General features: G+C 65.6%; 69 protein-coding genes, 2 tRNA genes, 1 pseudogene and 1 riboswitch (1 of these 73 only partly in view). Of the genes and pseudogenes, 33 read left to right on the top strand and 39 right to left on the bottom strand.

The window, feature by feature from the left end; genetic code table 11:
• Nucleotides 1-932, top strand: partial view of a TonB-dependent receptor gene (locus KBA48_RS14000; protein ID WP_292907344.1) — the 3' end only. It extends 1153 nt beyond the left edge of the window; only the last 932 of its 2085 coding nucleotides appear in the window; its start codon lies off the left edge, out of view; the stop codon is at nt 930-932.
• A 43-nt stretch (nt 933-975) separates the two neighbouring features.
• Here KBA48_RS14000 and KBA48_RS13995 read toward each other — a convergent pair whose 3' ends face one another.
• The 3 genes from KBA48_RS13995 to KBA48_RS13985 form a co-directional block, all read right to left on the bottom strand.
• Nucleotides 976-2283, bottom strand: coding sequence for an amino acid permease (locus KBA48_RS13995; protein ID WP_292907342.1), 1308 nt, complete (start codon nt 2281-2283; stop codon nt 976-978).
• 249 nt (nt 2284-2532) lie between these two features.
• Nucleotides 2533-4149, bottom strand: coding sequence for an NAD(P)/FAD-dependent oxidoreductase (locus KBA48_RS13990; protein WP_292907340.1), 1617 nt, complete (start codon nt 4147-4149; stop codon nt 2533-2535).
• A 140-nt stretch (nt 4150-4289) separates the two neighbouring features.
• Nucleotides 4290-5492, bottom strand: coding sequence for an aromatic ring-hydroxylating dioxygenase subunit alpha (locus KBA48_RS13985; protein ID WP_292907338.1), 1203 nt, complete (start codon nt 5490-5492; stop codon nt 4290-4292).
• Nucleotides 5493-5712: 220 nt separating this feature from the next.
• On the opposite strand from KBA48_RS13985, the gene KBA48_RS13980 reads away from it, so the two are divergent.
• From KBA48_RS13980 to KBA48_RS13955, 6 genes are all read left to right on the top strand, one after another.
• Nucleotides 5713-6348, top strand: coding sequence for a TetR family transcriptional regulator C-terminal domain-containing protein (locus KBA48_RS13980; RefSeq protein WP_292907336.1), 636 nt, complete (start codon nt 5713-5715; stop codon nt 6346-6348).
• 155 nt (nt 6349-6503) lie between these two features.
• Complete coding sequence (locus KBA48_RS13975) at nt 6504-7448, top strand: ABC transporter permease (protein WP_292907334.1); 945 nt, start codon at nt 6504-6506, stop codon at nt 7446-7448.
• Nucleotides 7435-7743 (top strand): hypothetical protein, encoded by a 309-nt coding sequence (locus tag KBA48_RS13970; protein WP_292907332.1) that lies wholly within the window; start codon nt 7435-7437, stop codon nt 7741-7743. Before KBA48_RS13975 ends, KBA48_RS13970 begins: the two co-directional genes overlap by 14 nt.
• A complete protein-coding gene (locus KBA48_RS13965) occupies nt 7692-8294 on the top strand; it encodes an ABC transporter permease (RefSeq protein WP_292907330.1) in 603 nt (200 codons plus the stop codon). The genes KBA48_RS13970 and KBA48_RS13965 overlap by 52 nt, the downstream gene beginning before the upstream one ends.
• Nucleotides 8294-9193, top strand: a complete 900-nt coding sequence (locus tag KBA48_RS13960; RefSeq protein WP_292907328.1) for an ABC transporter ATP-binding protein — start codon at nt 8294-8296, stop codon at nt 9191-9193. The genes KBA48_RS13965 and KBA48_RS13960 overlap by 1 nt, the downstream gene beginning before the upstream one ends.
• Nucleotides 9194-9251: 58 nt before the next feature.
• A complete protein-coding gene (locus KBA48_RS13955; RefSeq protein WP_292907326.1) occupies nt 9252-10229 on the top strand; it encodes an ABC transporter ATP-binding protein in 978 nt (325 codons plus the stop codon).
• Nucleotides 10230-10267: 38 nt separating this feature from the next.
• Here the strand turns inward: KBA48_RS13955 and KBA48_RS13950 are convergent, their stop codons facing one another.
• Nucleotides 10268-11647 carry an L-serine ammonia-lyase gene (locus KBA48_RS13950; protein ID WP_292907324.1) on the bottom strand — a complete coding sequence of 460 codons (1380 nt, stop codon included), beginning with the start codon at nt 11645-11647 and terminating at the stop codon, nt 10268-10270.
• Nucleotides 11648-11712: 65 nt separating this feature from the next.
• A complete protein-coding gene (locus tag KBA48_RS13945) occupies nt 11713-12978 on the bottom strand; it encodes a D-amino acid dehydrogenase (protein ID WP_292907322.1) in 1266 nt (421 codons plus the stop codon).
• 151 nt (nt 12979-13129) lie between these two features.
• A riboswitch (glycine riboswitch) is annotated at nt 13130-13219 on the bottom strand.
• A 239-nt stretch (nt 13220-13458) separates the two neighbouring features.
• On the opposite strand from KBA48_RS13945, the gene KBA48_RS13940 reads away from it, so the two are divergent.
• Complete coding sequence (locus KBA48_RS13940) at nt 13459-14238, top strand: fumarylacetoacetate hydrolase family protein (protein ID WP_292907320.1); 780 nt, start codon at nt 13459-13461, stop codon at nt 14236-14238.
• 235 nt (nt 14239-14473) lie between these two features.
• On the opposite strand, the gene KBA48_RS13935 is transcribed toward KBA48_RS13940, so the two are convergent.
• Together KBA48_RS13935 and KBA48_RS13930 are read right to left on the bottom strand one after the other, a co-directional pair.
• Nucleotides 14474-14550, bottom strand: a tRNA-Pro gene (locus tag KBA48_RS13935).
• A gap of 211 nt (nt 14551-14761) precedes the next feature.
• Complete coding sequence (locus KBA48_RS13930) at nt 14762-15784, bottom strand: polyprenyl synthetase family protein (RefSeq protein ID WP_292907318.1); 1023 nt, start codon at nt 15782-15784, stop codon at nt 14762-14764.
• Nucleotides 15785-15941: 157 nt separating this feature from the next.
• Between KBA48_RS13930 and KBA48_RS13925 the strand changes: the two genes are divergently transcribed.
• On the top strand, nt 15942-16157 hold the full coding sequence (locus KBA48_RS13925) for a DUF2007 domain-containing protein (protein WP_292907316.1): 216 nt from the start codon (nt 15942-15944) through the stop codon (nt 16155-16157).
• Nucleotides 16154-16900 (top strand): methyltransferase, encoded by a 747-nt coding sequence (locus tag KBA48_RS13920; RefSeq protein WP_292907314.1) that lies wholly within the window; start codon nt 16154-16156, stop codon nt 16898-16900. Before KBA48_RS13925 ends, KBA48_RS13920 begins: the two co-directional genes overlap by 4 nt.
• 4 nt (nt 16901-16904) lie before the next feature.
• On the opposite strand, the gene KBA48_RS13915 is transcribed toward KBA48_RS13920, so the two are convergent.
• Complete coding sequence (locus KBA48_RS13915) at nt 16905-17606, bottom strand: ABC transporter substrate-binding protein (protein ID WP_292907312.1); 702 nt, start codon at nt 17604-17606, stop codon at nt 16905-16907.
• A 248-nt stretch (nt 17607-17854) separates the two neighbouring features.
• On the opposite strand from KBA48_RS13915, the gene KBA48_RS13910 reads away from it, so the two are divergent.
• The 4 genes from KBA48_RS13910 (at nt 17855) to KBA48_RS13895 (ending at nt 20762) form a co-directional block, all read left to right on the top strand.
• Complete coding sequence (locus tag KBA48_RS13910) at nt 17855-18628, top strand: S49 family peptidase (RefSeq protein WP_367273837.1); 774 nt, start codon at nt 17855-17857, stop codon at nt 18626-18628.
• A gap of 52 nt (nt 18629-18680) precedes the next feature.
• Nucleotides 18681-18935 carry a hypothetical protein gene (locus KBA48_RS13905; RefSeq protein WP_292907308.1) on the top strand — a complete coding sequence of 85 codons (255 nt, stop codon included), beginning with the start codon at nt 18681-18683 and terminating at the stop codon, nt 18933-18935.
• Nucleotides 18936-19066: 131 nt separating this feature from the next.
• On the top strand, nt 19067-20119 hold the full coding sequence (ubiA, locus tag KBA48_RS13900) for a 4-hydroxybenzoate octaprenyltransferase (RefSeq protein ID WP_292907306.1): 1053 nt from the start codon (nt 19067-19069) through the stop codon (nt 20117-20119).
• Nucleotides 20094-20762, top strand: coding sequence for a methyltransferase (locus KBA48_RS13895; protein ID WP_292907304.1), 669 nt, complete (start codon nt 20094-20096; stop codon nt 20760-20762). Before ubiA ends, KBA48_RS13895 begins: the two co-directional genes overlap by 26 nt.
• A gap of 2 nt (nt 20763-20764) precedes the next feature.
• Here KBA48_RS13895 and KBA48_RS13890 read toward each other — a convergent pair whose 3' ends face one another.
• Both KBA48_RS13890 and KBA48_RS13885 read right to left on the bottom strand, forming a co-directional pair.
• Nucleotides 20765-21658 carry a LysR substrate-binding domain-containing protein gene (locus KBA48_RS13890; protein WP_292907302.1) on the bottom strand — a complete coding sequence of 298 codons (894 nt, stop codon included), beginning with the start codon at nt 21656-21658 and terminating at the stop codon, nt 20765-20767.
• Between the two features lie 5 nt (nt 21659-21663).
• Nucleotides 21664-22659 carry a sodium-dependent bicarbonate transport family permease gene (locus KBA48_RS13885; RefSeq protein ID WP_292907300.1) on the bottom strand — a complete coding sequence of 332 codons (996 nt, stop codon included), beginning with the start codon at nt 22657-22659 and terminating at the stop codon, nt 21664-21666.
• Between the two features lie 199 nt (nt 22660-22858).
• Between KBA48_RS13885 and KBA48_RS13880 the strand changes: the two genes are divergently transcribed.
• Nucleotides 22859-24370 carry a UbiD family decarboxylase gene (locus KBA48_RS13880; protein ID WP_292907298.1) on the top strand — a complete coding sequence of 504 codons (1512 nt, stop codon included), beginning with the start codon at nt 22859-22861 and terminating at the stop codon, nt 24368-24370.
• Between the two features lie 11 nt (nt 24371-24381).
• On the opposite strand, the gene KBA48_RS13875 is transcribed toward KBA48_RS13880, so the two are convergent.
• On the bottom strand, nt 24382-25458 hold the full coding sequence (locus KBA48_RS13875) for an HD domain-containing phosphohydrolase (protein ID WP_292907296.1): 1077 nt from the start codon (nt 25456-25458) through the stop codon (nt 24382-24384).
• A gap of 231 nt (nt 25459-25689) precedes the next feature.
• A complete protein-coding gene (locus KBA48_RS13870; RefSeq protein WP_292907294.1) occupies nt 25690-26271 on the bottom strand; it encodes an NUDIX domain-containing protein in 582 nt (193 codons plus the stop codon).
• 64 nt (nt 26272-26335) lie between these two features.
• On the opposite strand from KBA48_RS13870, the gene KBA48_RS13865 reads away from it, so the two are divergent.
• A complete protein-coding gene (locus KBA48_RS13865; RefSeq protein WP_292907292.1) occupies nt 26336-27103 on the top strand; it encodes a DeoR/GlpR family DNA-binding transcription regulator in 768 nt (255 codons plus the stop codon).
• Nucleotides 27104-27141: 38 nt separating this feature from the next.
• Here the strand turns inward: KBA48_RS13865 and KBA48_RS13860 are convergent, their stop codons facing one another.
• Nucleotides 27142-27858, bottom strand: a complete 717-nt coding sequence (locus tag KBA48_RS13860; RefSeq protein WP_292907290.1) for an RlmE family RNA methyltransferase — start codon at nt 27856-27858, stop codon at nt 27142-27144.
• 87 nt (nt 27859-27945) lie between these two features.
• Entirely contained in the window at nt 27946-28974 is a 1029-nt protein-coding gene (locus KBA48_RS13855; RefSeq protein ID WP_292907288.1) for a Ppx/GppA phosphatase family protein, read from the bottom strand.
• A gap of 303 nt (nt 28975-29277) precedes the next feature.
• Here KBA48_RS13855 and KBA48_RS13850 point away from each other — a divergent pair.
• Nucleotides 29278-29351: transfer RNA gene (locus KBA48_RS13850), tRNA-Gln, on the top strand.
• 50 nt (nt 29352-29401) lie between these two features.
• Here the strand turns inward: KBA48_RS13850 and KBA48_RS13845 are convergent.
• From KBA48_RS13845 to KBA48_RS13765, 18 genes and pseudogenes are all read right to left on the bottom strand, one after another.
• Nucleotides 29402-30640: a site-specific integrase gene (locus KBA48_RS13845; RefSeq protein ID WP_292907286.1), complete on the bottom strand. Its 1239-nt coding sequence runs from the start codon at nt 30638-30640 to the stop codon at nt 29402-29404.
• A 20-nt stretch (nt 30641-30660) separates the two neighbouring features.
• Nucleotides 30661-30825, bottom strand: a pseudogene (locus tag KBA48_RS33035) (helix-turn-helix domain-containing protein); the annotation flags it as partial.
• A 5-nt stretch (nt 30826-30830) separates the two neighbouring features.
• On the bottom strand, nt 30831-32930 hold the full coding sequence (locus tag KBA48_RS13840; RefSeq protein ID WP_292907284.1) for a DNA cytosine methyltransferase: 2100 nt from the start codon (nt 32928-32930) through the stop codon (nt 30831-30833).
• A 10-nt stretch (nt 32931-32940) separates the two neighbouring features.
• Nucleotides 32941-33327 (bottom strand): DUF4326 domain-containing protein, encoded by a 387-nt coding sequence (locus KBA48_RS13835; protein ID WP_292907282.1) that lies wholly within the window; start codon nt 33325-33327, stop codon nt 32941-32943.
• Nucleotides 33327-33875: a hypothetical protein gene (locus tag KBA48_RS13830; RefSeq protein ID WP_292907280.1), complete on the bottom strand. Its 549-nt coding sequence runs from the start codon at nt 33873-33875 to the stop codon at nt 33327-33329. The genes KBA48_RS13835 and KBA48_RS13830 overlap by 1 nt, the downstream gene beginning before the upstream one ends.
• Nucleotides 33872-34090, bottom strand: a complete 219-nt coding sequence (locus tag KBA48_RS13825) for a hypothetical protein (protein ID WP_292907278.1) — start codon at nt 34088-34090, stop codon at nt 33872-33874. The genes KBA48_RS13830 and KBA48_RS13825 overlap by 4 nt, the downstream gene beginning before the upstream one ends.
• 3 nt (nt 34091-34093) lie before the next feature.
• The gene (locus KBA48_RS13820; protein ID WP_292907276.1) at nt 34094-34288 is read right to left on the bottom strand and encodes a hypothetical protein; all 195 of its coding nucleotides are present in this window, start codon (nt 34286-34288) and stop codon (nt 34094-34096) included.
• Between the two features lie 54 nt (nt 34289-34342).
• Complete coding sequence (locus KBA48_RS13815; protein ID WP_292907274.1) at nt 34343-35260, bottom strand: phosphohydrolase; 918 nt, start codon at nt 35258-35260, stop codon at nt 34343-34345.
• Nucleotides 35261-35265: 5 nt separating this feature from the next.
• A complete protein-coding gene (locus KBA48_RS13810) occupies nt 35266-35835 on the bottom strand; it encodes a hypothetical protein (protein ID WP_292907272.1) in 570 nt (189 codons plus the stop codon).
• Nucleotides 35836-35963: 128 nt separating this feature from the next.
• Entirely contained in the window at nt 35964-36179 is a 216-nt protein-coding gene (locus KBA48_RS13805) for a hypothetical protein (RefSeq protein WP_292907270.1), read from the bottom strand.
• On the bottom strand, nt 36176-36406 hold the full coding sequence (locus KBA48_RS13800; protein WP_292907268.1) for a hypothetical protein: 231 nt from the start codon (nt 36404-36406) through the stop codon (nt 36176-36178). The genes KBA48_RS13805 and KBA48_RS13800 overlap by 4 nt, the downstream gene beginning before the upstream one ends.
• 237 nt (nt 36407-36643) lie before the next feature.
• On the bottom strand, nt 36644-37744 hold the full coding sequence (locus KBA48_RS13795; protein ID WP_292907266.1) for a DUF2303 family protein: 1101 nt from the start codon (nt 37742-37744) through the stop codon (nt 36644-36646).
• A 38-nt stretch (nt 37745-37782) separates the two neighbouring features.
• Nucleotides 37783-38139 carry a hypothetical protein gene (locus KBA48_RS13790; RefSeq protein WP_292907264.1) on the bottom strand — a complete coding sequence of 119 codons (357 nt, stop codon included), beginning with the start codon at nt 38137-38139 and terminating at the stop codon, nt 37783-37785.
• A gap of 26 nt (nt 38140-38165) precedes the next feature.
• Nucleotides 38166-38435: a hypothetical protein gene (locus KBA48_RS13785; protein ID WP_292907262.1), complete on the bottom strand. Its 270-nt coding sequence runs from the start codon at nt 38433-38435 to the stop codon at nt 38166-38168.
• Nucleotides 38432-38632, bottom strand: coding sequence for a hypothetical protein (locus tag KBA48_RS13780; protein ID WP_292907260.1), 201 nt, complete (start codon nt 38630-38632; stop codon nt 38432-38434). Before KBA48_RS13780 ends, KBA48_RS13785 begins: the two co-directional genes overlap by 4 nt.
• Nucleotides 38632-38895 carry an acyl carrier protein gene (locus KBA48_RS13775; RefSeq protein WP_292907258.1) on the bottom strand — a complete coding sequence of 88 codons (264 nt, stop codon included), beginning with the start codon at nt 38893-38895 and terminating at the stop codon, nt 38632-38634. Before KBA48_RS13775 ends, KBA48_RS13780 begins: the two co-directional genes overlap by 1 nt.
• Nucleotides 38892-39272, bottom strand: coding sequence for a hypothetical protein (locus KBA48_RS13770; RefSeq protein WP_292907256.1), 381 nt, complete (start codon nt 39270-39272; stop codon nt 38892-38894). The genes KBA48_RS13775 and KBA48_RS13770 overlap by 4 nt, the downstream gene beginning before the upstream one ends.
• A complete protein-coding gene (locus KBA48_RS13765; protein ID WP_292907254.1) occupies nt 39272-39598 on the bottom strand; it encodes a hypothetical protein in 327 nt (108 codons plus the stop codon). Before KBA48_RS13765 ends, KBA48_RS13770 begins: the two co-directional genes overlap by 1 nt.
• 277 nt (nt 39599-39875) lie before the next feature.
• Between KBA48_RS13765 and KBA48_RS33030 the strand changes: the two genes are divergently transcribed.
• Complete coding sequence (locus tag KBA48_RS33030) at nt 39876-40199, top strand: ribbon-helix-helix domain-containing protein (RefSeq protein ID WP_367273836.1); 324 nt, start codon at nt 39876-39878, stop codon at nt 40197-40199.
• Here KBA48_RS33030 and KBA48_RS13760 read toward each other — a convergent pair.
• From KBA48_RS13760 to KBA48_RS13750, 3 genes are all read right to left on the bottom strand, one after another.
• Nucleotides 40143-40487, bottom strand: a complete 345-nt coding sequence (locus KBA48_RS13760; protein ID WP_292907252.1) for a hypothetical protein — start codon at nt 40485-40487, stop codon at nt 40143-40145. The genes KBA48_RS33030 and KBA48_RS13760 overlap by 57 nt on opposite strands.
• 101 nt (nt 40488-40588) lie before the next feature.
• The gene (locus tag KBA48_RS13755) at nt 40589-40813 is read right to left on the bottom strand and encodes a hypothetical protein (protein ID WP_292907250.1); all 225 of its coding nucleotides are present in this window, start codon (nt 40811-40813) and stop codon (nt 40589-40591) included.
• Entirely contained in the window at nt 40810-41568 is a 759-nt protein-coding gene (locus KBA48_RS13750) for a LexA family transcriptional regulator (protein ID WP_292907248.1), read from the bottom strand. Before KBA48_RS13750 ends, KBA48_RS13755 begins: the two co-directional genes overlap by 4 nt.
• A gap of 86 nt (nt 41569-41654) precedes the next feature.
• On the opposite strand from KBA48_RS13750, the gene KBA48_RS13745 reads away from it, so the two are divergent.
• The gene (locus tag KBA48_RS13745) at nt 41655-41936 is read left to right on the top strand and encodes a hypothetical protein (RefSeq protein ID WP_292907246.1); all 282 of its coding nucleotides are present in this window, start codon (nt 41655-41657) and stop codon (nt 41934-41936) included.
• Nucleotides 41937-42152: 216 nt separating this feature from the next.
• Here KBA48_RS13745 and KBA48_RS13740 read toward each other — a convergent pair whose 3' ends face one another.
• The gene (locus KBA48_RS13740) at nt 42153-42398 is read right to left on the bottom strand and encodes a hypothetical protein (RefSeq protein WP_292907244.1); all 246 of its coding nucleotides are present in this window, start codon (nt 42396-42398) and stop codon (nt 42153-42155) included.
• A 58-nt stretch (nt 42399-42456) separates the two neighbouring features.
• Nucleotides 42457-42615 (bottom strand): hypothetical protein, encoded by a 159-nt coding sequence (locus KBA48_RS13735; RefSeq protein ID WP_292907242.1) that lies wholly within the window; start codon nt 42613-42615, stop codon nt 42457-42459.
• 62 nt (nt 42616-42677) lie between these two features.
• On the opposite strand from KBA48_RS13735, the gene KBA48_RS13730 reads away from it, so the two are divergent.
• From KBA48_RS13730 to KBA48_RS13700, 7 genes are read left to right on the top strand one after another with little or no spacing between them, the layout of a single operon-like run.
• Nucleotides 42678-43160, top strand: a complete 483-nt coding sequence (locus KBA48_RS13730; protein ID WP_292907240.1) for a phage regulatory CII family protein — start codon at nt 42678-42680, stop codon at nt 43158-43160.
• Nucleotides 43157-43876 (top strand): hypothetical protein, encoded by a 720-nt coding sequence (locus tag KBA48_RS13725; protein WP_292907239.1) that lies wholly within the window; start codon nt 43157-43159, stop codon nt 43874-43876. Before KBA48_RS13730 ends, KBA48_RS13725 begins: the two co-directional genes overlap by 4 nt.
• Complete coding sequence (locus KBA48_RS13720) at nt 43873-44574, top strand: SAM-dependent DNA methyltransferase (protein WP_292907237.1); 702 nt, start codon at nt 43873-43875, stop codon at nt 44572-44574. The genes KBA48_RS13725 and KBA48_RS13720 overlap by 4 nt, the downstream gene beginning before the upstream one ends.
• Nucleotides 44571-44876, top strand: coding sequence for a hypothetical protein (locus KBA48_RS13715; RefSeq protein ID WP_292907235.1), 306 nt, complete (start codon nt 44571-44573; stop codon nt 44874-44876). The genes KBA48_RS13720 and KBA48_RS13715 overlap by 4 nt, the downstream gene beginning before the upstream one ends.
• A complete protein-coding gene (locus KBA48_RS13710; protein WP_292907233.1) occupies nt 44876-45208 on the top strand; it encodes a CHC2 zinc finger domain-containing protein in 333 nt (110 codons plus the stop codon). Before KBA48_RS13715 ends, KBA48_RS13710 begins: the two co-directional genes overlap by 1 nt.
• Nucleotides 45209-45219: 11 nt before the next feature.
• Nucleotides 45220-45540: a hypothetical protein gene (locus tag KBA48_RS13705; protein ID WP_292907231.1), complete on the top strand. Its 321-nt coding sequence runs from the start codon at nt 45220-45222 to the stop codon at nt 45538-45540.
• Nucleotides 45537-46079: a hypothetical protein gene (locus tag KBA48_RS13700; protein WP_292907229.1), complete on the top strand. Its 543-nt coding sequence runs from the start codon at nt 45537-45539 to the stop codon at nt 46077-46079. Before KBA48_RS13705 ends, KBA48_RS13700 begins: the two co-directional genes overlap by 4 nt.
• On the opposite strand, the gene KBA48_RS13695 is transcribed toward KBA48_RS13700, so the two are convergent.
• Together KBA48_RS13695 and KBA48_RS13690 are read right to left on the bottom strand one after the other, a co-directional pair.
• On the bottom strand, nt 46046-46906 hold the full coding sequence (locus KBA48_RS13695; RefSeq protein WP_292907227.1) for a hypothetical protein: 861 nt from the start codon (nt 46904-46906) through the stop codon (nt 46046-46048). The genes KBA48_RS13700 and KBA48_RS13695 overlap by 34 nt on opposite strands.
• 33 nt (nt 46907-46939) lie before the next feature.
• The gene (locus tag KBA48_RS13690) at nt 46940-47611 is read right to left on the bottom strand and encodes a hypothetical protein (RefSeq protein ID WP_292907225.1); all 672 of its coding nucleotides are present in this window, start codon (nt 47609-47611) and stop codon (nt 46940-46942) included.
• Between the two features lie 432 nt (nt 47612-48043).
• On the opposite strand from KBA48_RS13690, the gene KBA48_RS13685 reads away from it, so the two are divergent.
• The 7 genes from KBA48_RS13685 (at nt 48044) to KBA48_RS13655 (ending at nt 51211) form a co-directional block, all read left to right on the top strand.
• Nucleotides 48044-48610: a hypothetical protein gene (locus KBA48_RS13685; protein ID WP_292907223.1), complete on the top strand. Its 567-nt coding sequence runs from the start codon at nt 48044-48046 to the stop codon at nt 48608-48610.
• On the top strand, nt 48607-48903 hold the full coding sequence (locus KBA48_RS13680; RefSeq protein WP_292907221.1) for a hypothetical protein: 297 nt from the start codon (nt 48607-48609) through the stop codon (nt 48901-48903). Before KBA48_RS13685 ends, KBA48_RS13680 begins: the two co-directional genes overlap by 4 nt.
• Nucleotides 48900-49112, top strand: coding sequence for a hypothetical protein (locus KBA48_RS13675; RefSeq protein ID WP_292907219.1), 213 nt, complete (start codon nt 48900-48902; stop codon nt 49110-49112). The genes KBA48_RS13680 and KBA48_RS13675 overlap by 4 nt, the downstream gene beginning before the upstream one ends.
• Nucleotides 49112-49315 carry a hypothetical protein gene (locus KBA48_RS13670; protein WP_292907217.1) on the top strand — a complete coding sequence of 68 codons (204 nt, stop codon included), beginning with the start codon at nt 49112-49114 and terminating at the stop codon, nt 49313-49315. The genes KBA48_RS13675 and KBA48_RS13670 overlap by 1 nt, the downstream gene beginning before the upstream one ends.
• A 6-nt stretch (nt 49316-49321) precedes the next feature.
• On the top strand, nt 49322-50044 hold the full coding sequence (locus tag KBA48_RS13665; protein WP_292907215.1) for a hypothetical protein: 723 nt from the start codon (nt 49322-49324) through the stop codon (nt 50042-50044).
• 72 nt (nt 50045-50116) lie between these two features.
• On the top strand, nt 50117-50701 hold the full coding sequence (locus KBA48_RS13660) for a hypothetical protein (RefSeq protein ID WP_292907213.1): 585 nt from the start codon (nt 50117-50119) through the stop codon (nt 50699-50701).
• Between the two features lie 132 nt (nt 50702-50833).
• Nucleotides 50834-51211 carry an HNH endonuclease gene (locus tag KBA48_RS13655; RefSeq protein ID WP_292907211.1) on the top strand — a complete coding sequence of 126 codons (378 nt, stop codon included), beginning with the start codon at nt 50834-50836 and terminating at the stop codon, nt 51209-51211.
• Nucleotides 51212-51213: the final 2 nt, after the last annotated feature.

The raw sequence follows: 51213 nt of genomic DNA, 5'->3' as shown, positions 1-51213 counted from the left end.
TTTTCGTGTTCGGTGACGAAAGCAACGACAATGACGCCTACGCCCTGTTCGGGCAGGGGGCATTCGATGTGACGGAGAAGCTGGAACTGTCGGGCGCCCTGCGCTTGGACAGCGACCAGCGCGAACAGACCGACCTGCTGCGCAACAACGCCGTGCGGGAACGGACCTTCCGGAAATGGCAGCCCAAGGTCACCGCCAAGTATAAATGGACCGATGCGGTCATGACCTATGCCACCTTCTCCACCGGCTTCCGGTCGGGCGGGTTCAACGCGCCGACGGTCAATCCCGCCATCTTCGCCAAGGAGACGACCAGCAATTACGAGGCGGGGTTCAAGGCCACGATGGCGGATGGGCGCTTGGTGCTGAATGGCTCCGCCTTCCACACCAAGCTGAGGAACGCCCAGATCTTCAAGGTCGACCTGACGGCCGGCGCGCAGATCATCGACAATGTCCGCCGCGCCAACCTGACCGGCCTGGAGCTGGAGGCGCAGGCCCGGCTGGCCAAGGGTTGGGATCTGTTCGGCGGCGTGGGCCTGACCGATAGCGACATCAAGGATTTCGACGGATCGGCCGCCTATCGCGGCAATCAGTTGCCCAGCAACACAAAACTCACCCTCAATGCCGGCAGCCAGTATAGTTTCGACATCACCGACCAGATGGAAGGGCTGTTGCGCATCGATGTCGATCACCGGGGCAAGCAATATTACCATGCCGACAATATCGATTATCGGCGCGCCGTCACACTGATCGATCTGCGGGCCGGGTTGAACTATCAGGGCTGGTCATTGACCGCCTATGTCAAGAACCTGACCGACAAGCAGTATTTCAGCGAATATACCGATGCGTACTGGTCCGGTTCCGCCACCGGGCAGGATCTGGGGCAGCTTTCCCGCCCCCGGACCTATGGGGTCAACGCCAAGGTCCGCTTCTGACCACCGTCCCTCCTGAAGTTCTCCGTTCGGCGAAAGGGGGACTTCAGGAGGCAGGGCCGGATCGCCCGGCACGGCCCAGCAGATAAAGCGGGACGGTCAGGGCCAGGATCACGGCGGCGACGGCCAGCATCCACATTTCCGACAGGGCGATGATCAGGATGCCGAAGGCAAGGCCGGTCAGGGAGACGGCCTGTGCCCGCCGCCGCGCGCCCGTCGATGCGATCGTGCCCGACAGGCGCAGCAGCGACAGGCAGGCATAGACATAAACCAGCACGTTCAAGATGACGGCCATGTTGACCACCATGCTGAACTGTTCACCCAAGGTGCCCGACAGGGTGGCGACGCAGACGACGCTCATCAGCACGGCCGTGACGATCAGGTTGCGCGATGGGGCGCCGTTGCGGTTGATCTTGGACAGGAAGCGGGGAAACAGGCCCAGTTCGGCCGCCGCCTCCGCCGTTTCGGCCCCCACCAGCATCCAGCCCGCGAGCGTCCCCGCCGCCTTCACCATGGCGCAGACGGCCAGGATGCTGCCGGCCACCGGTCCCCAGATCCGGACGGCGACATCGGCGAACGGTGCCGTGGACGCGGCCAGTTCCGACGCCGGCATGACACCGGACAGGGCCGTGCAGGCGACGATATAGGTCACCCCCGCCAGCCCGATGCCGCCCGCCGTGGCCAGCGGCACGTCGCGTTCCGGCCGTCTGACCACGGCGGCCACCACCGCCGCGCTTTCCAGTCCCAGGAAGGCCCAGATGATCAGGCCCAGCGAGGATGAAACGGCTGAAAGATCCGATCCGCCCGTGACGTTCCAGGAAGCGGCGAAGATGTCAGGGTCGAACCAGGCCCAGCCCAGGCCGCCAACCAGCATCACGGGCGCCAGCCCCAGCACCAGCGCCACCCCTTCGAACCGGGCGATCAGCCGGGCGCCCGACAGGTTCACCAGCGTCATCAGCCAGATGATGGCGATGGTGGCGCCGGCCAGGACCGGCGGCACCTTCATGGCCGCGACAAAGGTGCCCAGATAGCCGGTGACGGCCAGTGCGATGGCCACATTGCCGAACCATGTGGAAATCCAGTAGACGAAGGCCGACTGGAAGCCCAGATACCGGCCCAGCGCGTCATGCACATGCGCGATCAGTCCCAGCCCGCCCGGCCGCAGCATCGCCAGGGTCGAACAGACCCAGCCCAGCAGCAGGCAGCCGGCCAGCACCGCGACCCAGCCGACCACCGTGATGGATCCGATGGCGCCCAGGCTGGCGGGCAGCAGGAAGACGCCGGAACCGATCATGTTGCCGGCCACGATGGCGCCGGCTGCGACGGGGCCGATCTTCTGATCGCGGGTTCTCATGCGCCGGACCCGCGCAACAGGATTGTGAAACGGCCTGCCTGCTGCATGCTTGCCCCTCCCCATCGCGCTCGCCCGAGGCCGAACCTTTCGGTGGCCCAACAGGTCGGTGCAGAGAGGCTATTCCCCATTGATCGACTGCTCAATAATATAGTTGCCGATTGGTTAAAATTGGCGGATCAGCCTTCATAGACCCGGTGTCCGAACGGTTCCGTCACGACGGGCCGGTCGCGACGCCAGTTGCGCTCGGCCTTACGCGGAATAGGGGATACGTTTTGCCCTGATATCGGCCAGGATCTCGCGCGCCGCATTGTGGCCCGGCGCGCCCGTGACACCGCCGCCGGGATGCGTGCCGGCGCCGCACTGATACAGGCCCTTGATGGGCGTGCGGTAATCGGCATGGCCCAGCATCGGCCGGGCGGAGAAAATCTGGTTCAGGTCCAGGGCACCATGGAAGATGTCGCCCCCCAGAAGGCCGAAGGTGCGTTCCAGATCCAGCGGGCTGTTGATCTGGCGTCCGATCACCGATGCCTTGAAATTGGGGGCGTGGCGGTTGACCGTTTCGATCATCAGGTCGGCCACTTCCTCGCGATGGTCGTCCCACGACCTGCCGCCGGGCAGTTCCGGACAGACATGCTGGCAGAACAGGCTGGCCACATGCTGCCCCGGCGGGGCCAGCGTGCTGTCCAGGGTGGAGGGGATCAGCACTTCGACGATGGGCTGTCTGGACCAGCCATCGCGTTTGGCATCCATATGGGCCTTGTCCATGTAATCCAGGCTGGGCGCGATGATGATGCCGGCCGTGTGGTGTTCCGCCCTTTCCTTGCCCGGCAGGGAGGTGAAGCTGGGCAGTTCCGACAGGGCCACATTCATGCGGAAGGTGCCCGACCCGCAACGCCAGTTGGTGATGCGATGATGGAATTCCGCAGGTTGTTCGTTGGCGGCCACCAGCTTGCCGAACAACAGCCTGGGGTTCAGGTTGGACACGACCAGACGCCCGCGCACCGCCGTGCCCGTGGCCGTGACGACCCCGACCGCACGCCCCTTCTCGATGATCACTTCCGACACGGCGGCGTCGGTGACGATCTCCACTCCGGCCGCCATGGCGGCCTTGGCCATGGCCTGGGTGATGGCGCCCATGCCGCCGATGGCATGGCCCCACGCCCCCTTCTTGCCATTCACCTCGCCAAATACGTGATGCAGCAGCACATAGGCCGAACCGGGAGTATAGGGGCTGGCGAAATTGCCCACGATACTGTCGAAACCGAACACGGCCTTCACCGGGTCGCTTTCGAACCAGCGGTCCAGGTAATGGCCCGCCGACATGGCGAACAGATCCAGCAATTCGCGTTGAAGGTCCAGGTCCAACTGGCGCATGCGCTGGCCCAGCTTCGCGGTCTTCAGCAGTTCCGGAATGGCCGCGAACAGGCCGCCGCGCACAACATTGGGCGGCGTCTGCAGTACGATGTCGCGCAGCACATCGGCGATGGCGCCGGTCTTCTCCTCGTAATCATGCAGCCGTTCGGCATCGCGGCGGGAGAATTTGGCCACTTCCCGCTGCGTCAGGCCGTTGCCGCCGGTCTTCAGATAGGTCCCGTCATCGAAGGGCAGGAAGTTCGCGATTTCCCGTTCGACGACCTTCAGGCCATGGGCGGCCAGGTCCAGATCGCGGATCACCTTGGGATTCAGCAGCGAGACGGTGTAGGCCGCGACGGAATTGCGGAAACCGGGGACGAATTCCTCCGTCACGGCCGCGCCGCCGACCACGTGCCGGCGTTCCAGGACGGTGACCTTCAGGCCCGCCTTGGCCAGATATGTGGCGCAGACCAGGCCGTTATGGCCACCCCCGATGATCACGACGTCACGCATGAACCCTGCTCCTGTTCCCCGGCAAGGGGCCGGGTCTTGATTGTTCGACTGCTATGATCCACGGCCGGGAAGGGGGCGGCAATGTCGCTGTTCCTTCCGCCGGCCGGCCGGCGGGGATGGGTGCGAAAGGTGGGACATCCCTATTTCATCGGCACGGCCCGGCGGCCCTTCCATCCGGCGGCGGGGGCCTGGGGCAGCCGGCTTTCAGGGATCAGCGAGCGGATGCGCCGGGCAAAGGACCGCAGCGACACCTCGTTCCGGCCCAGCGGGCCGCTGGAATAGGCGCGGCCGGCCATGCCCTGCTGCACCCGTTCAATCAGGGCCTTGTCCTCGATATTGACCTGCCGGTTGATGCGCCAGTTGGCATAGCGCACGGCCTTCATCTCCCGCCGCGCGTCGGGGTGGACATAGGCGATCTCGCGGATCACGCTTTCGGTGGGCGAAGTCGGGATCCATTGCATGAAATCGATCTGGTCCGGATAGATGTCGAACGCCTGGTTGGGCCAGAGCTTGAAATAGGTCCAGAGCCGTTGCCGTTCCGCCGGCAGATGTGACACCGGGGGCAGGTATTTCTGATAGAAGCGTTCGGACAGGTTCTTGGATGGCGGGTCGATCAGATGCCCCCACATCTTGTCGACCCATTCCTTGGCTTCCAGCCCGTAGCCACGGCCGAACAGCCGGGTCAGGCCCGGATGGGCCACCGTGATGTGCAGGCTGTCGGAATAATTGTCGCCGACATTCTTCCAGTTGACCAGCCGTGGCCGCAGGGTGACGCGGCCCAGCGGCACCAGTTCCTCCAGCCGGTAGGGCTCGATCTCGTGCTCGTATGGCTTCATCATTTCCGCCACCGACGGGCCGCCACCATCCTCCAGCCGGATGAAGATGAAACCGTGGTAGATTTCATGCCCGACGGTCAGCAACGGGTAGTCCGCCAACTGGAAATCGGGGAACTCCGCGCGAAAGGGCACGCCCGTCAGGGCGCCTTGCGTGTTGTAGGTCCAGGCATGGTAGGGGCAGACGATACGTTTGCCGCAATTGCCGGCATCTCCGTCCAGCAGCCGCGCGGCGCGGTGGCGGCAGACATTGTGGAAGGCCCGGACCGTGCCATCATGCCCGCGTAGCACCACCACGCTTTCACCCAGGAAATTGAACGTGTGATAATCGCCGACATTCGGGATGTCGTTATTGTGGCAGACGATCTGCCAAGCGTGCCGGAAGATCACGTCCCGTTCGACATCCAGGAAATCGGCATCGCGATAGATCCATCCCGGCAGGCTGACATCATCGTCGGCATCCACCCCCTGTGTGGTCTGGTCGGCAAGGGTCCGGATCGCGTCAGCCATGGGTGCCTCCGTAGGATGGAATGGGATCGGCGGCCGTCACCGCTCTTGTTGAACATTCGTACAAGAGAGCGGTTTTCCTGTCAATCGCCAACTGTGTGGCGACGTTACCTTGCCATTGTTCACGACTGCCAACCCGCCCTTCGACCCGAAGACGCTTTCCGCGCGACAGGCCGGACAGGCGCGTGATAGACAGGTCAGCCGTTCAACAAGGAGAGTTGGAATGGCCGCGCCCACCCGCAAATTTTCCCGCATCCAGCCGGAAATGCGCCGGGAGCATCTGGTTGAGGCGACGCTGCGCTGTCTGGCGGAACATGGCCATGCCGGGGTGTCCGTGCGCAAGATCGCCGCCGCCGCCGACGTCTCCATCGGTCTCATCAACCATTATTATCCCAGCATCGACCAGTTGATCAGCCACGCCTATGAAACCCTGTCGGGCGGCATCGCCAACGGCCTGCTGGAAGCTTCGGAAAGCGGCGTTGGCCCGCGTGACAGCCTGTCTCGCTTCATTCAGGAAAGCTTTGGTCCCGCCGTCCTGAACCCCGACATGCTGGGCGTCTGGGTCGTGTTCTGGAGCATGGTGCGCCATTCGGCTGACATGCAAGCCGTTCAGCAGCGCACCTATGGCCAGTACCGGCAGGTGCTGGAACGTCATCTTGCCGCCCTGGCCCGGGACAACAACCTGACCGACATCAACATCCAGGCCGCCGCGACCGCGCTGAACGCGCTTCTGGACGGGCTGTGGCTGACATGGTGCCTCAATCCCCAGAATTTCAGTGTCGAGGATGGTGTGGCCATGTGCGAAGGGTGGGTCGATGCCTTTGCTGCCGGGGCCTTCCTGCCCCGACTGAAAGTTTGATCGCATCATCATTTCCGCTTGTTGATATTGAACGAACGATCAATAATCCTCCCGTCGCCGCAAACGAGGAGGAAGGGTGGGATGCGCATCGCTCGCCGGAAAAGCCTGCCCCCGTTGCGCTTGACCCGGTGGGATAGGGTAGGGATCATCGATCCATGACCGGCTTCCTGATCCGCCGCCTGTTCCTGGCGTTGGGCGTCGTCCTGGGGGCGACGGTGGCGATCTTCCTGCTGGTCTATGCCATTCCCGGCGATCCCGTGACGGTGGCGCTGGGCCCCCGCGCCACGGCGGAGATGCGTGCGCATTACCGCGTGCTGATGGGGCTGGAGCAGCCGCTGCCCGTACAACTCTGGCGCTTCCTGACCCGTGTGGCGCAGGGCGACCTGGGCACGGATATCTGGAGCGGGCTGCCGGTCACCACCATCCTGTGGGACGCGCTGCCCCATACCGTGGCCCTGGCCTGTGCCGGGCTGGGCACGGCCCTGTTCCTGGGCATTGCGCTGGGGTGCGTGGGTGCGGCGGCGAAGGGCAGCCTTGCCGACCATGTCATCGGCGTGCTGTCGGTCAGTTTTATCGCGCTGCCGCCGTTTCTTGTCGCAATCTACAGTCTTCTGATCTTTGCCGTCACCCTGAACTGGTTTCCCGCCATCGGGGCGGGGGAGGCGGGCAACCTGGGTGCCCGCCTGCATGCCCTTGTCCTGCCGGCCTTTGCCGTGGGGCTGGGCTGGGTCGGCTATATCGCCCGTATCGTGCGGTCATCGCTGATTGAGGTGATGCGGGAAAAGTATATGGAAACAGCCCGCGCCTTCGGCCTGCCGCCCGGCATGATCCTGTCGCGCTATGCCCTGCGGCTGGCGCTGGTGCCCGTGATCTCCATCGTCGGCGTGGGTTTCGGCTCGCTGCTGTCCGGCTCGGTATTCGCCGAGATCATCTTTGCCCGGCCCGGCATCGGCCGTGTCGTCTATGATGCCGTCCTGGCCCGCAACTATCCCGTGGTCAGCGGTGCCGTCGTGGTGACCGCGGGCCTCTACGCCCTTGCCATGCTGGTGACCGATCTGGTCACAGGCCTGCTGGATCATCGCACCCATGCCGCGCTCTGAACCTCCAAGGGCCCGACCATCCCGTTTCCGCCGCCGCTGGCGTGACCCGCTGGGCCTGTTCGGTCTGGTGGTCTGCGCCCTGATTGCGCTGGTCGCGGTCACGGCCGACATCATCAGTCCGCACGACCCCGCCCGCATCGCGGTTGCCCACAGGCTGGAAGGACCCAGCGCCCAGCATTGGCTGGGTACCGACCATCTGGGCCGGGATACCGCCTCGCGCATCATCACCGGAACCGAACGGCCATGGGTGTGGCCCTGCTGTCCATCGGCATCGCCGTGGTTGCGGGCACCCTGATCGGGCTGGTCGCCGGATACGGTCCGCGCTGGCTGGGCATGCTGCTGCTTCTGGTGCTGGACACAATCAGTTCATTACCCATGATCATGTTTGCGCTGGCTGTGCTGACCCTGCTGGGACCCGGATTATGGACCCTGGTCGGTACCATCGCCTTCTTCACGATACCCGGCTATGCAAGGCTGGTGCGGGCGCAGACCCTGGCGCTGCGCGACAGCCCCTTCATCCAGGCGGAACGGTCCATGGGGGCGGGTTTTCCGCGCATCCTTTTCATCCACCTGCTGCCCAATGTCATCGGCCCGCTGCTGGTGGTCATGACCATGGACATTCCCGTCGTCATCGGGCTGGAGGCAGGCTTGAGCTTTCTGGGCATCGGCATCCAGCCGCCGACGCCAAGCTGGGGCTCCATGCTGAATGACGGGTTCGTCTTCATCCGCAATACGCCGTTGCTGGTGGTGTTTTCCGGGCTGCCCATCGTGCTGGCCACGCTTTCCTTCACCTTCCTGGGGGAAGCGCTGCGGGAGCGGCTGGACCCCGCGACGCGGAGAGGGTGATGGCGGACAACGTTCTGGATATCGGCGACCTGCATGTTTCCTATGCCACCGACCGGGGGCCGCTGCGGGTTCTGCGCGGTGTCGGCCTGACGGTGGCCACGGGCGGGATCACGGGGATCGTGGGGGAAAGCGGCTGCGGCAAGTCCACCCTGATCGCCGCCATCCTGGGCCTGTTACCGGGCAACGCCGAAATCGGGGGCGGTTCCATCCGCCTGGATGGACAGGAACTGCTGGGGCTGGACGAGGCGGGGATGCGGCTTCTGCGGGGCAATGGCCTGGCCCTGATATCCCAGAACCCCATGGCGGCGTTCAATCCGGTGCTGACCATCGGCCGCCAGCTTACCGATATCCAGTATCGCCACGCCATCCCCACGGCGCTGAAGCGGCAGCGTATCGTGGACATGTTCGTCCGCGTCGGTATCGTCGATCCGGAACGCCGGCTTGCGGCCTATCCGGGGCAGTTGTCGGGCGGCATGCTGCAACGGGTGGCCATCGCGGCGGCTCTGCTGACACGTCCGCGCCTGCTGATCGCGGACGAGCCGACGACGGCGCTGGATGTGACCCTGGAAGCCCAGATACTGGCCCTGCTGCGGGCACAGCACGGAACCACCATCCTGTTCATCTCCCACCATCTGGGTGCCGTTGCGACGCTGTGCGATCAGGTGGCCGTGATGTATGCGGGAACCGTGGTGGAGACGGGGCCGGTGGCAAAGGTGTTCGCCGATCCGCGCCATCCCTACACGCGCCGTCTGATCGCCGCCGATCCTGGTCATCTGGCCATTGGCGGCGGGTTGCTGCCCACGATCCCCGGCCGCGTGCCCGACCTGACGCAACCGCCATCGGGATGCGTGTTCGCCCCCCCCGCTGCCTGGAGGTGGAGGGGCGATGCCGGACCCTGATGCCGGTCCTGCGCGATGTCGACCCTGGCCGACGCGTCGCCTGCCACCGGGTGTCGCCATGACGGGCCTGCTGGAAATCAACGAGCTTTGTGTGCGTGTCCCGCGTCCTGGTGCGCTGTGGCAGCGTCTGGGCGGGCGCAATCCGCCGCCGCTGGAAATCCTTTGTGGCGTCACCCTGGATCTGGCGGCCGGGGAGACACTGGCACTGGTGGGGGAAAGCGGGTCGGGCAAGACCACGCTGGCCCGCGCCATCATGGGGCTGCAGCCCTTCTGTGCCGGGTCGATCCGTTTCGAACAGGCGGTGCTGACGGGCCGGGGGCGGCGGCGCTGGCACCGGCTGCGCCGGCGCGCGGCGATGATCTTCCAGGACGCCGTCGCTTCGCTCAGCCCGCGCCTGACCGTGGGGCGCCTCGTGACGGAGCCGCTGTCCATCCATGGCCGCCCCATGGGGGACCGGGCGGCAGAGGCGGGGCGGCTGCTCTCCATGGTCGGCCTGTCGCCTGATATGGCGGGGCGTTATCCGCGCGAATTGTCGGGCGGGCAGGCACGGCGCGTCACCGTGGCCCGTGCCCTGGCGATGGAGCCGCGCCTGGTCATCGCCGATGAGCCGACGGCCGGCCTGGACGTATCGGTGCAGGCCGAAATCCTCAATCTGATGACCGGTCTGCAACGGGATCTGGGTGTCGCCTATCTGCTGATCACCCATAATCTGGCCGTGGTGCGCCATGTCAGCCATCGCATGGCGGTCCTGTATCTGGGCCATCTGGTGGAGGTTGGGGCCACCGCCGCCGTGACGGCGCGGCCCCGCCACCCCTATACGGCGGCCCTGCTGGCGTCGGAACCTTCCATCGATCCTGCCCGTCGTCCCGCCGGCCCCGCGCTTGATGGCGAGGTTCCAAGCCTTTTCGACAGGCCGCCGGGCTGCGCCTTCCATACGCGCTGCCGCCGGGCGACCGATCTCTGCCGCACCCTTCAGCCCCAGTTCCTGCCCGTGGATACGGGCCATGTCGTGGCCTGCCACCACCCGCTGGACTAGGGCTGTCTTCGGTTGATCGGAAACAGCCCCGACTTCCGTCAGCATTCGGGGACATTGACGGCCAGGCCGCCCAACGATGTCTCCTTGTAATGCTCGCTCATGTCGGCGCCGGTGCGGCGCATGGTTTCGATGACACGGTCCAGCGATACATGGTGGGAACCGTCGCCCATCATGGCCAGCCGGGAGGCATCCACCGCCTTGATCGCGCCCATGGCATTACGCTCGATGCAGGGAATCTGGACCAGCCCGCCGATCGGATCGCAGGTCAGACCCAGATTATGCTCCATGCCGATCTCGGCCGCGTTCTCGATCTGGGCCGCACTGCCGCCCAGGGCCGCCACCAATGCCCCGGCCGCCATGGAACAGGCGACCCCCACCTCTCCCTGGCAACCGACCTCGGCGGCGGAGATGCTGGCGTTGCGCTTGTACAGCCCGCCGATGGCAGCGGCCGTCAGCAGGAAACGGTGCCGCCCCTCCCGCGTGCCGTTGCAGAACCGGTCATAATAACGCAGCACCGCCGGAACAACGCCCGCCGCCCCGTTGGTGGGGGATGTCACGACCTTGCCGCCGGCCGCATTCTCCTCGTTCACGGCCAGGGCCCACAGGTTGATCCAGTCCAGCACGGACAGCGGATCGGTCAGCATCCGTTCCTGCCGGGCCAGCAGGTCGCGGTGCAGACGCCCCGCCCGGCGTTTCACCTTCAGCCCACCGGGCAGCAACCCGTCCTGGCGGATGCCCCGGTTGATGCAGGCTTCCATCGCCGCCCAGATCGTGTCCAGCCCGGCGCGGACCTCTGTTTCCGTCTGTCTGGCGCATTCATTGGCCAGGATGATGTCGGGGATGGAAAGGCCGGTCGTGGCCGCGATGGAAAGCAGGCCGTCCGCCGTCTCGTAATAATGGGGGGGTGGGGTGGTGCCGTTCCCCGCCTCCTGGTTCAAGCGGGCTTCATCCTCGTCCAGGACGAAACCGCCGCCGATGGAGTAATAGGTGCGGGCCGCGACCAGCGTGCCGTCGGCATCGAAGGCGCGCAGCAGCATGCCGTTGGGATGAAAGGGCAACCGTTCCCCGCCCCGCCATTCGATGTCGCGACCGGGATCAAAAATGATCTCCCGCGTGCCGCCCAGGGGCAGCCGGTGATGGGCCGTCACCCCGGCGACCAGGGTTTCGGCGGCGTCCGGGTCGACATCGGCCGGCTGGTGTCCGGCCAGACCGGTGATCACTGCGCTGTCGGTGGCATGCCCGCGCCCTGTCAGTGCCAGTGAGGCATAGAGCGTGACGATGACCCGGTCGGTATGGTCCAGCCAGCCTGTCCGGGCCAGCCGTGCCGTGAAGCGGAAGGCAGCCGTCATCGGCCCCATTGTATGCGAACTGCTAGGGCCGACGCCGATCTTGAACAGGTCGAAGACGCTGATTGTCATTTGTTTGCGGTGTCCGGCACCGCCGGGCGGTTTTGCCCGGCGGTGGATGTGGGGGGGTGAAAGGGTCAGGCGGCGTCGGTCCGGGGCAGGTACCCGTGAACCGGGCTGTTGGCGGGCCTGTCTTCCATGACGATGGCGGCCACCAGGCTTGCCGTCAGGGCCGACAGGGTCCAGCCAAGATGGCCGTGGCCGGTATTGTAATAGACGCCCGCAAGGCGGCCGCGGCCGACCCGTGGCATCATGTCGGGCATCATCGGGCGCAAACCGGCCCAGGGGACGGTGTCGCGGGTGCAAATGCCGGGGAACAGGGTCCGGCACCACTCGACCAGCGGGGCGATCCGGTCGGCGCGGATATCGCGGTTCTCGCCATTGAACTCCGCCGTTCCGGCAATGCGCAGCCGGTCTTCGCCAAGGCGGCTGCTGACGATCTTCGCGGCATCGTCCAGCAAACTGACCCGTGGCGCGGCGGCGCGGCTTTGCGCGTCGCCCAGATTGACGGTGATCGAATAGCCCTTCACGGGATAGACATTCACCGCATCCCCCAGCAGGGCGGCCAGCCCGCGCGACCCGACGCCGGCACAGATGACCACGGCGTCGAACCGGTCCTGCCGTGTCCCGGTCGGCCCCTCGCTGTCGATCTCTATCTCACGGCCGATGCGGCGCAGGCCTGTGACGCTGGTGGACAGAAGCAGCCGCCCGCCGCGCCGCGTCACCGCCCCCGCCAGACCGGTCGTATATTTATGGATGTCCCCCGTGAAGTCCGACGGGGTGAAGAAACCGCCGGCAAAGCGGCCGTGCAGGGCCGGCTCGATCTCTTTGATCTCCGCCGGCGTCACGGCCCGCCGGTCCAGTCCGCCGGCCAGCAGTAATTCGTTCACCGCCGCCGCGTGGCGAAGCCCGTCCGTGTCGCGATAGACATGCAGGATGCCGCGTCGTTCGATATCGAAATCGATGCCCTCCCGTTCCGCCATATCCAGAAGGTAGCGGCGCGCGGCGACTGCCATGCGCACCGTGGCGATGGTATTCTCGCTGTATTTCGGGATCGCCGTCAGGAACTCCGCGATCCAGCGATACTTGTGCGATGATGGCCAGGGGTTGAACAGCAGCGGCGCATCGGACCGCAGCATCCATTTCAGGCCCTTCAGCACCTGGCCCCAATGGGTCCACACTTCGGCATTGGAGGCCGACAACTGGCCGCCATTGGCGAAGCTGGTCTCCATGGCGGGATAGGCGTGCCGGTCGAACACGGTGACAGAAGCCCCGGCATCCAGAAGCTGATAGGCGGTGGTGACACCGGTAATGCCGGCGCCGATGATGGCGACATGGGTCATGGCTCTCCTTTCCCGCCCGGGGGGCGGGGGTCCATGCCCCATCCGTATCTTTGCCTGAGAGCTTCACCCGCCGCACCTCCTGTGCGGCAGGCTTTCTCCTTCGGCGGGCCGTGGAACCGTCCGGGTTCCCCGTCCACTCTTCGGATGTCGTCGGCCCCATGCGGTTCGGGTGCCTGAGAGATTCCGGGGCGGTTGCTCCTTCGGCGGCGGTCTTTGTGCCGCGCTCTCCCGCATGGGTGTTCCTGTCATCAGGCCTGAACCCGCCCGTCCGGTCAAGCCCGTTCCCGGCACGGGTCCGGCAAGGTCGCGCCATGGCCGCCGGCCCGGTCCGTCACCCCTTCGGGGCTTTCTTGCTATGTAAGAAATCCTGGCCGGGCCGGTCTGGCACCGGGGGTGTGGATATCCTATCAAAGTCCCACCGGTCGGCACGGGGTGCCGTTGCCCTCTGTTGACCGGAAAGGACAGGAGGAAATGACGCTTATGGCTTCCCCCACCCATGAGGATATCGCCCGGCGCCTTCGTGACGCCTATGACGCGGGCGCGGTGCCGCCGCTGCGTGACGGGCTGGACCCGCTGGATGCGGACGCCGCCTATGCGATCCAGACCATCAATACGCGTTTCTGGCAGGCACAGGGCCGCCGGATCGTCGGCCGGAAGGCCGGCCTGACGGCCAAGGCGGTGCAAAGCCAGTTGGGCGTCAGCCAGCCGGATTTCGGGGTGCTGTTCGATGACATGCGCATCGCCGATGGCGGCCGCCTGGACCCCGCGCGCGTGCTTCAACCCAAGGCAGAGGCCGAAGTGGCGCTGGTGCTGGCACAATCCCTGCCCGATCCGCAAACGGGGCCGGAGCAGGTGGCGGCTGCCGTCGCCAGCGTTCACGCCGCCATCGAAATCGTCGACAGCCGTATCGCCGACTGGAAGATCAGCTTCGCCGATACGGTCGCGGATAACGGTTCCTCGGCCTTCTTCGTGATTGCCGATGAAGGCCGGCCGCTGCCGGGTCTGGACCTGTATACCTGCGGCATGGTGATGGAGATCGACGGGACTGTCGCGTCCCTGGGGGCCGGTGCCGCCTGCCTGGGTCACCCGCTGAACGCGGCCGCCTGGCTGGCGCGCACCCTGGCGGCACGGGGGGAGCCGTTGCAGGCGGGTGATATCCTGCTGACGGGGGCGCTGGGTCCGATGGTGGCCCTGACGCCCGGTCAGACCGTCATGGCCAAGGTGGGCGGCCTGGGACACTGTTCCTTCACCTACGGCTGATCGGCGGGGAAGTGCTGGCCACGTATCATACCAGCGGCACGAAATCATGACCGATGGTCAAGCTTTCGTGCGCCTCAATCGCCGGCGGGTGCATCCGCGCCCTTGGCTACGCGGCATGGGCCGCGCGGCGGCAGTCGCCGCCGTACCATCGGTCAAGAATTTTGACCGATGGTATCGGGCAACCAAGCGCAAAGAAAAAGCCCCGGTCCGACATTGTCGAACCGGGGCTTTTTACTGGTCGGAGTGAGAGGATTCGAACCTCCGGCCTCTGCCTCCCGAAAGCAGCGCTCTACCAGGCTGAGCTACACTCCGTCACAAGTCCGCATCGTTTCGCCAGGGGCGTCGTTTGCGTGGGCGGCTGTATAGCGCCATCGAATGGCCCATGCAAGCACTAGATGACGTTTTCTCCCTCCCGCCTGCCCGCATGGCTGCCGCGCGGTTCCGCCGCCATTCCCCCCGGATGCAAAACGGCCGGGAAGGTCGCCCTTCCCGGCCGTGCAGACGATGCCCGATGCAGGGGCGATCAGTAGTCCCGGTCCACCACGAATTCCAGCACGTCCAACAAGGCCCGCTTCACGGGGCTGGCGGGGAACAGGCCCAGCGCGTCGCGTGCCACGGACACATAGTGTCGGGCGCGTTCCACGCTGTCATGCAGGGCGTTGTGCCCGTTCATCAGCGCGATGGCGCGGTCCAGGTCGCCATCGCCCTGGTCCAGGTCCTCCATAGTCCGGCGCCAGAAGGCCCGTTCCTCGTCATCGCCACGGCGGAAGGCCAGGACGATGGGCAGGGTGATCTTGCCCTCGCGGAAATCATCGCCGATGGTCTTGCCCAGCCGCGCCTGTGCCGCCGAATAATCCAGCACGTCATCGACCAGTTGGAAGGCAATGCCCAGGTTCAGGCCATACGAGCGCAAGGCTTCTTCCTCTGCCGCCGAACGGCCGGCGACAACGGCGCCGATGCGGCAGGCGGCGGCGAACAGTTCCGCCGTCTTGGCCTTGATGACTTCCAGATAGGCTTCCTCGCTCGTCTCCGTGTCGTTGGAGGTGGTGAGCTGCAGGACCTCGCCCTCGGCGATCACCGCCGATGCGTTCGACAGGATGCGCAGCACGTCCAGCGATCCGGCTTCCACCATCACCTGGAAGGCGCGGGAGAACAGGAAATCGCCGACAAGCACGGATGATTTGTTGCCGAAGACGGCGTTGGCGCTGGCCTGGCCACGGCGCAGGTCGCTTTCATCCACGACATCGTCATGCAGCAGCGTCGCCGTATGGATGAATTCCACGCAGGCCGCCAGCGGCTTGTGCGTGTCGCCCTGATATCCGCACATCTTGGCCGCGGCAAGCGTCAGCACGGGCCGCAGCCGCTTGCCGCCGCTGGCGATCAGATAGCCGGCCAGTTGCGGGATCAGGGCGACGGGCGACTGCATCCTGTCGACGATGATGTCGTTCACGTCGGCCAGATCCTGGGCCACCAGGGCGACCAGATTGTCGAGCGCGTTGGTGTCCGGCTTCCGGCGCTTGGGATCAAGGGTGGTCACAGTGGCCACGGGTCAAGGCTCCATCGCGAGAAGGCGGCATGGTGACAAGCCCGGTTGACGGGCCAGGGGATCGCGGGGGAGCATAGCGGGGAAGGCTGCCGGGTCAAGGCCCAGCCGCGTCCGCGCGCGGCATGTCCGCCTTGAAACTCCTGGTGATGGACTGACAATGCAACCGTTGATCCGAAGCAACGACCCGGTGGAACTGAGTTTCGCACAATCGGTCCTTGCCGATGCCGGTATCCCGTCCATCCTGCTGGACCAGCACACATCTGTTCTGGAAGGCAGCATCGGCGCGATTCCCCGCCGGCTCTGCGTGGCTGACGATGATCTGGACGCCGCGCGGGCGCTGTTGCGTGATGCCGGTCTGGTGGTGACGGCGTGACCGGTTGCGGGGATATCGATCGCACGGCCCTTCTGGGGGGGCGCGTCACTTTGTTCCAGCCCATCGGCGGCTACCGGGCCGCCATCGACCCCGTGCTGCTGGCCGCCGCCGTGCCGGCCCGGGTGGGGGAGGCGGTGCTGGAACTGGGCTGCGGCACGGGTGCCGCCCTCTTGTGCCTGGCGGCGCGGGTTCCCGGCCTGTCGGTCACGGGGGTGGAGATACAGGCCATGGCGGCGGCACTGGCCCGCCGGAGCGCGGCCGAGAGCGGGCTTGGCGACCGGGTATCGGTTCTGGACGGGGATATCGCCGCCCTGTCGCCGGACCTGCGGCCCAACAGCTTCGATCAGGTGATCAGCAACCCGCCCTTCTGGCCTGCCGGCCGTCACACGCCGTCGCCCAGCACCCACAAGGCCGTCAGCCATGGCGAGGGTTCGGGCGATCTGGCGATGTTTGTGCAGGCCGCGCTGCGCCTGCTGAAAAGCCGGGGGCGGCTGACCCTGATCTATCCGGCGGAGCGGCTGGACCATCTTCTGTCGCTGTTGACGGGGCGGTTCGGGGATATCCGTATCCTGCCCCTGTGGCCGCGTGCGGGACAGCCGGCCAGGCGTGTCATCGTGACGGCCCTGCGCGATGCCAGGGGCGCGCTTTCCTTGCTGCCGGGTCTGGTGCTGCATGGGCCGGAACAGGCCTACACCCCGCAGGTCGATGCCATCCTGCGCGATGCGGCCGCGCTGCCGGTGTGACGCTTCAATAACTGAGGGCGTATTTGGCCAGGATGCGGTCGCTGCTGCCATCGTCGCGCAGGCTTTGCAGGGCGCTGCGCAGGGTCGCGACCAGGGTCGGGTCGCAATCGCGGGAGCAACCCAGATGGATCTGATCCACGGTGATCGGGGTGCCGATGATCAGCGCCTCCGTCCGTCCCTCCCGCTGCCAGCGCCAGCGGATTTGCTGGGTGCCGCTGTACCAGCCATCGACCCTGCCGCTGGCCAGCATCTCGGTCTCCCGCGTGCCCAGCGGCGTGGTGACGATCAGGTCGCCGGGATAACCCCAGTCGCGCAACTGCTGTTCCTGTGCGCTGCCGGCCCCGACCACCAGGATCCGCCGGTCGCTGCGGGCCTGTTCCAGACTGTCGATGCGGTGTTTCAGGCTGGCGATGGCCCGTTCCATGCGGCAGACCGGCGCGATCCAGGTGAAACGTTCCGCCCGCGATGGCAGCCAGGTCAGGGGGGTGATCAACAGATCCTTGCCGCCCGTCACCATCTCCTGCGCGCGGCGCCAGGGGATGAAGGTGACCTTGGTTGCCAAACCCGCCCGCTCCGTCGCGGCCATGACCAGTTCCAGCACCGCTCCCCGCTCGGTTTCATTCTCCATCGCCATGGGCGGGCTCTGCACGGCCATCAGTTCAATAGCCGAGTTCTCGGCATGCGCGCAGAGGGGTAGGCCCTGCATCAATGCGAGGCTGCAGAATGCCGCCAGTGCATATACCAATGGTCGGGTAGGGGTTCGGTCGTTCGTCATAGATACAGGGTGCCCCTGCCGACGGGCAGGGTCAAACCTTCTTCCGGTTCTTTCGTATGGTCCGGCCCTACCGCAGGCGGGGGCGCATGCCCATCTCTGAATGGCGCCCATGGTCTGGAGGACAATTTCATATGCTTCGCCGTCTCAGGAAACTCGCCGGCCTCTCATTGTCCCCACTCGTGTCGGTCCTGCGTCTGTCGGGGACCATCGGGACGGGGCGGCGGGGGCTGTCGCTGGAAACGCTGGAGCAGGATATCTCCCGCGCCTTTGCGCCCACGGACCTGGCGGCCGTTGCCCTGTCCATCAATTCGCCCGGCGGGTCCCCGGTGCAGTCTGCCCTGATCGCCCGGCGTATCCGGGCCCTGGCGGCGGAAAAATCGGTGCCGGTCCTGGCCTTTGTCGAGGATGTGGCGGCCAGCGGTGGCTATTGGCTGGCCTGCGCCGCCGATGAGATCACGGCCGACGGGTGTTCCATCGTCGGGTCGATCGGCGTGGTATCGGCTGGATTCGGCTTTACCGGGTTGATCGACAAGCTGGGCGTGGATCGCAGGGTGCATACGGCGGGTACGTCCAAAGCCATGCTGGACCCGTTCCAGGCAGAAAGGCCCGACGATGTGGCGCACCTGAAATCGCTTCAGGCCGATATGCACGCGGCGTTCAAGCAATGGGTCCGTGACCGGCGGGGGGCGCGCCTGACGGCGCCGGAGACGGAATTGTTCGAAGGGGCGTTCTGGACGGGGCGGCGGTCGCTGGAACTGGGTCTGGTCGACCGGCTGGGCGATATGCGCACCACCCTGCGGGAACGGTTTGGCGAGAAGGTGCATGTCCACGTGGTCAATCCGCCGCGCGGGCCGGGCCTGGGCCGGTTCATCGGGATGGATGCGCGCTCGCTGACGGACGGGGTGGTGGATACGCTGGCCGAACGGGCCCTCTTCGCGCGGTACGGCATGTGATTTCGCTTGCTCCGATCTTCGGCTTCCCTCAATTCTGGCGCCCATGATCTCCTTGTCTAAAATCATCACCCTGGTCGGCATCCTGGCCATTGTCTGGTTTGCCTTCCGCCTGCTGGGCAAGGTCCAGCGGCAGCGGCAGGACGCGTTGCGCCGCAATGGCGGGGTCAAGGCCAATCCAAAGGGTGGGGCCGCCACCCGGGGCAAGACGACCGGCACCGACACGCAGGACATGGCGAAGTGTGATGTCTGCGGCGTCTATGTGGCGGCCGGCAGTGGCCGTTGCGGCACACCGGGCTGCCCCCGCTGACCCTTCCCTGTGCGCGACGTCACCGACGGACAGGGGCGCCGCCTTTATCCTGAAAGTGCGGAAGGGGAAGCTGTGCCGGGGACAATCCACCCCTAGGCGCGGGCATGGGGAAACGATAAGATGCGCCGATCATGACGCACGCCACCGAAACGACCGCCGGTCACACCGATATCAAGGCGGGTGATTGGATCGACCGCCGTCTGCCGGCGGCGTGGCGCCCCTATGCGCGGCTGGCCCGGCTGGACCGGCCCATCGGAACCTGGCTTTTGCTGCTGCCCTGCTGGTGGTCCATCGCCCTGGCAGCTCCCGCCGGGGGCTGGCCGGATTTCTGGCTGATGGCGCTGTTCGGCGTGGGTGCCGTTGTCATGCGCGGGGCGGGTTGTACCCTCAACGATATCCTGGACCGGCATCTGGATGCCAAGGTGGAGCGGACACGTGTGCGCCCCATCCCCAGCGGACAGGTGACGGTACGTCAGGCCGTCGGTTTTCTGGTGGCGCAGTTGCTGGTGGGCCTTGTCATCCTGTTGCAGTTGAACCCGTTTGCCATTGCGCTCGGGGCCGCGTCATTGCTGCTGGTCGGCGCCTATCCGCTGATGAAGCGTATCACCTGGTGGCCGCAGGCCTTTCTGGGGCTGACCTTCAATTGGGGCGCCCTGCTGGGCTGGGCGGCGGTTCGCGGTGACCTCGGTTGGCCGCCGCTTCTGCTTTATGCCGGCGGCATCCTGTGGACCCTGGGCTATGACACGATCTATGCCCATCAGGACCGGGAGGATGATGCCCATGTCGGGATCAAATCCACGGCCCTGCTGTTCGGCAACGATTCGCGGCGCTGGGTTGCCGGCTTCTATGCCGGGGCCTTTGTGCTCTGGCTGCTGGCGCTGGAGCCGACGGGCATGTTCTGGGGTATCGCCGTTCCGTTGCTGGTGACCGGCGCCTTGATGGTGATGCAGGTGCGCGGCTGGGACATGAACGATCCCGCCGACAGTCTGGCCCAGTTCAAGGCGGCGCGCTTCGTCGGCATGGCCCTGCTGGTCGCCATCATCGTCGGTATTGCCAGCCTGCCGCCCGTGCCGCATGGCGGCGGCGGGTTCGCGCCCGGCGGCAACCGGGGCCTGCCGCGCCCCTATATGCAGCAGCCGATGCTGCAGATGGCCGATCTTGCCATTGCCGCCAGCCGCCGCTGATCCCGCCGCCTTCATCCGCGCCCATACCGCGCCGGCACCTGTGCCGCTGCGCCCCGATATCATGCTGTGGCAGGCGACCGAGATCACGCCCATCTGGCACGCGACCGCCGACTGGCTGGACCGCAACGGCGTACCGCCGCCCTTCTGGGCCTTTCCCTGGGCTGGCGGTCAGGCGGTGGCAAAACTGATCGCCGATGACCCGGCACTGGTGGCCGGGAAAAGGGTTGTCGATTTCGCGGCCGGTTCCGGCCTGATCGCCATCGCCGCTATGAAGGCGGGGGCTGCCAGTGTCACGGCCCTGGATATCGATCCCTTCGCGGCGGCGGCCACGCAATTGAACGCCGTCCTGAACGGCGTGGCCGTGACGTCGGTTACCGAGGATCGGATCGGCCGGCCATTGCCGGGCGTGGATGTCCTGCTGGCCGGTGACGTCTGCTACGAACGGTCCTTTGCCGAGGCCGCGCTGGCCTGGTTCCGCGATCTGGCGCGGACGGGGATGCTGGTTCTGGTGGGGGATCCGGGCCGGGCCTATCTGCCGTCGCAGGGGTTGGTGAAGGTTGCCACCCATGACGTGCCGACCAGCCTGGAACTGGAAGACAAGCCGATCCGAAGCACCGATGTCTGGCGCGTACCCGCCCCTTGATGTCAGTGGCCGCCCAACCTGGCCGCCGGGCTTTGTTCCAGGGAGCGGACGATGTGGCTGGCAAGCAGGTCCACCGCCTTCGACGGGGCGCCGGGCCGCCGGTGCAGGGCGATCTCCATATCGGTCAGGTCGGGCAGGCCCAGGCTGGCATCCACCACCTGGAACCCGGCGGCCAGCATGTCGCGTGACAGGATAGTGATGCCCAGGCCGGCGCTGACGGCGGCCTGGATGCCGGCAAGGCTGGGGCTGGTATAGGCGATGCGCCAAGGAATGCCCGATCGTTCCAGCGCTTCCAGCGCGCGGCGGCGGTAAAGGTCAGGTGACGGGGCCAGCACCAGCGGCACCGGCTGTTCCGGTGACAGCAGCAGCCGGGGGGAGGCCGCCCAGACCAGCGGTTCACGCCAGACCCGCAACCCGTCGCCGGGGCCCTGTGGTTCCCGCTTGCACAGGATCAGGTCAAAATCCCCCTGGGCAAAGCCGTCCAGCAGATTGGCCGTGAAGTCGCACCGCACCTCCAGCGCCACCTGCGGATGGGCGCGGGCGAAGCGGAACAGAATGTCCGGCAGGTGGGTGGTGGCGAAATCCTCCGGCGTGCCCAGGCGGACCGCACCGCCCACCTCCGGCTCCATCAGCGCCGCGCTGGCTTCACCCGCCAGACTGAGAAGCCGGCGGGCATAGGTCAGCAATTGCTCCCCCTCCGCCGTCATCTCGAACGACTTGCCGTCCCGCTGGAACAGCCGGCGGCCCAGCCCGTCCTCCAGCCGCTTCATCTGCAGGCTGACCGTGGACTGGGTTCGGCCCAACCGTTCGGCGGCGCGTGTCACGCCCCCCGCCTCCACGATGGTGACGAAACTGCGCAGCAGGTCCAGATCGAAGGGCAGCTGGGGGACGGGCATGGGGCTTATCCAATCAAGGCGCGGCAGACCATCAGGTAAAGCGGGATGCCGACCAGGATGTTGAAGGGAAAGGTGACGGCCAGCGACAAGGGCAGCGAGAGGCCCGGATCAGCATCCGGCAATGCATGACGCAGCGCGGCCGGTACCGCAATGTAGGAGGCGGACGCGCAAAGCGTCACCAGCAAGGCCGCATCGCCCAGCCCCAGGCCCAGCGGCAGGGCGGCCGACAGACCGATCACCGCGCCCAGCAGCGGCATGACCAGCCCGAAGCCCAGCAGCCGCAGGTTCAGGGCTGCCGCCTGACGCATCCGGCTGGCCGCCAGATGGCCCATGTCCAGCAGGAACAGGCACAAAGCCCCATCCCACGGCGCCACGAACAGGCCCGACAGCTTGGCAAGACCCGGCGTGCCGATCGCCAGCCCCACGACCAGCGACCCGGCCAGCAGCAGGATCGACCCGTTGAACGCCGCCTCCCGCAGGGCCGAAGGCAGGCCCCCGCCGCCCATGTTCACGGCCATGGTGCCGCCCGCCTGCTCTGTCCCGCTGCGGGCCAGCATGCCGACGCGGCCGGAAAGCAGAAGGCCGGTGATGATGGCCGGCGCCTCCATGATGGCCAGCGCCGCCACCATATGGCCGCCGAAACTGATCCCCCGTGCCTCCAGCAACTTTGTCGCCGTCACGAAGGTGACCAGGCTGACCGATCCATAATGGGCGGCGATGGCGGCGGCGTTGACACGATCCAGCCCCACCGGCCCGCGCAGCAGCGCGAAGGCCAGGGCCGGCATGGCAAAGCTGATCAGGGCCGCCGTCAGCAGCAGCGGCAACACCGCCGCCAGGGAGGCGCCGGCCAGCGCCACCCCGCCCTTCAACCCGATGGCGACCAGGAGATAGGCCGCCAGCGCCTTGCCGAACCCGTCGGGAAAGGGAAGGCGGGCACCGGCCAGCGCCATCAGGGCCCCCAGCCCGAAAAACAGGATCGGCGCGGACAATAATGCATCCATCTCTCATCTCTCCCACGAAGTGACCGGCGGGGACCATAGGGAGGAGGTTTCATTCTGTGAAATTGATATATTTTTCCACATTGATTGAAAAAATCAATGGCACGGGAAGTGCGGCCGCGACGGGCTGCCCGCTTGACCCGGCGGTCCCCGGCACCGATGTTACGGCCCGACCCGATACCGGAACCTGCAAAGGCCCATCATGCCCTATGCCTCCCTGCGTGACTTCATGGCCCGCCTGGAACAGGAGGGGCGGCTGGTGCGCGTGACGGAACCCGTTTCCACCGTGCTGGAAATGACGGAGATCCATACAAGGCTGCTGGCGGAAAAGGGGCCGGCCGTGCTGTTTGAGAATGTGATCCGGGAGGATGGCACGAAGAGCCCCATGCCCGTGCTGATCAACCTGTTCGGGACCGTGGAGCGCGTGGCCTGGGGCATGGACCGGGAGCCGCATGAACTGCGCCAGGTGGGGGAGACGCTGGCCTTCCTGAAGCAGCCGGAGCCGCCGCGCGGGCTGAAGGAGGCGTTCCAGCTTTTGCCGCTGGCCAAGCAGGTGATGGCCATGCGGCCGGGTTCCGTGTCCAGGGCGCCGTGTCAGGAGGTGGTGCTGACGGGCGATGATGTGGACCTGTCAATCCTGCCCATCCAGTCCTGCTGGCCGGGGGAGCCGGCACCGCTGATCACCTGGCCCCTGATCGTCACCAAGGGGCCGTCAGACAGCCGCGAGGATAATTTCAACCTCGGCATCTATCGTATGCAGCGGCTGGGCCGGAACAAGACCATCATGCGCTGGCTGAAGCATCGTGGCGGCGCGCAGCATCATCAGCGCTGGAAACAGTCGGGCAAGCGGGAGCCGCTGCCCGCTGCCGCCGTGCTGGGCGCCGATCCCGGCACCATCCTGGCCGCTGTGACGCCGGTGCCGGAGACCCTGTCGGAATACCAGTTCGCGGGCCTGCTGCGCGGGAAGCGTGTCGATCTGGTCGAGTGCAAGACCGTCCCGTTAAAGGTGCCGGCAACGGCGGAGATCGTGCTGGAGGGCTATGTCAGCCTGGACGAATATGCCGACGAGGGGCCGTATGGCGACCATACCGGCTATTACAACTCGGTCGAGCCGTTCCCCGTCTTTACTGTCACGGCCATCACCATGCGCCGCGACCCGATCTATCTCTCCACCTTCACCGGACGGCCGCCGGATGAGCCCAGCGTTCTGGGCGAGGCGCTGAACGAAGTGTTCATTCCGCTGTTGCAGCAGCAATTCCCGGAGATCGTGGATTTCTGGCTGCCGCCGGAGGGCTGTTCCTACCGGATCGCGGTCGTGTCGATGAAGAAGGCCTATCCGGGCCATGCCAAGCGCGTGATGATGGGCGTATGGTCCTTTCTGCGGCAGTTCATGTACACGAAATGGGTCATCGTGGTTGATGACGACATCAATGCGCGGGACTGGAAGGACGTGATGTGGGCCGTCAGTACCCGCATGGACCCTGTCCGCGACATCACCATGATCGAGGGGACGCCCATCGATTACCTGGATTTTGCCAGCCCCGAATCGGGATTGGGCGGTAAGGTCGGATTGGACGCCACCAACAAGCTGCCGCCCGAAACGCACCGCGAATGGGGGGAGAAGCTGCATATGGACCGGCAGGTGGTCGACAAGGTCAGCGACATGTGGGGGCGTCTGGGCCTGCCCGGATCGGGCAAGCCGATCTGGCGTTGACGCGGGGGCTATCAGTCCGCCATCTCCACCCGGATCGCCATCATCTCCGCCTTATTGTCCAGGAACAGGGTGGCCAGGTTCGGGTCGAGATGAGTACCCGACACCTCAGCGATATAGGCCAGAGCCTTGTCCATGGGCCATGGCTGCTTGTAGGGCCGGTGCGACAGCAGGGCGTCGAATACATCGCAGACGGCAACCAGCCGGCCCGACAGCGGGATCGCGTCCCCCGCCAGCCCGTTCGGATAGCCGTTGCCATCCCATTTCTCATGGTGGGACAGCGCGATCTCCGATGCCAGATCCAGCAATGGCAGGCCGCTATCCGCCAGGATCTGGGCGCCGAGTGTGCAATGGGTCTTCATGATGGACCATTCGTCGTGGTCCAGCTTTCCGGGCTTCAGCAGGACGCGGTCGGGAATGCCGATCTTGCCGATATCATGCAGGGGGGCGGCGGCGGCCAGGTTGCCCGCGAAATCGCCTCCGGCCCCAGCCAGTTCCGCCAGCCGTGAGGACAGCCGGCCGATACGGGCCACATGCCGTCCCGTATCCTCGTCCCGGAACTCCCCGGCATTGCACAGCCGGTGAATGATCTCTGCGCGTGTGCGTTCCAGTTCCGCCGTGCGTTCGCTGACCAGTTGTTCCAGTTGCCGGGACAAGGCGCGCTGGCTCCGGTGCAGTACATGCAGCCGCATCAGGTTGCGCGCGCGGATCAGCAATTCCCAGTCGGTGAAGGGCTTGGTGACATAGTCGATGGCCCCCAGTTCCAGCGCGCGACGCCGGTTCGCGGCAATGTCATGGGCCGTGATGATCAGGATCGGTGGTGTCTCGGCACCCAGAATGGAGGTCAGTTCCGCCATGAAGCCCGGCCCATCCAGGCCGGGCATGCAGTAATCGAGAAGAATTAGATCCGGAGGCGCTTGCCGGCAAAGGTCCAACCCGATGCGGGGATCGGTCGTGGCTGATATATGGGCCAATCCGGCGCGCCGCAACGTACAAACCAAGTAGTCGACACTGACCTGCATATCATCAATCACGAGTATTCGCGCCGTTCTCAGCGAATTATCGACTTCGATGCATCCGTCCGCAGGCATAGGCAGTCACCGCTTATCGAAGAAAGCTGGTCAGGCTCTCACAATCCATACCATGACGGCACAATATCCACCGTTGGTTCCTGGCCGCTGGATTATGGCTCTCGACGGAGCCCGCCATTATTTATGACACAAAATCGGTCCGGGACCTTCAGGCGTTTGGCGAATGCCAATCTGCCAATGGACATATGTCCGTGGATAGGGTTGTGAAGAATTTCACACGCGGCTCGCCATTCAGGGCAGCAGATACAGGGCGGCATGCTGCAACAACATGATGGTCTTACCATCTTTGATGCGCCCGTCCCGGATACTCTCCATTGCCTCTTCGATGGTGATTTCCAGCACGCTGATATCCTCTCCCTCTGCCCTGTTGCCCCCGCCGCTGCCGGTCCTGTCGCATGGACCATAAGGGGCGGCGAAGAAATGCAGCTTCTCCGTGACTGATCCGGGGCTCATGAAGGCCTCGAACAGTTTCCGGGGCTGGCCGATGACGTAACCCGTCTCCTCCATCAATTCCTGTCGGATCCGATCGGCGGGGTCCGCACCCTCCAGCAGCCCGGCCGGCGCCTCCGTCAACAGGTCGTCATGGCCGTTCACAAAGGCGGGAAAGCGGAATTGCCGGGTCAGCACCACGGTCCGCCGCTCCGGATCGTACAGCAGGATGGTGGCGCCATTGCCCCGGTCATAGGTTTCACGGCTCAAGGTCTGCCAGGTGTCATCGGCGCGGCGATAATCGAAGCGCGTCTTCTTCAGGACATACCAGTCGTCTGACAGCAGGGTGACCTGCCGGATGCGGATACGGTCGGCGATGGACATGATCATCCTCCACGATTATTCGGGTATTATCGTGCAAAATCGTGTAGAGTCACGGATATTCGTGATGAGGCGTCGGATGCTCACCCAACAGCGTAAGGCGATGATTCTGGCCGCTCTCCAGCGTGACGGTCAGGTGGTGGCAAAGGATTTCGCGGTCTCCCTGGGCCTGTCGGAGGACACGATCCGCCGCGACCTGCGGGAAATGGCGGCCGAAGGGCTGTTGCAAAGGGTCCATGGCGGGGCGCTGCCGGCGTCGCCAGCGATGGCGGATCTGGCCGGCAAAAGCCTGCAGTCGCCCGATGTCAAACGGTTGCTGGGTGCGGCGGCGGCGCGGATGATCCGTCCGGGGCAACTGCTTTTCCTGGATGGGGGCACGACGTGCCTTGAACTGGCCCGTGCCCTGCCGCGCGATCTGCGGGCCATGGTGGTCACGCACAGCCCGACCGTGGCCACGGCGCTGGTCGATCATCCATCGGTGGACGTGGCCCTGATCGGCGGACGGCTGTTCAAGCATTCCGGCGTCTGTGTCGGCGCCCAGGTGCTGGAAGGCATCCGACGTTTCCAGGCCGATCTGTATGTCATGGGCGTTACCGGTGCCCATGCCGGCATCGGCCTGACGACCGGTGACATGGAAGAGGCGGATGTGAAGCGGGCCCTGGCGCAGGCTGCCGCCGAAACCATGGTGCTGGCCACGCCGGAAAAGATCGGGGCGGCATCGCCCCACATCATCGGTCCCGCCACCCTGATGCAGACGCTGCTGGTGGCGGGTGAGGTGGGGGAGGGGGCGCTGGCACCTTTCCGGGCCGCTGGCGTATCGGTAATCCGCGCCTGACCGTATGAACAGGCACGGGGGGGCCTTTGGGCCCGGTATCAGTCTTCCTGCACGGCTGTTGCCCCACCCCGGAAGCCCATGGCCACCAGATAGGTCTCGCTGCTGTCCTGCCGGCTGGCGGCGGGCTTGGCGTGGCGGACGCTCGTGAAGTCCTTTTTCATCTGGGCCAGCAGCTCGCGTTCCGCCCCACCCTGGAACAGCTTGCAGATGAAGGCCCCGCCGGGGGCCAGCACTTCGGTGGCGAACTGATAGGCCATTTCAGCCAGGCCCGCGATGCGCAGATGGTCCGTTTGCGTGTGGCCCGTGGTGTTGGCGGCCATGTCCGACATCACGATGTCGGCCGGACCCTGCAACAGCGCCTTCAGCCGGGCCGGTGCTTCCGGAATGGTGAAATCCATCTGGAAGGTGGTGGCCCCGGGCACCGGTTCCATCTCCAGAAGGTCGATGCCGATCACCTGACCGGTGCCGCCCTTGTCGGATTTCGACTTCTCCACGGCGATCTGGGTCCAGCCGCCGGGCGCGGCGCCCAGATCGACAATACGCTGCCCGCGCTTCAGGAAGCCGAACTTCTCATCCAGTTGCAGCAGCTTGAACGCCGCCCGGCTGCGGAAACCGCGCTTCTTGGCCTCGGCCACATAGGGGTCGTTCAATTGCCGTTCCAGCCAGCGGGCCGACGACACCGACCGCCGCTTGGCGGTCTTCACGCGCACGGCCTGATTACGGCCGGTGGGGATGTTGCCGGAGGACTTGGTCATGGAAAACGCCGTTGAACAGAAGGATTGACAAGCGGGCACCATCGCCGGAACGGCGGCGGCTGGCAAGCGGCGGCTGGGCAACCCAGCCTAGCCCCGCCGTCGCCGGTGGCGGGCGGCGGATGCCAGTTCGCACAGGATGCCTTCCCGGACGCCGCGATCGGCGATACGCAGTTGCGGCACCGGCCATTGCCGCCAGATGGCGTCCAGGATGGCGCAGCCCGCCACGACAAGATCGGCACGGTCGCGGCCCACACAGGGCTGTCCGGCACGGCCCATATAGTCCAGGCCCAGCAGCGTTTCCGAAATGGAGCGCGCCTTGTCCCGGTCCAGGAAGGCCCCGTCCACCCGGCTGCGGTCATACCGGGCCAGACCCATCTGGATGCCGGCCAGCGTGGTCACCGTGCCGGACGCGCCCAGCATCTGTACCCGGCCTTCCGCCACGGCCTTGGTGATACTGTTGCGTGTGTCGAAATCGCCCAGCCGTTCGGCCACACGGTCCATCATCCGCCGGTAATCAAGGGGACAGACCCGGTCGCCGCCATAGGTTTCCGTCAGGTTGACGACGCCCAGCGGCACGGAGATCTGGTCGATGGCGCGGGGACGGCCACGCACTAGCTCGGTCCAGATCAGTTCCGTCGACCCGCCGCCAATGTCGAAGACCAGCGCATAGGGGATGGCGGCGTCCAGAAGCGGCGCCACGCCGGCCAGGGCCAGCCGCGCCTCTTCCTTGGGGCTGATGATCTCGATCGACAGGCCGGTCTCGTCCTGCACCCGGCTCAGGAATTCCTCACAATTGTCGGCGCGGCGGCAGGCCTCCGTACCGACGGCGCGCAGATGGCTGACGCCACGCCGTTCCATCTTGGACCGGCAGACCTTCAGCGCCTGCACCGTGCGGAACATGGCGTCGTCGCACAGACGGTCGCTGCGGGTCAGACCCTCGCCCAGGCGCACGATGCGGGAAAAGGCATCAATGACGCGGAACCCCTCGCGGCAGGGCTTCGCGATCAGCAGGCGGCAATTGTTGGTGCCCAGGTCCAGGGCGGCCAGCACAGGCACACGGTTGACGCAGGCGGCATCCGGGGCGGGGATATCCGCCCCGCCTGGCGCCGGGTCCATCCCGGTCCTGCCTGCCGCACCATTCTCCACGTTACCTGATCCCTTTGACTGACGGTTCCGTCCTGCAACGGATATGGGTGATGTTCGACAATCCGTCACCCTATCGTAACCGATGGCAGCCCGCCCGCAAGCGCCGTTCAAGCAGGCCTTCCCTTCCTGTGGCCGCCAGGGTGGTGCGGGGCGGGCGCCGACCGTCCATGCATTTTTTTATGAAGAAAGGGGTTCACAAGCCGAAAACCCGATGCTATAAGCCCGCCCACCCCGACGGAAGACGCGGTCAACACCGCGAAACGCCGGATCGGATGGGGGATCGTCTAACGGTAGGACAGCGGACTCTGACTCCGCCAGTCTAGGTTCGAATCCTAGTCCCCCAGCCAACCCAATTTCCCAAACAAATACAATCGGTTACGAACTGCGACGCCGCTGCTTATGGTGCAGCCGTCGCTGTTGCTGTGCCGTCTTTTGTGCCGTCATCGTTTTTGGCGCTCGGCAGCTGTAGTGCCAGCACCTGATCATAGGACAGCGCATAGAGCGGGGCCGGGAATGGCCACGAATCGTCTATGCCGCCGGAATAGTCCCGATAGCGTTCCGTCACCGTCACGCTGTGATGGCCCATGATCCGTTGCAGGTCATAGATGCCACCTGGCTTTGACCGGATGTCGTTGGCGTCCAGCCAGTCCAGCGCGAAGCGGTGGCGCAGGTCGTGGGCGCGGAAGGTGGCGCCCGCCCGTGTAATTTCGCGGCTGATATTGGCGGACAGGCTGATGCGGCTGAACCGGTCCGGTTCCACCGGGACCTTCTGTACCGCGCCACCCTTGCCAAAGCGGGTCAGTTCGCCGACCCAGAACACAAAAGGCGTGCACAGATTGGCTGGTGCCGTGCGCAGGGTGGCGATGGCGGCCGGCGACAGCGGGACCACGCGCGGTTTTCTGTTCTTGGTGTCCAGCAGTTGCACCTCTGCCCGGCCCAGACGCAGGCGGTCGCGGGTCAGGCTTGCTGCCTCCTCCAGCCGCATGCCGGTCAGATACAACGTGTGCAAAAGCCGGCCCAGCATGGGCGGGGCGGATTGCACCACGCGCGCGATGTCCAGCCAGGGCGGCATGTCGAACGGCTTGTCAGCTTCCGGAACAAAGATTGACCGTTCCAGGTCGCGCATCGGGTTGCGGTCGATGGCGCCCCATCCGATGGCGGCCATGAAGATGGCGGCCAGTGCGGCCAGATCCCGGTTGATGGTGCCATTATCCACCGGCTGGCCCGTGCGTGCATTCCCGCGTGCCTGTCGTTCCCGGATGATGGCCAGCAGCACCTTGTTATCGACCTGATCAAGGTGCAGGTCCTGAAGTGCTTCCTTGCGCGGTCCGACCGGCAGTCCGGCAATCATGCGCCAGGACGTGTGGTAGCGGGCCATGGCGGATGGCTTCAGCTTGTGGGGGGCCACTTCCTCAAAATAGCGCAGCGCGGCAGCGGCCAGCAGCATCCGGTGTTCGCCGTATTTGACGGCGGCCAGAATGCGTTCGCGTTCCGTCTTCAGCCGCGCGGCAGCGGTTTTGACATCAGCCGTGTGTAGGCTGCCCCTGTATTCCTGTCCCTCAACGGTGAAGCGGTAATAGAGCGTGTCACCGCGCCAGTAGCAGAATTTCGGCGGCCTTGGCTTTGGCTTTGACATAAAGACTCCTGTTGCCGGATCCATTGGCGCAACTGCGTTTCATCGAAGGTCCAGCGGCCCCCGAGTTTCGCAGCGCCGGGAATGCTACCGGCGGCGGCCATTTTGCGCACCGTGCTTTCGTCCAGGCCGGTGATGATCTCTGCTGTTGCGGCGGATATGCGTTCGCGGGGCTGTGTCTTGGCCATGGCCATTACTCCGCAGCGACCGCAGCCCGGCGGGGCAGGTCCAGGGGATGGCGCGCATTGGCCCTGGCCAGCAGCAGTGACATGCGCTTGGGCACGGAATTGCCGATCAGCCGCATGGCCTGTGTCTTGGTCAGGGGCTGCGTTCGCCCGTCCAGCGTGATGGCGGCCGGCATCCGCAATTCATGCGCCGCTGCCGCCTCGTGCGGCTTCAGCATGCGCATCCCGATATCCGCAATGATCCAGCAGGATCCGGCGATGGTGACGGTCACGATATCGCCGCCTGACCACACGCCATGGGCGCGCAGGAAATCGGCCACCTGTTTGGCGCGGGTGATCTGGGCCGGTGTCAGGGGCGGGTCGGTCAGGGTGGCATGGGTCAGGCTGAACCGGTCAGCGGCGGTCAGCGTATTCAAGGCCGCATCCACATCCTGATGCTGTCCGCCGACGCTGTAATATTCGGTCAGGAACGCAGCACCGATGCCGATATGATCCCCGCCATGATCGCCGCCGGCGGTGACGGTGCGCAGCGCGCCGTCGGCGCTGGTCGCTGTGCCCGTCCCGCGCTGATGGATCAGGCAGGCGGCGGCGACCTGCTGCTGTGTGCCGGCCGTGGTCAGGGTGCTGGTGCCATCGGCGGGGCTGTGCCCGACCAGACCGGTATTGTGCTGGACCATCCAGGCGGCAGTGATGGCCTCACCGTTGGATGTGGTGATTGTCTCCATTGGAGTTTCGATAGCGTGGGTGTTGGGCGCCCGACCTGTGGTGGTGCTGTGGCTGGTCGTCACCCGATATGGGGCCAACGTTGCGCCGACAATGCCAAGGGGAGGAGCGGCGCCGGGGTGTGTCTCACTATGGGCGGTCGTAATTGTATGAATGGCTTCTGCGGGGGAATGTCCCACTGAATTGTTTCGAAATTTCGTGACATGGGCGGCCATCACCGCCAGTTCACCGCCCTTTACGCCAGCGGTCAGTGTGGGGATCGGCTGCCGGCCGGCATGGATGCGGTCGCCGCTGGTCGTGTGCGTGGTGGGCACCAGGGCGGGGCCGACCAGGGCATTGCCGTTGACCGTGCATTGCGTGGTCAGGGGATCGTCCATCGAAAACACGCGGCTTGCGCGGGTGCTGACATTGTTGACCCCGACGATGAACGGTTCTGCCGCCTCCAACACAAAGCGCTTCATGCCGACGGCAATGCGCTTCTGCGTGGCCGGCGCCAAGTCCTTGGCGCGGGCGAAGATGCTGGGTAGGGGCAGGGTCCAGTCGATGATGCTGGCGGCGCTGGCGTGCGGCAGCAGGCGAGCGGCCGCGACCGCTTCGCTTTGGCGGTGAGCGTGGGTCTGGGTGGGCCAGATGATGGGCAGGCCGTCCAGTTGCCCGACGCCGAACAGGCGCTTGCGCGTCGTCGGCACGCCATAATCCGCACAGGTCATGTCCCGGTCCTGCCAGTCCACGCCAAGGCGAGCCATATGCGCCAGCCACGCCTGCCAGTGCCGGCCAACATGGCGCGGATCACGGATCAGCATCTGCTGTTCACGGGGCACGCGCTCCCCCTTTGCGGCGACGGTACCATCCAGGCGCATCACGCGGCCTGTGGCCTTGTCGCGCTTGGCGATCAGTGGTCCCCACCCCCGAATTTCACGGACATTTTCCAGCATGACGGTGGACGGGCCCAGGCCCGCCCGGCGCAGCACGCCGACCCAGCGGCAAACCTGCCATGGCATGGAGCGGACGCGGGGGGAGCGCGGGGCGCCGCCCTTGGCAACGCTGTGGTCGCGGCAGTCCGGGGAGGCCCACAGGATGTTGACCGGCCGGCCGGCCGTGGCGTCCAGGGGGCAGACCTCATAGATATCAGCCTGCAGATGCTTTGTGCGCGGGTTCAAGGCCTTGTGCGCGGCGATGGCGACGGCGTCATGATTGATGGCCACATGAACGGGGAAGCCCGCCTCCTCCAGCCCCTGGCAAGCCCCGCCCATGCCGGCGAAAAGCACGACATTGATGGCACCGTCCAGCGGCCAGGGTGCCGCCAGGGACTGACCGGCGGGAATGCCGGTGCGGGCCTTGCGCGGGCGGCGGGCAATGGGGAGGGTGGGAAACAGCGTGTCCATGGAGATCGCCTCAAAAGGCCGGATGTTGGTCATTGGCGATGGTCAACAGGATGTCGGCGTGGCAGGGCAAATCCGGACGGCACCAGCACATCAGGTCGCGGCCGCGCAGATGCTTCCACGCGTCGGCGGGCGTAGGGACCGGGTCGATCAGGCGCGTGTGGTGCGGGCCGGGTGTCGTCAGGTCTGTTCGATACAGGTCGGCGGCCTGCTGATGAGCCTCCTCCCGGTCCGCAAACGGACCGTGGTGGCAGCCGCCGCAGGACACCCACCAGCATTCGCCGTCGGTATCCCGCCACGCGACCCAGTGGTTTCCCCACCGGCTGCCGCGTCCGACATAGATCGCGCCGTCCGGGGCGGTCCAGCCCTTGCGCCGCTGGCGCTGGAGGCGGGCTGGCATCAACTCCCCCTTTTCACGGGGGAGCCGCCATGGCCGCGGCAATCCGGGTTGGCCCATTCGAGGGTGGCGCGCTGGCCGTAGATCGTATCCTGCGGACAGACCTTGGTGATGTCATCAAATGCTTGAACCTGCTTCAGCAGCGCGCGGACGGCCTGGGCGGTGGCCGCCAGTGCTTCTGGGGTAAGGTGGAAAAAGCGCTGCATGCCGCGGCAGGGGATCAGCGGCAGGGGGGTGGCGTCGGCCAGGACAAAGCCGTAGGGGCCGTAGAACCATTTGCTGTCCATGTGCTGGACGCAATCGGTGATCCGGGCGATTCCGACGATACCGCCCATCGGCAATTGGTATTCGCGGATGTAGTCCGGATCCTCGCGGTCGGATTTGCCGGCATGGACTAGGAACCAGCCACGGTACCGGGTAAACCATTTACGGTTCTCCACATCCTTCCGGTCCAGCGGATCGAAGATGTGGTGCGGCCAGGGCTGAAGGATCGACAGGGCCTGGACCTTGCAGGCCAAGATGTCGTCGGGAAGGGTGGTGGGGATGGTCATAGCCAGCCCTCCGCCGCGTCGCAGGCCGCCATGCAGGCGGTCAGGTCGGTCCTGAATTCCTGATCGGTGTGATAGTGGGTGACGTCGGCGCGGCCGGGGCCGGTGGGGCGCAGCTTGTACGCGCCCGCGACCAGTTCGCCGCCATCGTTGATGTCGCAATCGAAGGCCCAACCCAGGGCCTCCATGCGGTCCTTGACTGTCTGAGGTTCCGGCATGGTTCAGCCCTTCCTGCATTCGGTGGCGCGGCGCGTGGCTTCGTCGGCGATGGCCTGCCAGATGATTTCCTGAAACTCCTGGCGATACCCCATCAGGCGCATTTCGCGTTCAATCGGGGACAGCAGGTCTTTGACCTTGCGGTCGATCTTCGTTGCGATGGACAGGGCCTGGGCCAGTTCTTCGGCAGTGTGGGTCATGCGCGGCTCTCCCCGTAGGTCGGCCCATTCGATGAGAGTATTTTCAGCCATCGGTCAGCCCTCCCCATCGGCGGCTTTATCGCCGGCCCAGCCGTGGGGCCGGCTGAAGCCGGCGGCGTGACGATGGCCGCCACCGCCATAGGTCTTGGCGATGGCGGACACGTCCAGCCCGGCAGGGGTGGAGCGCAGCGAGAAGACGCGACCGACGCGCGTGTCCCAATAGCAGGCGGCGAACGGTTCGTCCTGGGCCATCAGGTTGCCGGCATCGCTGGTCAGGGTATAAGGCAGGTTGGCCACCCAGACCTCGTGCCCGCCGATGCGCATGCGGTAGCGCAGTGCCATCACCAGTTCGGCCACGTCCTTGTGATGCTTCTTCTCGATGGCGCGGCCGCCGGTGATGGCCGTGCCCCTGGGCGAATCCACCGTATCGGCCAGCCCATCCCAGACGTCGAAATCATAGGGATGGGCGAAGATGTATGCGTTGATCGCGCGGCTTTCCGGAAGGTCGAAGCGCCACAGGTCGCGGTCACCGACATAGTCAACCAGGGCCGGACGCGGCTGATCCGGGCGGAAGAAATCCCAGGCGATCTGGGCGCCGGAACGGTCCATGTCGAACAGGGCGCGCACACCCGGCGCGCATTCGCTGGCCACCTGGCCGCTTGCCTCCATAACGTGGCTTTCCCATCCGCTATGGAAAACAGGAAGCGGGAAAGCCGCCAGATCGTCCTTTGCCGTCTGGTGATGGTCCAGGATCAGGATGGTGCGGGCGCTGGTCGCCATCAGGCGGATCGTGTCCATCGGATAGCTGAAATCCACCATGATCACATCGCGGCCCTTCACGTCGGGTGGCAGGTGACCATAAATGCCGGGGTGGAAATCCACGTTTTCCGCGCCTAAGGCGCGGGCCACGACCCAGGCGGCCGTGAAGCCATCGGCGCAATTATGGTGATAGATGCAAAGCGGCTTGGTCATGCCGGTTACTCCGCAGCGGTGGCGAAAGCGGCGGCGTCGGTCAGGCGCTGCCAGTGGTCGAGGTAACGAGCCTCCGCCCGGACCCATGTCATGGGGCGGATGATCGTGGTGTCGGGGTCGTGGGGCAGGCGGCGGGGCGGGATGTCCATCAGGTCGCGCATCTCCGTCGCCAGGGCGCGCATGTCCGCCGCCTTGATCAGGGCGGCATCGGGGCCGGGCAGGGGCCAGGACAGGCCCAGGGCGGCGTGAATGGCCTGATCCCAGGCCGCCTCCAGCCGGGCCAGCGCGTCGATGCCCGTCAGGTGGCGCAGGGCCGCCTTCAGGGGCGCGGTCGTGTCGCCCAGGATCGCCTCATGCGCGTCATGCAGCAGGCCGTGACGGCGCAGGCGCGCGGGCAGCAGGCTGGCCACCAGAACCGAGTGCTGGGCCACCGAATAAGGGATGGGCGTGCGGCCATTATAGCGGTTGATGCGGGCCAGGGTGGCAGCGATGAAACGGATATCGATGATGGCCGGATCCGGAGAGAGGATGTCCACGGCGCGGTCGGCATCGATCCAGATGGTGGTGGCGGTCATGGATGGGCACCCATTTCGACGGCGGCAAACAGGAAGATCAGGCCCAGCAGCGCCGCCAGCCCATAGGCGGCCAGGATGCGGCGCAGACGGAAGGGCGGGCGGTGGTGGGGCATGGTGGCTTCCCTTGGTCAGGCGGCGGGCGGCGGAAAGGCCGCGTCCAGGTCGACAGGCTCGCTGCCATGGGCGACGTAGACGCGCATGAATTCCTCCAGGCTGTCCTTGCCCTGCATGACCAGCAGCAGGTTGTTGGCCAGTTCATGCAGGCTGTAGGCCCGCATGCCGTCGCCGGCGTCGCGGGCGATTTCGGCGCCCTGGCGGATCAGGTTGATGACGTTGACCTTCATTCCTTGAAGCCCTTCAGGCTTTCATAGACGCGGATCATTGCCACCACATCGCCACTGGCCAGCGCCCGGGCGGCGGTATCCAGATCCTGCCGCATCATCGCGATGGCGATGGCGCCGGCATTGTGGGGCAGGTCCTGGTACAGCGGGATCAGGTCGCGGACGCGGGCTATTTCCCGGGGCAGGGCATCCCCCAGCGATTCAGCGGATGCGGGTGGCGACTGGTTCATGATTGGGGGCTCCTGGTTGTGGGGTGGGAGGGGCCGGATTGGGTACCGGGGCAATTTCAGCCGCCAAGCGGCGCGATCAGCTGCCGTCCCCGGTCAGCGCTCACCCTCACACTGCCCCAAGCCCCACCCGCCGGGCCGGGCAGGTAAGGGGCTGTGAGGAAAGAGCGGCGGGGCGGGTGAGGCCCCGCCGCCAAGGGCCGCCGGCGGGATGGCTGTCCGCCGGCGGTGGGGGAGGTGTCAGGCGGCCTTGGCGAAGGGGTTGCCGCTGATCAGGGTCAGGTCGGTGGCGGTGGAGACATCGGTGGCCGCCTTGATGATCGCGTCCTTCAGCATGCGGCGATGGTCCACCAGTTCGACCATCCACTTGATGCCGCCACCGGCGCGCCGGTAATAGAGGCGCACGGGCATCAGGTGCGACGGTTCACCGTCGAACACCGGGATGTCGATCAGGAACAGTTCCGGCACCTTCACCTTCTGGCCTTTCACCTGGGCCTCATGGTCCTCGCTGAATTCCAGGAAGTGGGTGCCGTCCTGAAGCCGGATCTGCTGCTTGCTGCTGGCGCTGGTGCGCACAGACATTTCGGTGGACAGCGTCAGCAGCTGCTGCTGCGTGCCGAAGCGCTTGGTTTCCAGCTTCTGCTGGCGGGTGCGGTATCCGGTGGGCAATTCGCCTTCTTCCCGTTGCAGGTCCAGGTCTTCCAGCGCGATGGGCCTGCCATCCTTGTCCGTGGGCTGGTGATCGTCCCGCAGGTTCAGCAGGGCGCAGATGCGGTCCACCTCCTCCTCCCGCACCAGCATCCAGTTGGCCGGCGGGTTGGAGATGTCGTTCTGCCGTTGCTGCAACAGCCAGGCGAAGGCTTCCTGATCCATCAATCCGGCCTTGGCCGCCCCGCGCCAGGCCTGCATTTCGTCCGACAGGGGGAATTTGTAGGTCGCGGTGTGGCGGCAATGGGCCGGGGCCGGCGGCAACCGTTCATCGGGCGTGACGTCGTCGCCGTCCAGGATAGTGCCGACGGCGTGGTAATCCACCACCAGCTTCAGCCAGGGCGCATCGGGGTTCGGGTCCACGAACAGGATACTGTCGTTCGTCTTGAACCGTTGGGCATAGGTGATCATGGCGTCGGTGCCGCCCAGCAGAGCGCTTTCGGCCAGAAAGCGCGGGCGGGGCAGGTACTTATCCAGGAAGGCCCCCAGATCCTGCACGTCGCGCTTTTCCGGCATGACCAGCAGGGTGGTGCTGCCCGGTACGGCCGGGATGGCGGGGATCAGTTCATTGTTGCCGTGCATTTCCTTCACGGCATTGATCAGGGCCGTCATGTCGGCCGGGGTCGGGTTCATTGTCGGATTCCTTGATGGTCAGGGTGATGGAGGGTGGATCAGCCGGCGGCGGTATTGCCGTGGGATGCCATGCCCTTGCCGCCGAACATTTCCCGCTGGCGCGGGTTCTTCGTGGTCAGGGTATTGTCGTCATCGACAAAGAATTCGGTCTTTGCCGGCGGCGTCTTTGGCAGTTTCAGTTCGTGGCCCAGGCTGACGGACACGCCCTTGCTGTGCGCCTCCATCGCCACCGTGATGACCAGACTGGCCTTGGCCTTTTCGCCATTGGCCTGCCGGTGCTGCATGTCATCGAGGGCCTTTTGCAGGCTTTCATTGATCCTGGCCTGTGTATCGCCATCGTCATGGATGTCGAGCAGGCGTCCGATCTGCCGGACCTGATAGGCGGGATCGCCCATGGAACACGCTCCTTTCGTTTGCCGCGTCAGGCGGCTGTGGGGGATGGCGGGTGGGGGCCGTTGGCCGGCGGGCCGGGGGGGATGTCCAGCACGATGCCCAGCACGCTGTTGCGCGTGCTTTGCGCGCAGCGGCGCAGGGAGGCGGGGCCGGGCGCGTGGGCGGTCCAGTCCAGCATCATCAGGCTGGCTTCCATCTGATGGCTGTCACCGCGCTGTAATGCCGCCCGCGCGGCCTGGGCATTGCGCCACAGGCTGTGCGCCAGGGCATGCAGGTTGGTGCCGGGGCGATGGTTCATGGCGTCCCCCAGGGGTCAATCGGTTCGGGCGTGCCGTCGGGCCGCCGGGGCAGGCCGCAGGTGCGGGTGCCGTCGGGATGTTCGACCTGCAACAGGCAGGGAGAGCGCGGTGGCGGCGGGCTGGTGCAGGAAGCCAGGAACAGGCCGGCGGCCAGGGCCAGCATGGCGATGGCAAGGATGGCGGGGGCGCGTTGCATCAGGCGGCCCCCCGTGCATCCTGCCGGCGGTCGACCAGTTCGGCGACCTGGGCCAGGGTCATGTCGGCGGCGTCTTCCCAATCGTCATCGGGGATGTCGATCTGGAACTGTTCCTCCAGCGCCATGGCCAGTTCGACCATGTCCAGGCTGTCGAGGTGGAAATCCTCCAGCAGCTTGGCGTCGGGTGATGGCTTGCTGTCCGGCGCGCCCAGGATGTCCAGGATCAGCGGATCCGCGCAGATGCGGTCGAAGGTGGTGCTCATAGCTGCACCGCCTGGGTCTTAGTTCGGATCGCCTGCCTGTCCAGCCGCTCGATCTCCGCCACAATGAGGGCGGCGGCCCGCACCAGAAGGGTCCGCGTGTTAATATCCCGCTTGTGGTTGCAGGGGCTCCGGCCGGCCAGTTCACGTGCGGCGGCGCTGATGTCCCTATCGGGAGGTCCATCAAACTGCGTCCATGCGGTAAGGGTGTATGCCGCTGCGCCTATGGCAAGATCGCCAAGGCAGAGATTGGCGTCATCATGGGCCGGACCGCCCCATTTCGTATCCTGGCGGGTCCGCTCGGCGGCGATATCCAGCAGGACGCGGCTTTTGGGCGGCAGGGTGTCGTCGTGATCGGCGGGCAACAGATCGCTGTCCATCACGCTGCCTCCGTCACGTCGATGCCGGAGGCCGCCAGTTCGGCCAGCGCGGCGCGTTTGGCGGCGGGGCCGTGGCGGGTGATGGTGGTGGCATCAAAGCCGGCCAGATGCAGATCGGCCTCCGTCGCGGTGTCGCGGGTGCGGTAGGCCTCCACCAGCACCGCCGCCATGGCGGGCACCACGAAGGCGGGCTTCAGGCTGGTGATCCGCACGGTGGCGCGGAAGGTGCCGCGCTGGGCGGGAAGGTGGCGGCGGGCGTTGCGGCGCAGGGTGCGCGGGATCGGCCCGTCAAAGGCGGCCTCCAGGGCCAGCAAACCATTGTGCATCGGAAATCCCCTGTTCAAACGCCCGAAGGGGGTGGGGCCGGCGCGGGTGTGGGGAGCGCCGGCCCCCGGTCGGGCGGTGACCGATCACCTCACCGCCTGCTTACGGGCGGCGGCTGGTGATGAGGGGACGGTAATGCGGAAAAAATTACTCGTCAACGAAAATGCGGAAAAATTTACGCACTCATCAAAAGTTTTTCGCAGTAGCATAACCCGGTAGGAGGACACGCGAAGAATAATCGTCACTGTTCAACCCTGTGGTTTCTCAGGGGAGGGTGGTGTGATTCAGGGTAATGATGAGCTGCTTGGGGATCGGATCAGCCGCTATCTGGCCAATGAAAGCCAGGGGCACCCGGTCAATATCAGCGTGCATGGGCACCGGACATCATTCCGGCTGGAACCCGTATTCCGCAAGGCCTTGCAGGACATAGCCGCCAGGGAGGAGATGAGTATTGAACACCTGTACGGCATCATTGATCAGGCGCGTGGCGACCATGCGCTGAGTGCGGCGTTGCGCCTGTTTGCCGTTTCATATTGGGGGCAGGTTTCAGGGCTTCTTGTCGGCCGGGGCTGGTGTCGGGACAGGGATCGCCTGGGGCGGTGATGCGGGGACCTGCACGATGATGGGCGGCGGCGCCGTGATAGTGACGGGCGTCGGTGGCGCTGCGTCGGGCTTGATCCAGGACAAGCCGCCGATGATCCCGCCGACCACAAGGCCCATGATGGCGAGACCGACAGCAAGGCCGCTCCACGTATTGGTTGTCAGATCCCGCTTGGTGGGAAGTGAAGTTAATGTCACTTGGATCTGGCCGAGCGCAGAACGAATGTCCCGCATATCCTGATGCAGGGTGGTTACGTCTCGTTCAAGGCGGTCGAGGCGGGCGTCGGTCATATCAGGAGGTTGGGGGCCACCTCCACCGCTGTCAAGGGGTGAGCCCAAGGGATTTGGGGCTGGTGGCTCTCGGCGACCTTGGAAAGTATGAACGCTTGCGGTCATTGCTGATCCTCAACCGGTGTTGATTTCATTCCAAGCTCGTCAAAGCAATCAGCCAATACTTGTTCAGTCTCCTTCGTTAAAAGATGGTTTGTTGCTAATTCACCTGCCAAATACAGAACAACTTTTTTTAGAATGTGGACATCATTGGCTACTTTATTCACATATTCCTGAAATCCTGCTGCATGCCGAATTGCGCGCTCTATGGGTGATTCCTCGCTCATTCTTCTTCCCTCACGCTCTGGATCACCAGTGCGGCGATGATTATGTCGTCTACGCCTGCCTGGCTGAAGGGGCCGGCATTGACCCGGCTGGGCAGGGCGTGTTGGTCGGTGGCAACAGGCAGTCCGTCGGACAGTACAATGGGCGCCTGGTGTTCCGGATCGTCGGAGCGCGGCCACAGGATATGGCGGCCCTGTTCGTCGCGCTGATATTCCTTTACCGTCGCTTCGAATTCACCATACCGATCGCGGCGCAGACAAATGACCTTGTCGCCGGGCTTTGGTGGGCGGGCGATATCAAAGAACCGGACGCAGATCAGGATCGTGCGTTCGGGATATAGCTTGTTCATGGAGTTGCCGCGCACTTCCAATGCAAAGCGCTCGGCATCTGCATATTTGGGGTGAGCGGGAACCGTAACGCCGTACCATGTGTCGGCTGGCCACTCGATGGCCTCTCGCCATTTCCCGGCCTGTACATAACCACGCACGGCGACCCTTGTCAGAGCTGTCGTTAAGGCAGGTACGGGGGGCGCGGATGTACCATGGTCGCCGCCATTCACGGCGCTGGTGAAAAAATCGACTGGTACCTCCAGCACTTTCGCCAGTGCCGCTAACCTTTCGATGCGCGGGGCATGCCCGTTGCGAATGCTGCGGATCGCGTCCACGTGCAATCCGGCCTTCAGGCATGCCTTTCGCTCGCTGAGATTCAGATCGCTCAGCCGCTCCTGAATTCGGGCGATTAGAAGTTCGTAAGTCATGCGTTCAATTATCCGCGCCATGAGGTGTCGCGTATCGCGTAAAATTTATGTTGACGATGCGTAATAATTTACGCATTCATGTCCACATGATGGATTATCGACAGCAGCTCTTGACCCTTGCAGCGGTCTATCGTGGCGCCACCGGACGGTCGGAGGCGCGCGTGGCGACCATCGTTCACAGCCAGGGTACCTTCTTCAACCGTATCCGGGCGGGCAAGGGCTGTTCGGTGGATACGTATCTGAAATTCAAAGAGTGGTTCGCCGCCAACTGGCCGCCCGCCACGCTCTGGCCGCAGGGCGTTGACCGGCCCGGCATCATGCCGGATGCGGCTGATCCTGCCGACACACAACCCGCAGACGCGGCATAGGAGGCATCATGATTGACCCGGCGGAAGTCAACCTTACGGACATGGTCTACCACCTCCGTGATGAGGTGAGGGCGCTGCGCGAGGAACTGCGCGCGAGCGGCGTGGCACCGGCATTGAGCGATGGCCTGAATTTCCCCTGGCCGACCCGTGGTGGAGCGTCCAGGGGTATGCCCCGCATTCAGGCCATCGACTTTCCGGGACCGGGCAGGGTCAAGCTCACGATCCACCCGGACGAGAAGGCAACGGAGCCAGGCCAATAAGTGTTTCGACCAACCCGTCAGTATAGCCGGTGGCGTTCGCTTCCGATTTTCGTGCCAGCGCGATGGAGCGGTCGTAAACCTCCCGGATATGAACTTGGGTGAGCACATTCTGCTCCACCAGCAAATGTAGAAGCTCGTTGAGAACCAGTAAATTCGCATGGTTGATCGCTTTGTAGTCGTCAAAGCCGTTGTCGTTAGACATGTAAAAATCCCCGATGGCGGTTGTGGTGATCCCATCGTGGGGGTGGTGGAGGGTGTGGTCAAGGCCGCGCCCTCCACCGTTCGGCTTCATCCCCCAGCCGCAGCAGTAACTGTGCCAGGGCGCGGGTGGCGGGGGCGGTGCTGTCGGTTAGCGCCTGGGCCCGGCGCAGCAGGTCGGCGGGGTCGGGTGGTTTGGGTGGGGTGGCTTGTCTGTCCATGTCTACCCGTATAACGCGCATCGTCCCCGGTTTCTTGTGATATCCAAATTGGAATTCATCTCATGACCAAGGCACGCCATCCGCTTTCCGTTGAACAAGCCCTGCATGAGGTGCTGGGCCTGCTGGGCACGGCAGAAGCCGGGGCGGTGACGGGGAAAAGCGCCACCATCCTGCGCAACTGGGCCGATCCGGACAATGATGCCTATCGGTTGCCCATGGAGGCGGCGATGGCGCTGGACCGGGCCTGCATCCTGGCCGGGCATGAGCGGGCGCCGCTGCTGCTGGCCTATCAGGCCGCCATCGGGCGGGTGCAGGCGAAGCGGCATGCGCCGGCGGCGCTGGCCCTGCGGCTGGTTGAACTGGCGCAGCGGCTGGGCGATGTGGCGGGCGAAATGCGGGCCGCCGTGTGCGTGCATGGCGACGGCGGGGCGGCGGTGACCGACCGCGAACTGGCGTCGGCGCTGGCTGATGTGCAGGCCATGCAGGCCGCCCTGGATGATCTGCAACGCGACCTGATCGCGGCGAATGCGAGGGCGGCGGGATGAAGATGCCGGCGGAACCCGATATCGACCTGACCGCGCCGCGTCCCGGCGCCAATGATGGCAAGGGGCGACTGGAACAGGTGCGCGAGCCGGTGGAGGGCGGGTTCCGCCTGGTCTGGCGCTGCATCTGTGGCGGCTGTGGCCGCGCCGAGGCGGCGACCCATAACACCCATGATGCGGCGATTGTGACCGCCAACCTGAAGCGTCGCGGGTGGCGCGGGTTCGGTAAAAGGATCCGGTGCCCGGCCTGTCTCGCCACCGCCCGCAAGCCCGCCACCCGTCCCCATCCAGTACCGGCATCGATGCCGGCTACTCCCGAGAGGCCAGTCATGTGCAGTGCGCCCGCCGACCTGATCAATGCCGCCCGCATCGGGCAGTATCTGGAAATCTACTGGCAGGACAATGCCGGCCGATACGACGATGGCTGGGATGATGGCCGTGTTGGCAAGGAACTGGGCGGCATCGCGCCCGACTTTGTCCGCCGGGTGCGGGAGGGGTTGGGCAAGGTGCCCAAGCGGCCGGCGGAGATTGTGGAGGCGGAGCGGCTTTGCGAGGAGATGAAGCTTTATTGCCAGTCAAAACTTGATGCCGCCCGTGCGGAGCTGGCGCGGGCCAATGCGTTCGTGAACGAGCATGAAGATGGCTTCAACAGGACGATGGAGCGGATAAGAGTTTTGTTGGACAAGGCCGAAGCCAAGGCCGGGAAGGTGGCGGCATGAGCCAGAACATCTCCACCGCCGTGATGGCGCGGCGGGTTGAGGCGCCGGACAGTCTGGATTATTTCCCCACCCCGCCCTGGGGCACGCGGGCCCTGATCGAGCGGGCGGACAGCCATACGTTCCTGGGCCTGGATCAGTTGACCGTATGGGAACCGGCGTGCGGGGAAGGGTGGATGGCCCGGCCGCTGGGTGAGTATTTCGGGCGGGTGGTGGCCACTGATTGTCATGATTATGGGGTCGGGTATCCCGTGCATGACTTCCTGATGCCGTATCTGCCTGAGGTCCTGCAGGACCGTCGCCCGCACTGGATCATCACCAATCCGCCCTTCAATGCCGCAGAGCAATTCGTTGCCCGCGCGCTGGATCTGGCGACCGATGGTGTTTCGATGTTGGTGCGGACCAGCTGGCTGGAGGGGATTGGCCGGTATGAGCGGCTGTTCAGCCGGACGCCACCCAGCCTGATTTCGCAGTTTGCCGAAAGGCTGCCCATGCATCGCGGGCAGGTGGATCCAGAGGGCGGGACCGCCACGGCCTATGTCTGGATCACCTGGCTGATCGGGTGGAAGGGTGAGCCGATCTTTACCTGGATACCGCCCTGTCGCGCGGATCTGGAGCGCGAGAGCGATTACCCGCCGGCAGCGCCCGTGATGGCGGCGGCGGGTCCCCTGGAAGCGATGATGATGGAGGGTTCCCGATGACGGGGCTGGAACGGTTGCGCGCCGTGCTGGCGCAGCATGGGCAGGCGCAGGGGGTGGGCCTGCTGGACGCGGCCATTGCCCTGTCGGGGCAGGTCGGGGAGCTGACGGTGCTGCGGGCGCTGGTCGATATGGCCGGTTATGCCGCCACCCTGTCCAGCCATGAGGCGCGGTGCGTGGTGATGGAGGCCATGGCCGATGGCGGGGTGATGATCGCCACCGCCGAACAGGCCATCCGCGCCGGCCAGACCGTGAGCCTGACGCCCGTGCCCGATTGGGCCGGGCGGGCGGCGGGGAGGGCGTGATGCAACGGCATGATCCGGATGTGATCCGGCGCGTAAAGAAGGCGGCGCCCCTGGCCCAGATTGTCGCGCGGCATGTGGATCTGTCGCCCGATGGCAGCGAACGGCAGGGGCGGTGCCGGCGGCCCGTGCCGGCCGTGGCGGGGGCCTGTGCATTCCGGCTGAACCTGGGCAGCGGGGAATGGATGTGCGGCAGCTGTGCCGGCAAGGGCGACATCCTGGATTTTGTCATGCTGTTCGACCGGGTGCCCTTTGCCCAGGCCCTGCACATCGTCGCCGATGCGGGCGGCGTGCGTCTGCCGGGTGCGGCGCCCGCATCGGGCAGCCTTCTGTGATGGGGGCGGCGATGGGCACGGCGACGCGACAGATGCACCGTGGATATCGGCCGCGCGGGTCCAGCGTGGGGCCGGTGGCGGATATCATGGTCGCAGCATCGCAATATGTCGCCCTGCCCGGCAACCAGGCGCGGGCCGATGATCTGCGCCGCGCCCTGGGCCGGGTGGAGCCGGGCCTGTCGCCCAAACTGGATGTCGTGATCGAGGCGGCGGGCGTGGCGCTGGACGCGCCCACGGATGCGGGGGCGCTGCGCGTCCTGCTTCTGGCCGCGCGGGATTTGAAGGGGGTGCGTCTGGCGCCCCCGGAACAGCAACGGTGGTGGGATCGATGAACCGCGACGAAAGACGCCTGCGGGCGGGGTTGGCGGCGAATGCCGGGTGGCGGGCGGGCCTGGAACTGGCGCTGCCGCCCCGGCTGTTCTACACGATTGTGGCAAGTTTCCTGGGCAATGAACATGCCGGGCCGGGGGAACGGGAACTGTTCGACGCGGCGGCACCGGTCCTGCGCGATGCCATTCACCAGGGGCTGGGTCCCCGGTTCATGGTGGCGGGCCGGGGCGGTTGGACGCCCCTGACCCTTCTGGGTGCCGTCAATGTGCATCTGTTGATGCCGTTTGAGAAGCTGGGCCGGGCCACGGTGATCAGCGCCGTCACGCATTTCGTCACGGCCCTGGATGCGGACGGCATCGTGCTTTTGCCGACAGGTGGGCCGGTACGCGGTGCGCTGGAAAAGGTGGTGGATGTCCTGAATGAGTATCCCGACATTGCAGAGGGGGTGGACCGCAGCGGGCGCAAGAATGCGCGGCGCATGCTGGCCGCCTGCCGCGACCTGGGTTTTTACCCCGCCGTGGCGGGGGAGGTGGCGGCATGAACCATTACTTCCTGACCGACAGTGTCTCCGGCGGCGGGCTCGATCTCCGCATCTGGTTTATGGGGCCATTCCAGGAATGGCTTCCCGCTGGACGAAAGATACTTCCAGGCATCCGGCCCCAATCGCAATATCTGTTCAATCTGAACCGGTCGAGCAGCAACGTAGATCAGGCCGGCGGCATTCCCATCGATCCACTCGCGAATGGCGAGACATACCCCTTCTTCGTTGAAAATCTTTTGGACGTGCAGGGTCCACGTCATCCACATTCGTTGACGTTCCCAGGCGTCTCGCGGTCTGGCGGGAGCGTGGAAGTGGTCGCCTTCGGAAAAGTCGAGGTAGGGCGGAAGGCCCCGCGACCATTTGCCATCGGCGGATGCCGGAAGGCGGACGATATCCAGTGCGGCGCGGAAGGCACTCGGAACGGCGAAGAACCATCCGACGGCCAAATTGTCCGCGCCGAACTGAACATCGATGTCGTCTTCTGTAACCCGCAATTGGTAGGCGCCAAGGCCGATCCAACGCGGCGGTTGTGGCAAACCGCGAGCGGTCAGTTCGCGGGCCAGGAAGTCGGCGATCTGCTGTTCATCGAAGATTTCGCCCGTCCGGTTGTCGATAGCCGACAGGGCCCGATGCAGATGCAGCGTCTTGGGCTTGCCGTGCGCTTCATCGTCACCTTGGACCCATCCCTTCATGGCGATGCGAGGCGTACCGGTGGCCGTGAGGTCCCATTCCAAGGTCTTCAGGGACATCTGCTGCCGGCGTCGGCGCCCGTCACGGTTGAGATAGTTAATGGTCAGGTCAAGCGGCAGTCTGACGGACCAGGACATGGGTCTTCCTTGTGCTTTCGGGGGCTGATGAAATCACCGCGTGGGTGTGGTGCCGTAGTTAAGCAGGTCCGGGCGGCTGGCCCGTTCGGCGATATGCGCCACCAGATCGGGCAACAGTTCCCCGGTATCCGCATCGGCTGCCTGCTCAATGCTGTAATGGTTGATATTTCGGCGTTCGATCCGGTTCCAGTCCAGAAAGTGAAGGACCAGGGTCAGCCACGATCCGCCGAAATCATCCCACATCGGCCGCGCTTCGCTCAATCGGACGCGATGCGGCCCAAAACTTCCGCGCTGTTCGTTCCTGAAGGTGAGCAGGAGGTGGATGTCGAGATTGCTGGCGCGCAACGACCCTGGGGATACCGCTTGTGGCGCCTGAAAACTGCCGCGGCGGCGGGGTCTGGGCGATGTGAACGTGCGGGGGCCGCCTTGCGGATGTGGGGCCAAGAGATGCGGATACATCTCCAGATGCGCGATGGGCGATGGAATGACGGCACCGGTCAGGACGTCGCGCATGCTGAGAATCTGGGAGGTGCGGAAGTCCCGCCTTTCCCCGCGCAGATGGCAGAAAGCTGTGAGATAGAGGTCGTTGGGTTCCGGCGCGCTGGCATGGATGGTGATCCGGCGGGCGGTCACTTCGCCATCGCCGGCTTTATATTCGATGTCGAAGGTCGGGTGATCGCTTGTTGGACCGGTCATGATTGCCACCCTGTTGTTGTTGGCGGCACGGTATCAGCCAAGGGCGTGTGGTCGAAGATGTCGTACGGGCCGAACGAGGCAAAAGGCCGCGCCCGTGATCCGCGCGACACCATGCGGGTGTGTGCAGGGGTGATTTTCTTGACCCGTATCGGCGGTCGGCGTAGCGTCGGCGTTGGAGCACCCTTGGCCGTGGAAAGCCGGGGGACGGAGGCTCTGGACATAGCGGACCGCCGCTCGCACGCATTCGCGCTGCGGCTTTTTTTGCGCCCGGATTCCGTCCGGGCAACGCCCCTATGGCGGGGCGCCGGCGAATACAAGACCCGAAAGGGGAATAAGCCGGGGTCTGACTGTGTCCAGGCTTCCAACGCTCCCGCCACCAGGGCGGCCGTGGAAAGCAACCCTGTTGGCGTGGGTCAACCATGCTCGACACAGGAGCTTTTCATGGCCGACGCTGCCACCCCCGCGACGATTCCGTCTGCGCTGAACCTTTCCGACCTGAATACGACCGTGAACCATGAACCGCGCGTGAGCCATGTCCGGCTGGCGCAGGTGTTGGGCGTTGCAGACGCCCGCGCTATTCTGCGCTTGATTGAGCGTAATCGAGCGGAGTTGGAGCGGTATGGTTCAATTTCGGTCACCGTGACCGAAAATACCGACGCCATTGGCCGTGGCCGTCCCGGCAAGACCTACTGGCTGAACGAACCGCAGGCCCTGCTGGTCTGCATCCGCAGCGACGCGCCGCAGGCGCCGGCCGTGCGGCAATCGCTGATCCAGGTCTATATGGACTGGCGGCGCGGGCAGTTGGCGCCCGCCGCCACCGACATGGACGGGCGGCCCCTGGCCCTGACCGAACCGGAGATCATGGCGGCCCTGGCGTTTCGCCGGGCCGTGCAGAAACAGGCGGATGCCGAGATCGCCCGCCTGCGCCGCGACGTCGGTACCGCCCTGTCATCGGCCCTGGACCGGGCCATCATCGGCGAATTCCAGCGGCGGGAGGGGTTGGTATGAGTCTGCATTCCCTTTGCATCCGTGCCAGCGACAGCATGACCTGGGAACGCCATACCATCATCACCCTGGATGGCGTGGCGCTGGCGGGCGTGGTGGCGGCCGATGAAGCGGCCGGCGCCGTGGAATGCCATGTCGATGACGGGCGCGGCGGCTGGCGGTTGACCGATGACGGCCGGGGGTTTCGGGTCCAGACCCTGCGCGGGCGGGTGGTGATCGGCCTGCGGGCCGGGGCGCCGAAATGGGCCTGGGCCCTTTACTGGATGGCGCGGCTGGGCCGGGAGGGTGTGGCATGACGGATCCGCGCGATCATCCCTGCATGGCGCCCGGGTGCGACCAATGGGGCGGGCATGGCTTTGCCGTGGGCAAGGACAGGCCCCTGATCTGGTATTGCGGGCAGCATAAGGCGATCGGTGCGGCGCGCACCGCGCCCGCCATGGTGGAGCCGATGGCGGAGGGGGCGGAACCGGTTCCGCCTTCACGCGGGCAGAGGAGGCTGTTCTGATGGTCGGGATGCCGCGCGGCGACCCGGCGGACGGGATTGCCACCGAACATGTGATCTGGGCCGTCATGTCCCGGCTGTCGCCGTTGGATGTGCTGGTCAGTTTCAGGATGCCCGTGCCGCTGCATGGCGGCACGGATTGGGAATTCGTGCGCCGGTCGCTGGCCTGCCGCTGGCGGCGGCTGCCGGAGCGCGATGGGGAGTAGGACACCATGGGCGCCAATGCCACCAAGAACCCGTCCTGTGTGTGGTTCTGGGATGATCATGAGAATGACCCTGCGCTGCGGCTGGTGTCGCTGGCGGCGCAGGGGCTGTGGATGCGCATGCAGTGCGTGGCCGCTCGGGCCAAGCCTGCCGGGTACATCGTGTTGGGACTGGAGCCGTGCACTGTTGATGACCTTCCGGGGCGGCTGGCGCCGCTGGTCGGTGTCGACAAAGAGACGGTGATGGATCTGATCCGGGAACTGCGGGAGGCAGGGGTTTTTAGCGTCACACGGAGCCGCATCGCCTATTCACGGCGGATGTTGAGGGCGGGAAACCTGTCGGAAGTGCGGGCCAGGGCGGGGCGGAATGGTGCCGCCGTAACCAACGGACGTAAAAGGGATAATTCGGGTTTGCCGCAGCAAAATGACGGCAAGGACGGCGGCAAGGGTGCGGCAAGTGGTACGCGACCTCAATCTTCATTCTTCAAAGAACCCCTAAATCCCCTTGCAGGGAATGAGGGGGAAAAGGGTGCGGGACTGCCCGCCGTGATCGCCGGCATCACGGTGGGGGAGCTACGCACCAAGGCTGCGGTGCTGGTCAAGGGAGGGCCTGGGTCGGAGACGACGGCGCGGGGGCTGGGCGATGCGGTGATCCGGGAGATGGTCAGGCATGGGCTGCTGCTGCCGGAGGTGGCGCAGCGGTACGGGGTGAAGGTGCCCAGGACCGCATAGGCGGTGCGGTGGTGGCCGGGTCAATGCTCGGCAGGCAGGTGCGGCGGGACGGTTCGGAAGGGACGGTAGGCGATGCGCGACGTGACGATGGTCTGGCTTCTGGAATGGGCGTACAGGGTGCAGCTGGTGCTGGAGGCTGCTGACCAGGGCATGACCCAGGCGGAGCGGTGGGAGCGCGGGCTGTCTGGTCCGGCCTGTGCGCTGGGGGCTGGGCCGCGTGTGGATGGCGGGGCGCAGGGTGGTGCGGCGCGCTGTCATGGCGACGCAGAGGCGGTGCATGCGGCGGTATGGGCGCGGACCAGCGGGCTGGCGCGCGGGCTGGTGCTGCGCCATGCCAGGACGGGCGGGCAGCCGGACTGGTGTCCGGGGGCGGAGGTGCGGCGGGTGGTGGTGTGCAAGCCCAACGGGAGGCCGGAGCGGGTCTATGACGCAAACCGGAACTTTGTCGGTGTGAAGACACGGGATGCGGTCTTTCAGGGGGTGGTCGATACGGGGCTGTGCCCGGATGGGTTGGCGCTGGCGCGGGATAGCTGGGTGCTGTGGGCGGATGCGGTGCATCGGCTGACGCTGCATGACTGGCGCCTATCGGAGCATCGGGTGGTGGGCGCAGGGGTGGCGCTGCGGCCCTGGGAAGGGGCGGCGCATGAAGCCGCTTGACAAGGGTACGAAAATTCGTTGACAGTGTGCACGTCGCGTAGACCGCCCGTAGGAGGTGGTCAGATGCGAGATCGTCTTTCAGGGGCCCGCGGCACAGCCGGCGGGCCCTTTGTCGTTTTCGGGGTTTCGTTCATGCCGTGGTCTCCGCCCAAGCCCTGCGCCCATCCGGGTTGCGGGGCGCTGGTGCATTCACGCTACTGTGCCGCCCATCAGCGGGCGGAACGGGCTGCGTCGGATGCGCGGCGTCCGTCGGCGCGGGAGCGGGGGTACGGGTCAAAATGGGAGCGGGCGCGGGCCGAGTTCCTGGCCTGCAACCCGTGGTGCGTGCGCTGCAAGGAGGCCGGGCGTCAGGTCCAGGCCAGCCATGTCGATCACATCACCCCGCACCGGGGTGATGACCGGCTGTTCTGGTCGCGGTCGAACTGGCAGGCGCTGTGCAGGCCCTGCCACTCGTCCAAGACGGCGGCAGAGGACGGAGGCTTCGGTCACCGTCGTCGGCCCGCCCCCTGACC

This window comes from Niveispirillum sp., from assembly GCF_017996735.1.
Taxonomy (GTDB): Bacteria; Pseudomonadota; Alphaproteobacteria; order Azospirillales; family Azospirillaceae; genus Niveispirillum.
The sequence above is the reverse complement of the archived record's forward strand: the minus strand, read 5'-3'. Positions and strand labels throughout refer to the sequence as shown.

What these genes read in the sequence shown, in the direction of transcription:
- KBA48_RS13995 (WP_292907342.1), bottom strand. Translation starts at nt 2,283, where the DNA reads ATGAGAACCCGCGATCAGAAGATCGGCCCCGTCGCAGCCGGCGCCATC.
- KBA48_RS13990 (WP_292907340.1), bottom strand. Translation starts at nt 4,149, where the DNA reads ATGCGTGACGTCGTGATCATCGGGGGTGGCCATAACGGCCTGGTCTGC.
- KBA48_RS13985 (WP_292907338.1), bottom strand. Translation starts at nt 5,492, where the DNA reads ATGGCTGACGCGATCCGGACCCTTGCCGACCAGACCACACAGGGGGTG.
- KBA48_RS13980 (WP_292907336.1), top strand. Translation starts at nt 5,713, where the DNA reads ATGGCCGCGCCCACCCGCAAATTTTCCCGCATCCAGCCGGAAATGCGC.
- KBA48_RS13975 (WP_292907334.1), top strand. Translation starts at nt 6,504, where the DNA reads ATGACCGGCTTCCTGATCCGCCGCCTGTTCCTGGCGTTGGGCGTCGTC.
- KBA48_RS13970 (WP_292907332.1), top strand. Translation starts at nt 7,435, where the DNA reads ATGCCGCGCTCTGAACCTCCAAGGGCCCGACCATCCCGTTTCCGCCGC.
- KBA48_RS13965 (WP_292907330.1), top strand. Translation starts at nt 7,692, where the DNA reads ATGGGTGTGGCCCTGCTGTCCATCGGCATCGCCGTGGTTGCGGGCACC.
- KBA48_RS13960 (WP_292907328.1), top strand. Translation starts at nt 8,294, where the DNA reads ATGGCGGACAACGTTCTGGATATCGGCGACCTGCATGTTTCCTATGCC.
- KBA48_RS13955 (WP_292907326.1), top strand. Translation starts at nt 9,252, where the DNA reads ATGACGGGCCTGCTGGAAATCAACGAGCTTTGTGTGCGTGTCCCGCGT.
- KBA48_RS13950 (WP_292907324.1), bottom strand. Translation starts at nt 11,647, where the DNA reads ATGACAATCAGCGTCTTCGACCTGTTCAAGATCGGCGTCGGCCCTAGC.
- KBA48_RS13945 (WP_292907322.1), bottom strand. Translation starts at nt 12,978, where the DNA reads ATGACCCATGTCGCCATCATCGGCGCCGGCATTACCGGTGTCACCACC.
- KBA48_RS13940 (WP_292907320.1), top strand. Translation starts at nt 13,459, where the DNA reads ATGGCTTCCCCCACCCATGAGGATATCGCCCGGCGCCTTCGTGACGCC.
- KBA48_RS13925 (WP_292907316.1), top strand. Translation starts at nt 15,942, where the DNA reads ATGCAACCGTTGATCCGAAGCAACGACCCGGTGGAACTGAGTTTCGCA.
- KBA48_RS13915 (WP_292907312.1), bottom strand. Translation starts at nt 17,606, where the DNA reads ATGCAGGGCCTACCCCTCTGCGCGCATGCCGAGAACTCGGCTATTGAA.
- ubiA (WP_292907306.1), top strand. Translation starts at nt 19,067, where the DNA reads ATGACGCACGCCACCGAAACGACCGCCGGTCACACCGATATCAAGGCG.
- KBA48_RS13890 (WP_292907302.1), bottom strand. Translation starts at nt 21,658, where the DNA reads ATGCCCGTCCCCCAGCTGCCCTTCGATCTGGACCTGCTGCGCAGTTTC.
- KBA48_RS13885 (WP_292907300.1), bottom strand. Translation starts at nt 22,659, where the DNA reads ATGGATGCATTATTGTCCGCGCCGATCCTGTTTTTCGGGCTGGGGGCC.
- KBA48_RS13880 (WP_292907298.1), top strand. Translation starts at nt 22,859, where the DNA reads ATGCCCTATGCCTCCCTGCGTGACTTCATGGCCCGCCTGGAACAGGAG.
- KBA48_RS13875 (WP_292907296.1), bottom strand. Translation starts at nt 25,458, where the DNA reads ATGCCTGCGGACGGATGCATCGAAGTCGATAATTCGCTGAGAACGGCG.
- KBA48_RS13870 (WP_292907294.1), bottom strand. Translation starts at nt 26,271, where the DNA reads ATGTCCATCGCCGACCGTATCCGCATCCGGCAGGTCACCCTGCTGTCA.
- KBA48_RS13865 (WP_292907292.1), top strand. Translation starts at nt 26,336, where the DNA reads ATGAGGCGTCGGATGCTCACCCAACAGCGTAAGGCGATGATTCTGGCC.
- KBA48_RS13860 (WP_292907290.1), bottom strand. Translation starts at nt 27,858, where the DNA reads ATGACCAAGTCCTCCGGCAACATCCCCACCGGCCGTAATCAGGCCGTG.
- KBA48_RS13855 (WP_292907288.1), bottom strand. Translation starts at nt 28,974, where the DNA reads ATGGACCCGGCGCCAGGCGGGGCGGATATCCCCGCCCCGGATGCCGCC.
- KBA48_RS13845 (WP_292907286.1), bottom strand. Translation starts at nt 30,640, where the DNA reads ATGTCAAAGCCAAAGCCAAGGCCGCCGAAATTCTGCTACTGGCGCGGT.
- KBA48_RS13840 (WP_292907284.1), bottom strand. Translation starts at nt 32,930, where the DNA reads ATGGACACGCTGTTTCCCACCCTCCCCATTGCCCGCCGCCCGCGCAAG.
- KBA48_RS13835 (WP_292907282.1), bottom strand. Translation starts at nt 33,327, where the DNA reads ATGCCAGCCCGCCTCCAGCGCCAGCGGCGCAAGGGCTGGACCGCCCCG.
- KBA48_RS13830 (WP_292907280.1), bottom strand. Translation starts at nt 33,875, where the DNA reads ATGACCATCCCCACCACCCTTCCCGACGACATCTTGGCCTGCAAGGTC.
- KBA48_RS13825 (WP_292907278.1), bottom strand. Translation starts at nt 34,090, where the DNA reads ATGCCGGAACCTCAGACAGTCAAGGACCGCATGGAGGCCCTGGGTTGG.
- KBA48_RS13820 (WP_292907276.1), bottom strand. Translation starts at nt 34,288, where the DNA reads ATGACCCACACTGCCGAAGAACTGGCCCAGGCCCTGTCCATCGCAACG.
- KBA48_RS13815 (WP_292907274.1), bottom strand. Translation starts at nt 35,260, where the DNA reads ATGACCAAGCCGCTTTGCATCTATCACCATAATTGCGCCGATGGCTTC.
- KBA48_RS13810 (WP_292907272.1), bottom strand. Translation starts at nt 35,835, where the DNA reads ATGACCGCCACCACCATCTGGATCGATGCCGACCGCGCCGTGGACATC.
- KBA48_RS13805 (WP_292907270.1), bottom strand. Translation starts at nt 36,179, where the DNA reads ATGAAGGTCAACGTCATCAACCTGATCCGCCAGGGCGCCGAAATCGCC.
- KBA48_RS13800 (WP_292907268.1), bottom strand. Translation starts at nt 36,406, where the DNA reads ATGAACCAGTCGCCACCCGCATCCGCTGAATCGCTGGGGGATGCCCTG.
- KBA48_RS13795 (WP_292907266.1), bottom strand. Translation starts at nt 37,744, where the DNA reads ATGAACCCGACCCCGGCCGACATGACGGCCCTGATCAATGCCGTGAAG.
- KBA48_RS13790 (WP_292907264.1), bottom strand. Translation starts at nt 38,139, where the DNA reads ATGGGCGATCCCGCCTATCAGGTCCGGCAGATCGGACGCCTGCTCGAC.
- KBA48_RS13785 (WP_292907262.1), bottom strand. Translation starts at nt 38,435, where the DNA reads ATGAACCATCGCCCCGGCACCAACCTGCATGCCCTGGCGCACAGCCTG.
- KBA48_RS13780 (WP_292907260.1), bottom strand. Translation starts at nt 38,632, where the DNA reads ATGCAACGCGCCCCCGCCATCCTTGCCATCGCCATGCTGGCCCTGGCC.
- KBA48_RS13775 (WP_292907258.1), bottom strand. Translation starts at nt 38,895, where the DNA reads ATGAGCACCACCTTCGACCGCATCTGCGCGGATCCGCTGATCCTGGAC.
- KBA48_RS13770 (WP_292907256.1), bottom strand. Translation starts at nt 39,272, where the DNA reads ATGGACAGCGATCTGTTGCCCGCCGATCACGACGACACCCTGCCGCCC.
- KBA48_RS13765 (WP_292907254.1), bottom strand. Translation starts at nt 39,598, where the DNA reads ATGCACAATGGTTTGCTGGCCCTGGAGGCCGCCTTTGACGGGCCGATC.
- KBA48_RS13760 (WP_292907252.1), bottom strand. Translation starts at nt 40,487, where the DNA reads ATGACCGACGCCCGCCTCGACCGCCTTGAACGAGACGTAACCACCCTG.
- KBA48_RS13755 (WP_292907250.1), bottom strand. Translation starts at nt 40,813, where the DNA reads ATGAGCGAGGAATCACCCATAGAGCGCGCAATTCGGCATGCAGCAGGA.
- KBA48_RS13750 (WP_292907248.1), bottom strand. Translation starts at nt 41,568, where the DNA reads ATGACTTACGAACTTCTAATCGCCCGAATTCAGGAGCGGCTGAGCGAT.
- KBA48_RS13745 (WP_292907246.1), top strand. Translation starts at nt 41,655, where the DNA reads ATGATGGATTATCGACAGCAGCTCTTGACCCTTGCAGCGGTCTATCGT.
- KBA48_RS13740 (WP_292907244.1), bottom strand. Translation starts at nt 42,398, where the DNA reads ATGTCTAACGACAACGGCTTTGACGACTACAAAGCGATCAACCATGCG.
- KBA48_RS13735 (WP_292907242.1), bottom strand. Translation starts at nt 42,615, where the DNA reads ATGGACAGACAAGCCACCCCACCCAAACCACCCGACCCCGCCGACCTG.
- KBA48_RS13730 (WP_292907240.1), top strand. Translation starts at nt 42,678, where the DNA reads ATGACCAAGGCACGCCATCCGCTTTCCGTTGAACAAGCCCTGCATGAG.
- KBA48_RS13725 (WP_292907239.1), top strand. Translation starts at nt 43,157, where the DNA reads ATGAAGATGCCGGCGGAACCCGATATCGACCTGACCGCGCCGCGTCCC.
- KBA48_RS13720 (WP_292907237.1), top strand. Translation starts at nt 43,873, where the DNA reads ATGAGCCAGAACATCTCCACCGCCGTGATGGCGCGGCGGGTTGAGGCG.
- KBA48_RS13715 (WP_292907235.1), top strand. Translation starts at nt 44,571, where the DNA reads ATGACGGGGCTGGAACGGTTGCGCGCCGTGCTGGCGCAGCATGGGCAG.
- KBA48_RS13710 (WP_292907233.1), top strand. Translation starts at nt 44,876, where the DNA reads ATGCAACGGCATGATCCGGATGTGATCCGGCGCGTAAAGAAGGCGGCG.
- KBA48_RS13705 (WP_292907231.1), top strand. Translation starts at nt 45,220, where the DNA reads ATGGGCACGGCGACGCGACAGATGCACCGTGGATATCGGCCGCGCGGG.
- KBA48_RS13700 (WP_292907229.1), top strand. Translation starts at nt 45,537, where the DNA reads ATGAACCGCGACGAAAGACGCCTGCGGGCGGGGTTGGCGGCGAATGCC.
- KBA48_RS13695 (WP_292907227.1), bottom strand. Translation starts at nt 46,906, where the DNA reads ATGTCCTGGTCCGTCAGACTGCCGCTTGACCTGACCATTAACTATCTC.
- KBA48_RS13685 (WP_292907223.1), top strand. Translation starts at nt 48,044, where the DNA reads ATGGCCGACGCTGCCACCCCCGCGACGATTCCGTCTGCGCTGAACCTT.
- KBA48_RS13680 (WP_292907221.1), top strand. Translation starts at nt 48,607, where the DNA reads ATGAGTCTGCATTCCCTTTGCATCCGTGCCAGCGACAGCATGACCTGG.
- KBA48_RS13675 (WP_292907219.1), top strand. Translation starts at nt 48,900, where the DNA reads ATGACGGATCCGCGCGATCATCCCTGCATGGCGCCCGGGTGCGACCAA.
- KBA48_RS13670 (WP_292907217.1), top strand. Translation starts at nt 49,112, where the DNA reads ATGGTCGGGATGCCGCGCGGCGACCCGGCGGACGGGATTGCCACCGAA.
- KBA48_RS13665 (WP_292907215.1), top strand. Translation starts at nt 49,322, where the DNA reads ATGGGCGCCAATGCCACCAAGAACCCGTCCTGTGTGTGGTTCTGGGAT.
- KBA48_RS13660 (WP_292907213.1), top strand. Translation starts at nt 50,117, where the DNA reads ATGCGCGACGTGACGATGGTCTGGCTTCTGGAATGGGCGTACAGGGTG.
- KBA48_RS13655 (WP_292907211.1), top strand. Translation starts at nt 50,834, where the DNA reads ATGCCGTGGTCTCCGCCCAAGCCCTGCGCCCATCCGGGTTGCGGGGCG.